Genomic DNA, 46,288 nt, shown 5'->3' on the forward strand with positions numbered 1-46,288 from the left:
AGTCATCAGTGCGCTGGTCTTGCCAACTACTTGATAGACAATCGTTAGCAGGCCGTTCTGACGGTCGAGGCCGGCAATTGACATCGGCACCCGCTCGCCGCGGTCGTTGACACGGATTATGACAAACTGGCCGGCTTTGGCCTTGGCCACCAGCCGCGGAACCTCGACACGCATCTTCCAGATGAGGTCGCTCAACGGCTGGTTGTCTACTACACGGGGCATGGAACCTCCAGCTTAACCCAAATCACCCGCCCAAAATAGCGGACAACTTTTGTCTGTCAAGGCATTCCCGCGGACTCAGTGGCGTAAAGAAGCCGGGCGCCTGTCAGGGCGCCCGGCCGATTTGTCAATCAGATCTCCGATCAGCAGTTAGAACCCAATGCTGACACTGAAGAACTGGTTGTCATCGAAAAACTCCGTCTCGTTCCAGGCGTACTCGAAAGTCATCCGGGTCTCGCCCATCTCGAGGGTCAATCCGCCGCCCAGCGTGGCACCGTGAATCCACTCATCCTGCTGCGAGTAGTTGTACCCGCCGCGAATGAAATACAGCCCCTTGTAGCCGTATTCGAAACCGCCCTGGATGACGTCATTCGAATAAGTGTTGGCCGCGAAATTCCCGGTCAGCGTGGCGAGGTTATCGCCGTTGTCGATGAAATCGTAGGCCATGCCGATATTGATGCTCGCCGGCAGGTCAAACGACGCGGCGTTGGCGCTTCCAGGACGACGCGGCTCCAGCGGGACCTCGAAACCGCGGCCCTGGAACTGCATCTCGGCGCCATAGTTCTTCATAGCCAGGCCCAGGCGCACGCCATGCCAGCCGGGATTGTAGAGAAATCCAACATCAAACGCCAGGCCGCTTGCCCGGACCTCGTGGATCTGTTCATTGATGAACATTGCTGTCGCCCCGAAGGAAACGTTAGCCGTGAGTATTCTGGCGTAAGTCAGGTTAATCACGGCCAGCGACGGGCTGAAGATGCGCCCGGTACCGTCCGGCGCTTCCTGGGTCGTTTCCTCGATATCGCCAATCGACATTATCTTGACTCCCGCACCGATAGTGCCGAAATCCTCAATATGGGTCGCGATACCGACGAAGTTTTGATCAATGTCGGCGATATACGGCAGGTACGAGAACATCGCTTCCGTACCTTCGAGCGTGGCCAGTCCGGCCGGATTCCAAAACATCGATTCGATGCCCGACGTATTGGCCACCACAGCACCGCCCATGGCGGTGCCGCGCGAGCCGTACGGAATCCGAAGCTCCTGTGCACCCGCGCTGCCGATTCGGTCGGCGTTCCCCGCGAAAGCCGTGCTTATGCACAAGGCGAGGAGAACCGCCATTGAAAGTACAATTCTGGGTTTCATGTTAGTCATCTCCTTGCCCTAAAAGATGGTCAATATTTCTTGTTCGTAGAAGACCGCCATCTTGCCGACCTTCTGGCCGAAACCGGGCGCCTCCACCACGTAAATGTAGATGCCGGAAGCAACCGGTATCCGGTTATCAGTTTGGAGATTCCAACTGGCAATTGGCGAATCGTCATCCTTTTCAATCCGACTGATGAAATCCCCAGCCAGGTTGAAGATGCTGATTGTACACTTGCGCGGAAGATGGTGGAACTTGATTTCGTAGTTCCCGACTGCCTGGTCGTACGGCCCGTACAGATAGAACGGGTTCGGAACGGCTTTGATTCTGGCCAGGGCGTCCTCGCTCGGTGTAACCGGTGTCGGTGAAGGCACGGTGAACGTGAACACGTCGGAGACTGAGTTGGGTTTCTCGGTGATTAGACGGAAGACCGTCCCTTGCTCAGGCAGGTCCTGGTTGAACGGTGGTGTTATCCCGCCGTTCCAGTTGACCAAAACCGTCCGATCCATCACCGGCAGTTCGTTCCCCGGCCAACTGAACGGATCGGATAGCATGGCCGCTTCAAAGGCGTTGTAACCTGCTTCACCCGGACTGTTGTCCTCAGGCAACCTCCAGTACACCCAATCTGTGTATGGGTCGTTATCGCCGCCCGAGACCGAATGTTCGCAGCCACCACCGCAATTACCGTCTGCGGCAGAGCCGTACTGGGACATGTCATAGATGTCATTTCCATCTCCCACGGCGGCCGGATCACCCAACACCCACGGAATCAGTCTCACGTCGTCAGACGGATCGTTCGGTGTAGACACACCGATCCGCCAGATTTCGAACGGCACCCAATAGGACCGACTATCATCAAAAGCTTCCCAGCCATAACTTCCGTTTACACCCGGGTTAGCATTTGAGCCGGTGAAGCGCATCTCCCAATCGTAGGCATCGAGACGGGCGAACCGGCCCGGGTCATCACGAAATGTGCGTGAAAGGAACGCGTCATAGGACCCTCTGTTGCCGCCCCCATTAGTTCCACCATTATCACCGGTGTGAAAGAACCATAGACCGTCACCAACCTGCTGGTTATCGGTGGGATAGCCATCAGGATCGAGAATAGTGGGAACAGGGAAGTCGCCGAACCACGCGGCCCCGGCCTCGGGAGGATCCAAGGGTCCGGCTCCGTTAGCAACAACCTGGAACGACGCGAAAACCGCGTCAGGTGGCGGACCGGAAACGCGTACCAGAAAACCGTCGGCAACGCGGTAGTCGTCATCGCCGGTTTGGTTGGTCTGTTCACTCAGAACAACTGTTCCCGCCGTAACATCATTTAGGTTCCAGTACATTGCAGAATCAATCGTAGTATCGTACACCGGTTCGCCGTAATACTCGGTAGTGTCCACACACAGGATAGCTACCCACAGGGTGTCACCTTGAAGTTCGAAAGCACAGGTGTCTGTGAGCGTGTCGTATGTCACGCTGTCAAGTTCCTGATGGACAGACACAGTCGTATCGGGCGGGAAGTAGTGGAACGTCACGCTGTAGTCGTGGCCATTCAGAATCGAGGGATCCAGAATCTCGACGGTGACTACTCCACCTGATGCACCGGTATGCTTAACCTCAACCGTACTGCCGACTTCACCCTGCCACGTCTCATCGGCCACTTCTTCCTGAGGAACCAGGATTATCGGGTCGCGATTGGACGAGGTCAGGGTTCTCGGGGTGGCGTCAGGTTTGAATGAGTAAGCTTCCACCTTAAAGAAGTACTCTGTAAGGTTGAAAAGCGGCAGTCCGGTCAGGTAGTCCTGATCAACGACGAAATACCGGCGTATGCCACTGTCAGTTCCGAACTTGACAGCTCTCACTTCCAGTGCGCCTGTTAGAGGATCAAGCACTTCGTCCTGAATCTGGGCATCGCCGTTTATGAGGTCAAAGTTGGCAATGCGCGTCCACGGACCGGATGCAGACTCTCCCTGGTAGACCGTATAGCCTTCGAACGGAAAGTCGCCCGGAGTGACCTCGGAAGCATCGGTCCAGGTGAGCGTCAACTGGCCATCGAGTTCCGCCACTTTGACGACCGGAGGTGCTGGCGGATCCAACAGATCGAAGTCCGCATCGTAGGCGCTCTGAGCGAACCTATCGTTGTACCTCATAACCGAAATCGAGGACTTCCGATCGCCACCTTTGCCTACAACAATAGCGCAGAGGATTTCGGTGCTGTCTCCGGGGCGGAAGACGACCGGCCCGGTCGTCTGCATGTGACGACGGTCATCGGGAGCGATATCCAGCCAGTCGAGGAGGGGGTTGGCTCGCACCGGGTCCCCCGACATCACAAATCGCGTCACCTCTCCGGTCACAGGATTTGTAAAAGGCGCGCCATTGTTCTTCGCGTCAAGACCCAGCATGTACTGGTAGGTCTCAACATAGTTGTCCGGATCGGTACCGTTGATGTACTTGTTGAATGAGAACAAACCGAGATTCACGTACCCGTACCACCACTCGCCCCACATCTTGGCGGAGTCGTCCGGGTTGCCGGTAAACTCCAACGGTCCCTGGAAAAAGTCGAGACCTATGGAAGGCGGAACTGATCCGTAATCTTGGTCACTATTATCAGCATTGTAGGTAAAGGCGAGGTCAAGGTCGACGTCGGTGCCTACAAGATCATCACCAGCGCCGCCCAAATCCGGGTCAGACCAGATCGAGAAGAAGCACTGCTCGAGAGTCTTGGTGCCCTTATTGTAAATCTGAAGTTGAACGAAGACCACGTCGCCCAGTGGATCTTCACGATCAAAACCAAAAACGGCCTGCTTGATCTCAAGCCCCAGAGGCGCGGTCTCGCCGTTGTCGTTGTTATGCTGGGCAGGATCAAAGTCATTGAATACCGACCAACAGACCTGATCACCGAAGAACTTAGGGAGCGTATCAATTGATCTAATGGTCACATCAGGCGGATTTACCGACGTATCAAAATAGTACGTCGTATCAACCATCCATGGCGCCCCCTGGTCAATCGGCCAGGCCAGGCTTGCAAGGTAGTCCGATCTGTAGTACGTACTCTCAGCTGTTACGATCTCAATCAGGCTGTCCTTATAAGCCTTGTACACCTTGAATTCCGGGCGATCAGTCTGGAACGTGCCACCAAGCGACGGCCCCGGCACGTATTCGGAGCTGTACTCGGAAACCACCACCAGCGTATCATTTGTCGCGGAATCGACAGCACCTACCCATAGACCACCCGCATAATAGGGCGATGTAGTGTTGCTGCCGTTGTCTATGGCTTCAACGGTGGTGAACGGCCAGTAGGTACCATAGTCATTGCCGAAAACACCTCCCAAATCACGCCCAAAGTTGCCGTGATTGGTGACGAACATTAGAATGTTGTTCGCATCGATGTACGTCGTGTTGTCGACAGTCAGGGCCGAGGGACGAGCCGACTTTCCTGTCGGCGGAGCGGCCATTATGGGCAGCCCGATCAACAGTACCATCAGGCCTGCCAGAAGTTTGAATTTCATATCAACTATCCTCACTTTCCCTTAGAACGACATCCGGACGCCAAGCATGATCATCCGTGGATTCAGCCAGTTGGTCGGGTTGTTCTGAAGCAAGTCATATCGATCCCGGAACGTCTCACCAGCAGTCTGGCCAGTATGTTCGTTCATGTTAGCATCGGAAGACCTGAGCTGACCTTCCTGGGTCTCCAGGTAACCGGTGGTATGCGGTTCGCCTGTCCCCTCGTATACGGCGATCACGTTCTCGTAATCCAACAGGTTCTTGATCCAGAGATAGGGAACCATTTGGTAGCCGCCAAACTTGAACGTGCGTTCCAGTTTCAAGTCAATGGAAAATGTCCAGGGCAGATGGGCCGAATTGATCGGTCCGGTCGGGTTCTGCTGAACGGACTTGATGGCCACCGCGTCGTACGGCAACATCGGCGTATACGGTAATCCGCTCGCCGCCTGGGCTATGACATTCAGCCCAGTGTTCTCCAATGGATACGTATCACCGAACCGCGGTCCCTGTCCCGACATTGTACGGACGTCGAAAATCCCGATTATGCTGTGTCGCTGATCATAATCAAGTGGGTTGGTCCGCATGGGGACGCCATCCGGGTTCTTCCACGCAATGTTGTACCGGGACTGGCTGTATGAACCGGTGCCGGACGCATAACTAAGCGAGTACTTCAGGTTCATGCTGATGTTGCGGGTGCGCCGCATCATAAGGCTGAAATCCATGCCTTTGATAGTGCCGTAGTCGACGTTGCCGTAGACATCGTAGACGTAGGGATCGGCGGGAGTCACGTGAAAGATCTGGGTAAGATCTTTCACGTCCTTGAAATAGGCCGTGAAATCAAAGGCTGTGTTTTCACCCAACTGGTGAGTCATGCCAACTTCGTACTGAGTGATCGTCTCCGGCTCCAGGTTGGGAGAGGGGTGCGGATAGTAAGAGCCCGCGCCGATGCGTTCTCCCGTGAAGTTCAGACCCGCGTACAGATTGGTCAGATCCGGCCTCTGGTAGAAGATACCGTAGTTCACGTGCATCTGGGTGCGGTCGCTGATCGGGAAGGAGATGCCCAAACGCGGCGACAGGCGCGTGAATTTCTTGGAGTCTTCCAAATCCGATGGGTCAAGCACACCCGCGGAATCCGGGTCGCTACCGGCAGGATTGAACGGAGAGTGAATGTCCCGGAAACGCTTGGCGTTGTAATCGAAAAAGTCAAACCTAAGTCCCGCCTGCACGATCAAACCGCGATATTCGAGACGATCTTGCAGGAATATGCCGAGGTTTATCGGGTGTTTTGTATTGTTGTAATCACCGGCAGGATCGGCCACGTTGCCCGTCGTGTCGAAGCCGTAGTGGTTCACGTTTCGATTGTCATAACCTCGTACGGAAGTGGGCACGAGATCCTGGAAGAACCGGAGTGTATGGTATTGGAAGTCGAATCCCGCTACCACGGTATTACCGGTACTGAACTGATGGGTCAGCATTCCTTTGGTGCCGATGTACGACGAGCGCCGATCTTCATACTGATCAAAGAACGAGGGCGTGTAAGCAACTACCACGTCTTCCGGTGAGCCGACCTCGACGGAGTCGTAAATGTCACTGGCGTAGGTTGGAATCCCCTCCTGGAACAACTGAAATGGGTCTTGCTCCGGATTGGCGAATTCCCGCTGATACCTTGTCATTATTGTAGTATCAATAGACACGATATTACTGTCGACATCAAACGTCGTGTCAATATTGGGGCGTTGCTGGAAGTAGAAATCGTCCTGAAGAACTCCGTCGCCATATTTCCGAGTAACCTGGAAATACGTCGCGCTCAGGTTGTAGAACGTCTTGCTGCTCAGCGTGTGGGTGATCTTGGCGTTCAAACCCAGGTTGCGATCATCGTACCAGGGTGAGTACTTCACCTGCTGCGGGAAGTCCGGGTTCATGTAGTTGTGGATATACCGCTGCCAGATGTCGATCGAGCCGTTGCCGCTGAGGGCCAGTTTGAAAGTCGGCGAGATGTCGAAATCCAGCTTGCCCTGGTAAGACCAACCTTTCAGGCTGTTCGACGGCTTCTGCCAGGGCTGGTCAAAGTACTTGTCCAGATGGAACCGGGTGAAGATGTCGCCGGTCTTGCTCGACGGCTGCCGGTCACCCAGGTAGCGACGCTCACCGGAGAGGAAGAAGTAAGCGTTCTCCATGCCGGGGATCGGCCCCGAAAAGTCGGCCGAGTACCAGTTCTGATCGAAGGCGTCGTAGCCGAGCTCGCCCGCGATGTTGTCGCTGACGGCCTCGACATTGCCGTGGTACTTGTCGGTTCCCGAGTTGGTCGTGACGTTCACGATACCGGAGGCCACGTGGCCGTACTCAGCCGAGAACGCCCCGGAGGTCACCGACACTTCTTTGATGGCGTTGTTGTTGATGTTGGCGGTGGACAGGCCGGTCAGCGGATCCTGCTGGGAGAAGCCGTCGACATAGTAGGCCACTTCCGAGGGCCGACCGCCGCGCAGGTTAATTTCCGGCGCGGTCGCCAAAGCTGGGCGAGCACCGCGCTGGCGGGTATCCACGTTGGAATTCATGCGCACGACGCTGTTCTGGATACCGACCACCTGCTCGAAACCTCGTGTAGGCAAGGCCAGCAGTTCTTCGCGGGTGACGATGTTGACCGAGGTGGTCTTGTCCTCGATCACCAGTTTTCTCTCCGCGACGACCTGAATGGTCTTACCGATGTCGGTAGCCTGGGAGCTCATGGTCTGCGACTGGTAGGTGGTCAGATCGACCGATACCGAGACGTTGGAGACTTCCACCGTGGCATACCCCACCGAGCTCATTTGCAGGGTGTAGGTACCGACCGGCACGTTGATAACCGTGTAGCGGCCGTCCACATCCGTGGATGCTCCCAGGTTGGTGCCCATGACCATGACCGTCACCCCAACAACGGGCTCACCGGTCTGGGCATCGGTGATGACGCCGCTGATGGCGCCCGTGGTGGCGCCCCACACAACCGTGGCCCCAACACAGAATAGCACCAACGCAGCCAGCAATGCTTTTGGTTTCATACCAATACTCCTTCTCGCAATGATGCTGGTATGTTTATTTGAATTGTTAGCGAATAGGCCAGAATGGCCGCGAGCGATATCAAAAGGCATGCGTCCTCTCCTTGACATCATTCAGGTGCAGTCCAAGCACCTCCGTCCTATGTAATACCACCTCTTATGACCGGTTTTAATGCCCCACTGTCAATAAAAAAAGAGGCGTAACACAAACATATATCGGATGTTAGCATGAATTCTACACACCCTATTTCTTCATACTATGCGTTCGCTGTAAATCCCTGTGCCCCCCTATGTATTACAAACAACTGTGTGACCCCGCTCTGTTCCATTTGGCCACTGTGCGACCCTCGGGGATATTCCCGGCGCGTTCGCCACACGCCCTCCGACGCAGGCAGTCTGCCCACCCCAAGTCGTCCCGCTAACTGATTGTGTGATATAGGATTCGACTCGCTATCGGTGGAGTGAGTAGTTGCCGTAACTGCCAGCAACGCCATCGATCGATGCGAATCGACCCTCGCGTATCTGCCTGATCAGTTCCGGCACGGAGTCGCGGACACGCCGCCCCGGCTCCACACCCAGAACAGTTCGGAGCTTCTCAAAAGACACGCGATAGTTCCGGGGATCCACTGTTCCGGATTGATACCGGACTTTTCCGGTCGGAAAATGTTCCAAAAGTAGGTCCACCAACATCTTTTTGGTGTAATTCTCGGGAGTGCTGCCAACATTGAATACCTGACCCCGCACCCTGTCGCTGTCGGCTGCCAGGACTTGCGTGATGATTTCTGCGATGTCAGTCACATGGCAGTACGGCCGCCAGGTGTCGGAATCGTAAACGAGCAGCTCTCGCCCCAGGGCCAACTCACGCGTGAACTCGTTGACCGTCAGGTCAAAACGCATCCGGGGAGAGATCCCGTAAGCGGTGGCCGCCCGAAGCACGGTCACGCTGAGATTAAACCTGTTCGCAGGACTGAGCAGATACCGTTCCACCTTGACTTTGGTCTCAGCATAGAGCGATTTGGGGTTCAGTTCACTTTCTTCGGTAGCAGCTTGGTCGTCGGTACGAAGTCCGTAGTTACTGCAGGTCGACATGAACACCAGCCGTTTGATCGAATACTCGCCCAGACTGTCAATGAACTCGAGCGTGCCTGTCTCATTGATCTGCCGCGCCAGATCCGGGTACTTTCGGCAAATCGGGTCTCCCACCAGCGCAGCCAGAAGGACAACGTCCGTGATCTCCTCCATCGCCCCTTGGGTGTCGCTACGGACACGGAGATCGCCTTTTATAAGCGAAAACATAGAATGTCCGGCCAGATGATCCAGAGCCGAGGAGTTATCGTAAAGGAGCGCGTCGAGCACGCGCACCCGCCAGCCCCGATCGAGCAGAACCCCGCAAAGAACCGAACCGATATACCCCGCCCCGCCTACCACCAGCACGTGCCTGTGTTCCTGCCCGATCATTTATCAATTGCTCCGTCTATCCGCAGCAAGTGGGCGATCCGGAGTCGCCGCAACAAGGCTCTGTTCCTGTGAGGGCGCTGTAGATAAATGCCGCCGCGCAGCCGACCCCGCTTCGCACCGTGATCGCCCCCGGTTCGCAGTTCTGGGCGCACGCCCCGCACTCCATACAGGCGTCGCGATCTACGATAATCGCTCGCTTTTCCTCTATAACGTACACCGCGTGCGGGCAAACCTCGACACACTTCCGGCAGCCGTTGCATTTTGAGCGGTCCAGCTCGAGCGAGACGACGTTACTTAGGTATCTCAGACCGACCATTATATCTCCCCCAGGGGGCCGTGCGGATGGCGGGCGATCACACAATCCTCCCCTCGATCCAGAACATCAATCCGACAGCGGCCGCCGCAATCTGAATTGGAACCGCAACGCGCATCTCTTTTCGCACGCCGGAAGGCGACGTATAGGTCGAGGCCCCGGTGAAGTTCATCGCAGTGAAACTGGCAACGGCCAGGGCCAGCATATAAGCGGCCGTGACATCGGCCCAGTCAAGTGTTGAACCGAGGGAAGAGAACAACGCCGCACTTACCGAGGCCAAAACGAGGACACCCGCCCAGGCGCCCTTTGCAGCGAACGCACGACCCGGCAACCACGGAAGGAGCGCCGGGGTGAGGATCGACCCGCTCGCCAGACCCATTATCAAGACTGCCGAGACCAACAGCCCAACCGATGCCGCCCGATCCAGCGAATACCCGCCGTCTCCGAAACCGGACACGATCGCCAGCACAGCCGCGATCGGTATCACCCACTTACCCCAACTGATTAGTTCGACCGGAACGAGCGCGAGACGGTCGCGAAGCCGGAACCGGACCAGCCGCATTTCCGGGGTCGCTTTCATGCCTGAATCCAAGTAAGCCGGAAGATCTCCGGCCCTTATTGGTCCGTAGTGAACCGTAAACCCGGTCAGCCGCTTAACCTCGTGGGCCTTCACCCCGGGGGCGCCAAGCTGCGGCAGGATCAGGCTTCGATGCGACACCACCTCGGCCAGACGGGCGGCCGCAACTCGGCTGACAATCTCCGCGGTTCCAAACGTCCCCTTGCCTGCCGCACACCAGACATTGATGCCTTTGGTATCGAGAACCATGATCCAGCCATCGCGGCCGCTCAGCGCACCGCGCAAACGATCAAAGCTCATTTTGAAGTTGGCCGAGACGAAAACCGGAGATTCACCTGTAGGATTTCCCACCGCATAAAGGCCGGGGGCGATAGCGTACCGCATTCGTCCGAGATTCCACCGTACCCGCCAATGCTCCAGCCGATCCCGCCAGGTTATTGATGTAGCGATCCGGGGGATATCGCCGACAGGGGTGGGGACTTTCCCTATGTAGTCTTCTGTGATGTCGAGATAATGACCTGTCGATGAAGGCACGTCGCCACAGCAGGCTTCAGCAGGCAACACGATCCGCGATGAACCCAGGTCGCTTTGGCTGGAGGCGCGGCGATTGTTCCTCGATAACTCCACAAGCACATTATAACGTACATCCACGCATACCGAAACTAAATGGACCACGTTCGGAATACCGTCGTTTTGTGCCTCGCCAAAATTCCATTGCGGGCGCGCGCCCTCGCTTGTTAATTCCTATCCACATGGCGAAACCATGCGGACAACCGGCCCCCGGCCCAATGAGCCGACTAACAGATTGCTGCGCAATATGAAAGAACTCCTGTCAGGCAACGAGGCAGTCGCGCGGGGAGCTTTTGAGGCCGGTGTCAGGCTGGCGTCGGGGTATCCCGGCACCCCATCGACTGAGATTCTCGAAACCCTCGCCGAGCGGTTCCCGTCAGTCTACTCTCAGTGGTCCCCCAACGAAAAAGTCGCGTTCGAGGTGGCGATCGGTGCATCGATCGGCGGGGCCCGCGCACTGTGCACTATGAAGCACGTGGGGTTGAATGTCGCCGCCGACCCGTATATGACGTTTTCATACACCGGCGTAGGCGGCGGATTTGTGGTAGTCTCCGCGGACGATCCGGAAATGCACTCCTCACAGAACGAGCAGGACAATCGCATCCTCGCCCGGTTCGCCAAGACCCCGTTTCTCGACCCGTCGGACAGCCAGGAAAGCAAGGACATGCTGCTCGCGGCGTTCGAAATCTCTGAGCAGTGCGACACGCCGGTTATGCTGCACATGACCACGCGAATCTCACATTCCAAGGGGATTGTCGAATTGGGAGAGCCGCTCAAGCCGCGTGAGCGGAAGTTCGTCAAAGATCCGGCGAAGTATGTGATGATCCCCGGCCATGCCCGAGGTAGGCATGCGGTGGTGGAGGAGCGACTGGAGAAACTGCGCGAATACGCGGAGAATTCGCCGCTCAACCGGATCGAAAACAACGGCTCGGATATCGGCATCATCACGGGCGGAATCGCCTATCAGTACGCGAAAGAAGTTGCGCCCGACTTTGACTATTTCAAAATCGGGTTCGGTAATCCGCTTCCGCTAACCCGTATCGCCGAGTTTGCGAAGAAGCACAAGCGAGTGATCGTGATCGAAGAGCTGGAGCCGTTCTATGAAGAGCAGATAAAGGCCGCCGGCATTTCGGTCGAGGGAAAGAAGTACTTCGGCGTGATCGGTGAGCTTTCCCCCGCTCGGGTGGCCCGAGGCCTCGCCGAGGCCGGCTTGATCGTATCGAGTCCAGACTCGCTCATGGACACCGAACCGCTCTTCCCCCGCCCGCCGGTGCTCTGCCCCGGCTGCCCGCATCGCGGCGCATTCATGGCGCTGAAGAAACTCAAGGTTGCGGTCACCGGAGACATCGGCTGCTATACCCTGGGTGTGCTCAAGCCGCTCGATGCGCTGGACACATGCATATGCATGGGAGCGTCGATCGGCAACGCCATCGGCATGGAGAAAGTTAACGGCGCCGAAAAAGGTGTCGTCGCAGTGATCGGTGATTCGACTTTTTTCCACTCAGGGATTACCGGCCTCGTGGACGCCGTATACAACAACAGCAACGTGACCGTGATGATTCTGGACAATCGCGCCACCGCCATGACCGGCGGACAGCAGCACCCGTCCACCGGCAAAACGCTCATGGGCGATGACGCCACGGTCATCGATTTCGAGGCTCTCTGCCGGGGCATCGGCATACGGAACTTCCGGCGGATCGATCCCTACGATTACGAGGCGTCGCTCGCCGCCATCAAAGAGGAGATCGCCACACCGGGGCCTTCAGTAATAGTCGCGGACCGTCCCTGTGTGCTCATGCCGCAGCGGATCATGGATGAGCCGTACGTGGTGGATCTCGATCTGTGCAATGGCTGCTCGGCCTGCTTCCGCATCTCCTGTCCGGCGATATCGGCCTCGAAAGTGACCAATGAACGCGGCAAGCCGAAAGCGGAGATTGATCCGACCATCTGCACCGGCTGCACCTTGTGCGCCCAGATCTGCAAGCCGGAGGCGATCGTCCTTAAGAGCCAGTTCGTGCAAGTGTAGGTGACGGCATGACCAACACCAGGTTCGACATACTGATAGTCGGTGTCGGCGGACAGGGGGTACTGCTGGCGTCGGAGATTATCTCGGAAGTTGCCATGGGCGCCGGACTCGACGTCAAGAAGTCCGAGGTGCACGGCATGTCGCAGCGCGGCGGAGTGGTGTCATCGCACGTGAAAATCGCCCCCACGGTTTATTCACCGGTGATTTTCAAAGGTCGCGCTGATGTACTGATATCGTTCGAGCAGGCCGAGGCGCTTCGGGCGGTCGATTGGCTCCACCCCGAAGGCGTGGCGATTGCCGCCCGCACCCGCCTGGTGCCAGCCATCGTGACATCGTCCAAGGAGTACCGCTATCCGGACGATGCCATCGCCGATCTGCAAAAGAAACCGGTGCGAGTCATCCCGGTAGACTCGGAGAGTATCGCGCGCGAGTTGGGGGATCCGCGCCTGGTGAACACCATCTTGCTGGGTGTGTTATCGAATAACTTGCCGTTCTCCGAGTTGCAGTGGAGCGAGGCGATACGGAATCGGGTTAAGGCCAAGTTCGTGGATATCAACCTGGCCGCCTTCGAACGCGGACGTCAAATCACACTGGAGACTGCCGGCCTGGCCGGATGACCATGTCAATGTATCTCCTAATCATAAACCCAGGGTCTACATCCACCAAGACGGCTCTGTTCGACGGGAACAACAAGATCAGGGAGGATGTCGTCCGGCACGACGCGAAAGAGCTGGCCCGTTTCGACAACGTGGCCGATCAGTTCGAGTACCGCATGCAGGGAATCGACAAGTGGATTGAGTCGCTCAATCTCAAGACCGGTGGAATCAAGGCGGTGGTTGGCCGGGGCGCGCCGCTTAGGCCGCTCGATGGCGGCTCTTACAAGATTACCGATCAGATGATTGACGATGTCCGCACGGCCCGGTATTCCAATCATGCCTCGAACCTCGGCCCGCTGATCGCCCACCACCTGGCCAAGCGCTTTGGCGTGCTGTCGCTCATATCGGATCCCATCACGGTAGACAATTTCCCGGAGATCGCCCGAGTCAGTGGCCTTCCGGAGATCAAGCGCAAGTGCCGGTCGCACGCTCTCAATATAAAAGAGGTTTCTCGCCGCGAGGCCGCCAAGCTGGGAAAGAAACTGGAGGATATCAGTTTCGTCACCGTACACATGGGGGGCGGTATATCCGTTGCGGCGCTTCAGAGGGGGTTGATTATCGACGTAAACGATGGACTCCTGGGCATGGGGCCGTTCTCGCCCGACCGGGCCGGCGCGCTGCCTATCGGGGCATTGGTGGAACTTTGCTTTTCGGGGAGGTACACGAAAAAAGAACTGATCGACAAGCTTTCGAAGAACTCCGGTCTGATGGCGTATCTCGGCGAGGCGGATCTGCGCAAGGTCGAGGATATGATTTCCGCCGGGAATGATGACGCGCGGTTGTACTTTGATGCGATGGCGTACCAGATCGCGAAAGAGATCGCTTCCGCAGCTACAGTGCTTAAGGGCGAGTTCGAGGCGATCATTCTGACCGGCGGGATGGCGCACTCGAAACGGCTTACGGATAAAATCTCGGCGCACTGCGGCTGGATGAAGCGCGTGATTGTCGCCCCGGGCGAGTTCGAGATGGAAGCTCTTGCCGCCGCCGGAGTCAGGTACTTGAGCGGCGAGGAGCAGTTGAAGGAGTATTAGGCAAAGAACATGTCGGGATCGTAAAAGTCCCGACCTACAGCTTGAGGACTTGCGTCACGTCTTGAGTCCGAGCCAGCCCCCGGTTTCAGGGGCTGGCTCAGACGGTGACCTGACGCCTACAACACCGGCTCGTGGTCGACGAGGACCCCGAAAAGGTCAGGGGCAGGCCTCACCACGCACAATTAGAAGCCCGTTCAACCCATGACACCCGCACCGGTTACTTCTTACGATCAATTGATCGATCGCGCCGTCGCCCTGGCTGCACACGGTCGCCGCAAGCGCGTAGCGGTTGCCGCCGCGCAGGACGCCGACGTAATTGGCGCGCTTGCCGAAGCTGAGGCCGACGGATTCATCGAAGCGACGCTATTCGGCGACGAACCAAAGATCCGTTCGCTGGCGGGCGAAAACCGCAGTGATCTAACGCACCTTACGGTCGTCCACGAGCCCGATATCATGCGGGCCACTCATGCTGCCGTGCGGTTGGCCGCTGAGAAGAAAGCCGACATCATAATGAAGGGCTTTCTACCCACCTCGGCCATTCTGAAGGTCGTACTCGACAAACAATTTGGTCTTCGCGGCGCCAATACTCTCTCCCATTGCGCGGTGCTCGATATCCCCGGGTATCACAAGCTGCTTAACTTCACCGACGGTGGCATGATTGTCAAACCGACTGTCGACCAGAAGATTCAGATTATCGACAACGCCGCGCTGGTCGGCCGGGCGCTTGGGCTTTCTCCGGTCAAGGTGGCGCTTTCGGTAGTGAATACCGAACAGCTTCTTAGCGACGCCGCACGCAGAGTGCCGAATATGCTCATCGACGGTCCCCTCAGTTTCGAGCTCGCCACCTCTTCGTCGGTGAAAACCAAGGCCGGTCGCGGCGGGTCGGTTGCCGGAGATACCGACGTCTATGTGGTCGATTCAATCGAAGAATGCAACGTGGTGGCGAAATCGCTGATCAACTTCGCCGACGCAGTGTTCGCCGGTGTAATTGTGGGAGCGAAGGTGCCGGTATCGTTGGTGTCAAGGACTGATACAGTCAAGAACAAACTGGCGTCGCTGGCGCTGGCTTGCCTGATCGCCGAGTATTACGCCGAGCCGGAAGGGAATCGAAGCTGAGCTATGGATACCCGAATCGACATCCCCGCGGTACACTCATTCGACGCTATCCGAGAACTCGCTGCGCAGAAGTGTGCGACAAAGAGACCGCGCGCAGCGATAGTCGCCCCTCATGAAGCCGACACACTGCCTGCACTCGCGCGGGCCGTACAACAGGGGCTCATAGACCCGACTGTCGTCGGCGATGAGAGGCTGTTCCTGCAAGCAGCCTCGAACTATTACCTCGACGCAACCCGTACGAAGATAATCGACATCAATCAACCCGACTTGGCGGTAAGAACTGCCGCCAGAATGGCCGCCGCCGGAGAGATCGACATCATAGTTCAGGGCCGGATCGATCCGGATCGAATGGTCGGTTTGCTGACCGGTGCCGACTGCGGCATCAGTCCTGCCGGCAGCGTTTTGTCGCATGTTGGCGTACTCATGCCGGTGCGGTATCCAAAACTGATGCTCGTGACCGATGGCCTGGTTCATGACAGCCCCGATCTGGCGAACAAGATCAGCTTGCTCGGAAACCTGGCAAGGGTCTCGAAAGCATTGGGAATCGCCGATCCGCGCACAGCAGTTGTGACCGCCGTGGAGGCTATTCATCCTCAGATGCCTGCGACTACTGATGCCGCAGTATTGGCTAAGATGTATGAGCGGGGTCAGATCAAGGGATTGCGGGTAGATGGCCCGCTGTCGTTCGACATTGCAGTCGATTTCTTTGCTGCCGAATCAAAGGGTATTAGGAACTCAATCGTTGCAGGGCAGGCGGACGCCATACTTGCGTCGACCAAGCATGTCGCCCAGGGAGTGTATCAGGCGATGGCGCTGTTCGGCAACTGTGAGACAGGTGGGGTTCTCGTGGGAGGCCTGGTGCCGGTGGCGATCAGTTTCGCCTGTGAGGCAGGCGACGCGCGATACAATTCAATCATGCTGGCCTGCCTGATGGCGTGAAGGCCGTGCCGTTCTTGTTATCGTCGTTACTTGTCAGAAACATACTGCGAAACAATGGGAGTGTCGGCTGGACGTAGGTCGGGTTCCGCGCGTTTTCCAATTGAGCGCGAAACCCGACAGCGTTAATCACGCAAAAGCGATTTCCATCCCGGCCCAATGACCGGGGCCCCTCATGACGATGTTGGGCAAGAGGCTTTCCATCCCGACACTGCGTGCGATCGAATAACCCCCCACCCGAAAGCGGATGGGCCACCGCCTTCACTCCGTCAGCTGACTGGACACCCACGCTGTCCCAGGTGATTTGAGTTACTGATCCACTCATGATCTGCCTCACCATATACAATCATGACAAGACCTCTCCGCTATTCTGATCCGTGCTTAACCAATACTCGCATTGTCATCTTTCGAGCTAAACTCGCGCAACATGGAGTTTTTTGTTGCCGTAACGGGCGATGATTGATATTATTGGTATGCGACGGTGGCCATTTGGACAGGGTAATCACCAGATCAAGATTGGCTCGACGGCGCATGCTTTGCGTTCGCCGCTGTTTTGACGCGCGGCATCCCCATCATCAGCACGAATTCCTCAACACTCATACAAGAGTGACTCCCGTGCCATGGAGTCACAAACCGCAATCGGTAAACCCCACAGAATAAGGAGGCAGTATGATGCGGTTGCGCTTACCATTGCTTGCAGTGCTCCTACTCCTGCTGGCAGTCGGGTGCAGCAAAGACTCACCGACCGTATCCGACAAGAGCGATCTCCATTCGCTCGCGCTGGTGCCGCGGCCTGAGTTTGTCGACACTCGTCCCGAGGCAGTGATCGAGGCTTATGTTCTGAAGCCGACCCAGGAAATGCTCAGGCTGGTCGCCGCGAAACCCCCTGCGCCCGACCCGGGTCCCACCTATGATCCGAACCCGAACCCGCCGCACAAGTACGCCTACATAGTCGGAATTTCCGATTACGAGGGCACGGCGAACGATCTGCAGTTCTGCGATGACGACGCTCATGACATGCGGGCGTATCTGCAGGGCGAGGGATTCACGATCAGAATCGATGTGGATCGCTCGGCTACCGCGCAGGCGATTGTCGATGGCCTAAACTGGTTGGCAGGACAGGCCGTGCCTGGGGACGAAATAGCGTTCTGCTACTCCGGGCATGGTAACAAGTACGGCGCCGATGGTTCCTCGATTATCAGCACCGACCTGTACTACATTCCCCACGCCTACGTGATGGGCATCATCAACTCGGCGAACTGCACCAAGGTACTGGTGACGCTGGATGCCTGTAAGATCGGGAATTTCCTATCTGACGGTAATGACGGCAGCTTTATCGCTACGGCTTCTAACAGCACGCTATCTTACGACGCCCCCGATCTGCAGAACGGAGCTTGGACCTACTATTTCCTCGAGGGAGCCGGCATTTACACTTATGCCGAGGATATCGCTCCCTATGCGGAAGACGGCATGAAAGCCTGGGCCGCGCTTTACAAACTGCGCGTCAGCCCGGCACATACCGACAAGTATTACGGCAAGATGGACATCTGATTCCCGCATCTCCAACAAAAGAAGACGCCTGCCACTTCTGACAGGCGTCTTTCTCTTGGGGTTTCAGGTTCAGGCAGCCCGCCAGCAAGGGCGGGCTGCCCGTTTGAGGTGTCTATCTATACGTCACAAGCAGTTCGGAAGTCCGAGCATCTGACCGGTAATGAACAGATAATCGATCAGTATGGTAATGTCACCGATCGTTACGTCATCACAGGTCGGGCTTGCACCACCGGACTGGTTGATATCCGCTTCAGGCAGACAGACGATGATCCCGTCGCAAGTTCCCGTAATGAACTTGGCATCGATCATTACGGTCACGTCGCCGATTGTCGGTTCGTCGTCACCGCTGTTGTTAGCATCGCCCACGCGCAGGACGCAGCAACTGCCGCCGGCACACTGGAAGGTCGAGCAATCCTGACCGGCGTACCAGGTACCGCCGTAGGCAGCCTTGCAATCCTCCTCAGTCGTATTGGCGCACTGCGGCGGCGTACCATAGCAGCACGCGCCGGTAGGCACCGGTGTCGGACACTGGAACGTGGCGCAGTTCTGGCCCGCGTACCAGGTACCGCCATACACGGAATGGCAGTCAAGCTGACTCGTGGTCGCACAACCCTGCGTGCCGTCAGCCGACAGGTAGCAGCAGGCCCCCAGCTCGTGCGGGACGGGACACTGGAAGGTCGCGCAATCCTGACCGGCATACCAGGTGCCGCCGTAAACGGCCTGGCATTCGGCCTGGGTGGTGTTCACGCAGGACGGAGCCGCCGGATCGCCGTAGCAACAGGCGCCCCTCGGCGGGTCGTCCGGACAGTTGAACGTGGCGCAATCCTGACCGGCGTACCAGGTGCCGCCATAGAGCTTGCGGCAGGCCGCCTTGGTGGTATTCACACAGGCCGGTCCGGCAGCATCGCGGTAGCAGCATGCCCCCAGTCTCGGACGCGGCGGACAATCGAAGGTCGCGCAGTTCTGTCCGGCATACCAGGTACCGTTGTACTGCAGTTTGCACAGATCCTCAGTGGTGTTGACACACGACGGACTGGCCGGATCGCCATAACAGCAGGCGCCGAGCGGCTGCGGATCCGGACAGGTGAACGTAGCACAGTTCTGTCCAAGATACCAGGTGCCGCCGTAGATCTTGACACACGCTTTGTGCGTCGTGTTGATGCAGTGCATCACACCGGCAGCGTCGGCGTAACAGCAGGCTCCCTGAGGCTGCTGCTGCGGACAGTTAAACGTGGCGCAGTTCTGGCCCGGATACCAGGTGCCGTTGTACGTCTGGATACAATCGGACTCAGTGGTGTTAACACAGGTCGGTCCAGCAGGTCCGATGTAGCAGCAGGCGCCGGTCGGTGACACCGGTTCACAGGCGTCATCAACCCCATTACCGTTGTTGTCACCCAGACACATGGAACCGTCACCCTGGTAGATTCCGGTTACACCGGTGGCGGTGTGCTCGCAGTCAAACTGCGTGACAATCGTGCACGAACCGTCCGGCCAGCAACAAGCGCCGAACTGAGGTTGACCTTCTCCTCCGATGATCCTGAAGGCGAGGTCGATCGACTCACCGACCCTCGGATGATTCGGTGGGTAGATCAGCTCCTGCCAATCGAGAGTTGAGGCTGAGAGGTCGATACCGATCGCCCAGGTAGCGTCATCGTTAAAGTGCGGGCTTCCTGAAGTCTTCCAGCCAAACAGCGTGCCCTGCTCATCGGGATAAGCCTGTACGTCGAGCCACAGCACTACGGGATTGGCCGGGGTGCCTTCCTGGAAGCAGAGGTCAGGCGGCAACTGGAAGATGTACTCCCAGCATACCTGATCTCCCTGCGGCCACGGAGTCCACTGGTACGGCGGCGTCATCCAGCCTTCTCTCAGGCCGGTCTTATGAGCCTTCACCGTGAACGGCAGGTTCTGCAAGAGACAGATCAGCTCGCCCGGACGGCTATAAGAACCCGGCTGCGCCGGAATATCGGCGTGAATGCTCAGGATGAACCTGACCCTCCGGGGGTCTCCGAACGGGAGCCGATCGAGATACCACGATCCAAACACATGGATTTCCCTGATCGGACCGGATACCGTACACAGGAAGTCGTCGGCGAGAACGTACGGCGGCGCGCCCGGGATATTAGTGGCGTTCACGTCGAATCCGGTGAACTCAACATCGGGCAACTGCTCCCACTTGTACGGTGGGTCGGGACGCTCACAAGCGTCGTCAACACCATTGCCGTCGAGATCACCCTGGCACGGCACACCGTCGCCCTGATAAACACCACCGCCGGTCAGGCACTTCGCTTGAGTCACGACCGTGCAGGTACCGTCAGACCAGCAACATGCGCCGCGTTTGGTCGGCTGTTCGCACGCGTCATCGAAGCCGTCACCGTCGCTGTCACCCAGACAGACAGAGCCATTGCCAAGATAGAGACCGCCCGCGGCCTGACACAGGGACTGGAGCGTCACCATACAAGTGCCATTCGGCAAGCAGCAGGCACCGCGAACAAGTGCCGATCCGCACGCGTCGTCGACACCGTCGCCATCGAGGTCGCCAAGGCAGACAGTGCCGTCGCCCAGATACAGGCCGCCCTGCTGCTCGCAATCGATGGCCGTTGTCACGAAGCAATTGCCGTTGGGACCGCAGCAGGCGCCGGTGACCGTAGAACCGCCAGTTATAACAAAGGAAAGGTCGAGCGATTGCGTAAAGTTAGGCGGTTCATAAAGGTCACGCCATGGGACTGGCGAACCTGGGGTGCCTTGCTGCAGACGTATCGTAGCGGTAGTGGAACCGGACATTCCGGCTAAGGGTCCGCCCGGAGCACCTACAAAGTCGATGCGATATTCGATGTCGAAGAAGCTATCTATGTTCCAGTTTCCGTCGGGCAACCGGGTTAGTGTCGTATGGCCGGGACTTGGCATACCAAATCCGCTTCCGGCAGTTATCCGCAGAAGATCGAAATCGGGGTCACCGGGCGGGAGAGTCAACTGGAGTTCAACCATCTCTGTCGGGAAACTCTGTGGAGATGTCCCGGGAGTACGTGGGCCGTTGTCACTGACCGCTGGTTGGGGGGTCTGTACGAAGACCTGCCTCACAAACCCAGCCAGGTCTCCCGTCCCCTGCATCCGCAGCTCCATCATGGCGGGCCACTGCGACCGTGTGCCACCAAGGGTACCACCGGGAGATTCTGACGCGCCTATCGCCCTGAGGGTAGGCTGGCATTCAATCGTCGAACCCGGCGGCAAGCCGTCTATGATCCTCATCACATCGGTGCTGCCGAAGTCACAATCGGCCGGGACCGTTGTAGTACCACCGCCGTTGTCCGGCCTCACGCAGGTTCCATCCGAAGTTGGTGGAATGAACACGGCATCGTCGTTGAAATGCCAGGTGGACGATTTCCAACCCCATTCATATAAGACGGGGTCAGGTTCCAACTCCGCTGATATGCACAACCAATAGATGGTTCCAGCTACCTGATCAAACCACTGGCTTGGCTCCAGGAGCAGATCGTATTGCCAGTATTCATCATGGTCATCAAATTCGAAAAACGGCGCTCTCGGGTTAAACCAACCTTCGAGGGTACCGGGTCGTATGGGAGTCATCACATACTTGCTCAGAATCTGTTCCCAGAGGAGGTTACCGGGGTGGCTGTACGGAGCATCCACACCGGCCGGGACATCGGAGTAGATCTTCACATGAAAAGCCCTTATCCGTCCGGCCTGACCAAACCTCCAAGAACCCCAGAAGTGAATATCCTTCACCGGTCCGGTTTCACCGCACATCCAGTCGTCGGCTAACACATCGGGGTAGGTGGCATATACATCCCAGCCCCGCTCATCAGGTAACTGCGGTGGATTCTCCATCTTGTGATCCTGTCCCGGCATCCACCCTGGGCAGCCCTGATAGACGCGAATCGTGCCGGTGGTCGAACCCGACATGCCGGAAAGCGGACCCCCGGGAGCACCCACGAAGTCTATGCGGTATTCGATGTCAAAGAAGCTGTCCACATTCCAGTCGTTGCCGGCGGCTTTCAGGATGGTCACATGTCCGGGGCTGCCCATGCCGAACGCAGTACCGGCCGTGACTCGCAACAGGTCAAAGTCCGGATCGCCTTGCGGAAGTTGGCCCTGTAGGCGCTGTAAATCGGTGTCGAAAGGCTGAATGGGGTCACCGGGCATTCGCGGGGCGCTGTGAACCTCGCCCACAGCCCACATCTGCACGTCACGCATATACCCGGCTAGCGATCCAGTGCCGGTCATCGGCATCCTAATAAGGCCATCAAACTGGGCAACCTCTCCCCCAAGCACTCCTCCCGGGTTGACCGAGGTCAGGCTGAGGGCAATGATTTCGATGGGGATTTCGATGGTCGTTCCTGGCGGTAGACCGTCGATGATCTTGGCGGTCTGGCCACAGCATGGTCGGTGCACACAGGATGTCGGGTAGTCGACCGTGCCGGTACCGTTGTCGGGCGCCGAGCATGGCGTGCAGTCATAGCCATTGGCCGGCGAGAAAACCAGGAGACACAGGAACGTGGTACATAATACCGCGTACGACATGGCGCGAGGCCATGACGGAAACCAAATACGCATACACTCCTCCTATAGGATTGGACTACCGGTCGAGACCAAATGCAGGCGGTCTCAACATCTCTTTCAGAGCTTACGTACGACGCGATTGATGCTTTCTGGTGCTTCTTATGCAGACTATACGGTATTGAAATGCGTTTGTAAAGGATAATTTAGGTCGATTTAGGCTATATTACAAGAAATATTTCAGACGGTCGCGCGGCCGCGCGTAGTGCGGCCCGGCGACGACGCTATAACTTATTGTTAATTCGGATCTTAAGTATGCGGAGGCCCCGCCGTTCCAACCCCCCTTGGCGGCGCACCGGCGGCAAGCTGTCGGGCGGGGTCGCTCGACTTCGCACACTGAAGGTCGGTGCCTGTCGTGCCTCCCGCTGCGCCAGGATTCAGGACGTGAGCATTAGACAGGTCGCCGTCGACCTTTCGGCCTGACTTGCAATAGAAGCGCCAGCACCAGAAGCGCTCCCAGCGAGATCAGAAGCCAGTACACGCCAATGATCGGGAGCAAAACAGTGGTAGTAAGAAGGGCGCCGAGAGCAGAACCGCACAGTTCGGCCGCATAGCCGAGACCACGGTTGGCCCGCGCGGGGGCGGCATAGTAGCTGCGAGTAGCAGCGATAAACAGAGACCCTGTGGCCAGGGCGACTACAAATAGAAACAGCAGGTGGTATATGAGTGCGAGGCGAAAGTCAACCCGGTGCCAGGTCAGCGCTAACGCGATGGTCGCCGCAAGGAGAGTAGCGACTGACAGCACACCAAGACCTTGTCCCACGGTTCGGGCGGCCAGCCACGTGCCCAGTGACAGACCAAGCATGAAGACGCCCACCAGCATGGCGAGATGGACGTACAGGGAACCCGCCGTCGACTGATACAAGTAAAATGAAACCAGTTCCAGCGACAGGGATACGAGACCGGCGGTGACATATAAGAAGAGGCCGACGCGGGTGCTGTCGCGACTCTTTGCCGCCCACCAGAGAAAAGTCAGCAGGCCAAGCGGGAGGGCCGTGAGCCAATAAGGATTTCCGAGTACGATACGCGCGAACGAGCGGTCGGCCTGGCTCGCCCTGGCGCGATACCAGGACTCTTTCGTCGCCAGACGCGGCTGGGCGATGCTGTTGGCCACCTGAGACATCGCTAGCACGTCCTCGATCCGCTCGGTTTTCATGATCCCGAGGCGGTCCCCGAGATAGGCCTCGTTGACATACCGTGTCTCGTACGGCAAATCCTCGATTCGCGCCAGGATCGTGTCAAACGGCAGGTCGAGATCGGCCCGGTCGGAGGCCAGCAGCAACGTTTCGGTCCCCGGCCAGGCGATTACTTGCGCGAACGAACCTCTGAGCGTGCTTGCGATCGTGGCGAGCAGGTCGGCGGTTCCAGCGCTGACATAGCGATCGGTATCGTAGCCGGTCGCAAGAACCAAAACGCCCTCGGGGTTGAGTGTTCGTCTGACCAAGTCGAAAAACCGACGGGTGACCACACGGCTATTACGGTAGGTATCGAGGCGACCGGCCTTGACAATGACTACATCGAACGCACCATTGGTCGATCCGGAGAGATACGCCACGGGATCTTGATTGATCCGGCTCACTTCGCGGACAACGGGCAAAAACGTGTCGATGCGCCCCGAAATCCCCACTCTCGGATCGACAGCGGTCGCTCGCAGCCCACCGAGCTTCGAAACCAGCGAGCCGAATCCGAATTCCGCGCGACCGATCAGCAGCGCTGATTGGGCAGTCGGGCTATACGATATCGGCGGGATTAGCAGGTTCTCCGATGTTTCAATGTCCCCAGACGTAGCCTCGACAGTATTATCTGTAATCAGTACAATGCTACTATCCCGGGAGAGCAGCACTTGATGACCGTATGGCGTATCGAACGACTGCTCGACCACATAGCCGGTGAACTTGGCGCGATCGCAAGCATGATCGATGGAACGTCCGGCTCCCGTGGCGATGATTAGTACCAGCACGACCGCCGCGGCGGACAGCGGCAACCAGCGGTGTCGTACCGCCCCTATCGCCGCCCCGGGCAGTATCACCATCCCAGTGGAGTAGCAAAGGCCGAGGTTGCCTAGCGATGCCCCTACCAAAACGGTAAGGAAGATCCCCGCGAGGAAAGCGCCGAGTCCCTCGAAGAGGTAGACCGTTCCGATGGCCGTGTCGGCACTTCTCCCCTTCCTCGCGACAACCGGAAAGAGCCACCCTGCCAGTACCCCGACAGGTGCGACAGCGACAATAGACAGAGGTATAGCGGTAGTCAGGGGGATCGCCTCACCAATCGTAGTGGTCACTAAAAGGGGAGAGAAACGAACGGCAACCAGAGCTACCGGAACCAGAAACACGCCGAGCACGAAGAGCGCACGGGGGCTGAGTTCATTGGCCCTTCTCCCCCCGAGCCAGGCTCCCAGCGCGACCCAAATCAGCCAGCCAAAGAGTGCGGTGCCGACTAATAGCTCCGCCCCGCCGAAGGCTGTGATCAGTTCCCGAAGCAGCAACACCTGGCTGGAGGTAGCCAGGAATCCGAGCAGAATACTGTCGCGGATCATGCGAACCGGCCCGGAATGTCGTGCCGGCACGAACTGCACTTGCCGCCGGCCAGTCCGACCACTCGTGTGCTGTAGCCGCGCCTCTCGATCACCATCGCGCCGCATCCGGGGCAGTAAGTGGATTCCGCCTTATGCGCGGGAAGATTACCCAGGTAGACGTACTCGAGCCCTTCGGCCCGGCAGATCTGATAGGCCCGTTCAAGGGTCTTCTGAGGAGTGATCGGCAGCTCGGTCAGCAGGTACTGCGGATGAAAGCGCGAGAAATGTACCGGCACATCGACACCCAGAAAAGTCTTTACCCATCGGGCGAGTTTGGTAAACTCATCATCCGTGTCATTAAGAGTAGGCACCACGAGATTGACTATTTCCAACCAGATCCCGGCCTCGCGCATCTGGATGAGCCGGTCGAGCACCGGTTTTAGCTCACCGCGGACAACGTCTCGATAGTATGACTCGCGGATCGCCTTGAGATCGACCTTGATGGCATCGAGTTGTGGAATCAATTCACGTAGCGGCTGCTCGTCAATGTAGCCGCCGGTAATCATCACCGACTTAATCCCGTGCTTATGGCCGAACTCGGCCATATCAAACATGTATTCGTAAAAGATGACCGGCTCAGAGTAGGTGTAGGCGATTGTCGGGACATTCCGTGCGCGGCAGGTTTCGACTGCGTCCTGTGCGGTGAATTCGTAGTTAGTAGTCTGTTCGGGCCGAGCCTGCGAGATCTCCCAATTCTGGCAGAACTTGCAGTCAACATTACAGCCTGCCGTAGCCAGCGAGAGCGCCGTGGTGCCCGGAAAGAAATGAAAAAACGGCTTCTTCTCTATCGGGTCTATATTCAGCGAGCAGGGCAGGTTGTAGACGAGCGTATAGTAAACATCGCCCCGGTTTTCGCGGGTGCCACAGAAGCCGCGCTCGAGATCGGTGACACGGCAATGCCTTGGACAGATGCCGCACTCGATCCCGCCGCCCTCGAGTTTTCTGTAATGGCGGGCTTCGACTGCCGACAGCTTATCGGCAACATCAAATGCCCAAGCGTTTTGAACCCCACCCAGCACCTGCGGCCAGAACGGCGACTGTACCACCCCCGTAGCTGCAGTCCCACAGCCGACACATTTCAGAAAATCCCGCCGGTTCATCCGAACAGCCTCCCGGCTTCGGCGTGGCCCAGATCATCGACCAGCAGCACTTTCAGGTCGATCTTCGCCAGATCGGCCTCGCCCAAGCCGATAGATTTGGCTGTCCGCAAATACCTGACTTCGCGCCCGGACTGCGCCAGCGTAGGACGGCCGTTTCTCTCCCGCAGGTGTTCGACTATCTCCAGTCCGACTCGGTCCGCGGCCACCGGGTCGCGCGAGATAATCAACGCGCCGAACTTAGCCACAAACCGATCCACATAACCGGGACCGCCGTCGTACTGCACGCGCATGGCGTCGATAATCGTCAGTCGGTTTTTTTGCCGAATCGGTGCCAGATTGTTGACATGAGCGCAATACGGGTCACAGCAGTCAGCATGGAACTTGTTCGGATTATGAATCGCCCCGTACATGTTCTTCATACCGGCCGATAGCCCGGCGATAGAGTGATCCTTGAGCACGGGCAGGTTTATGCTCGAGTCAATCATTTCCGTCATAATGCGGCTGACTAACGAGCTCACCTGACCGAAGGAGCTGAACTCGGACGCATACCCGACCCCGTTGGCATCGGTACCCAGACACCTCACCCCCCGGCCAGCGGCGTTAAGCGTGAAGCCGCCATCGGCCAGTTCCCGGCTGGTGCGCTCCCAGATGATCAGATCGTTGGCCTCGAATCCGTGGTCCATCAATATAACAGTCAGGGCATCGACAAGCGCCACCGGCGTGGAATTGAAGCGCCTGGCCAGGCAACTGGTCTTGAAACCCACCACCCCACCTTGCAGAATTGTGGACAGAATGGAACCAACGTTGGGAGCGCTGTTGAGGTTGGACAGCCCAGCCTCGAGGAGCCGCCGATAGGTCCGGGTATCGACTCCGCCGTCGATCGACCCTTCAGCCCGCTTGACAACCACCACTCTGCTCATACCGATATTATAATGTTTTGTTTTTGGACGCTACAGCGGATTTGGGATGGGAACCGCCTGAATCGTGATTTCAGGTCGAAAATTATCGTGGACAGATGGTGTCGGTCATATTTATTATGAGTTAGGAACCGGCGTACAAATCTACCTTCCCGCCCCGGTCCGCAGACACGATTGGCCTGCCACATGATTCTACTCCTGTTTCTCGGCGCAGCGTTACTGGTTGGAGCTGATGTCGCACTGGCTCAGCCTCAAGGCGGCCCAGACAACCTCCACGAGTCTGCCGTCAGTGCTCTGGCTTCGATGCCGCTGGCGTTTACTGAAAACGCGGGCCAGTGGGACAGCCAGGTTTTGTACAGGGCCAACGCCGGAGATATGGCGATCTGGATTACGTCAGATGGCGTCACCTATCAGTTGGCGCGACGTTCCGAGGAACTGGCGTCAGGTTACGATCCCGGTGCACCGGGCACGCCACCCGCGAGTGTAGAAACCAGATTGCTCAGGTCGGTTCTTGTCGGCGCTAATCCCCGGCCGGGTGTGTCCCGTGAGCGGCGCATGGCGTACACCTGCAATTACTTCCTGGGCAACGATCCAGGATTATGGCGCACCGACGTACCCAACTACGAGTCAGTAGTAGTGACAGACGTATACCCCGGAATCGACCTCGCTTTTTACGGAAACGGTCGCAGAATGGAGTATGATTTCCGCGTCTCGGCCCGAGCGGACCATGCGCGCATCCGGATCGAATATCAGGGAGCCGACAGTCTGGCGATTACGAGCGATGGCGCTCTGGAAATTACGAGCGGATGGGGAAAACTAAGAGAATTGGCGCCGGTGGTTTACCAGGAGGTCGGCGGCAAGCGCAAGGCGATATCAGGCCGCTATCAGTTTCACGACAAGCACTCGTTCGGGTTTCTCCTTGGCCCCGAGTACAACCCCGCGCTTCCTGTTGTCATAGATCCGGTGCTCGTGTACAGCACCTACTTGGGAGGAACTTCGAACGATGCCGGCAGAGGGATCGCGGTTGATTCCGCCGGCGCAGTCTATATAGCCGGGGAGACATTCTCCTCGAATTTTCCCACCATGAACCCGTTGCAACCGACCCGGCTCGGCTATCTCAGCGCATTTGTCACCAAGCTGTCGAGTTCCGGCAACTCGCTGGTTTACAGTACTTACCTCGGTGGTAGTGTGACCGATGCGGCCTCGGCAATTGCGGTCGCCGCCGACGGCTCAGCCATTGTGGCCGGGTTTGCGTCCTCCAGCGATTTCCCCACCCACAATCCGCTCCAGGGACAGTACGGCGGCGGGGTGGCCGACGCGTTCATCGCCAAGCTATCCAGCCAGGGCAATAGTCTGTTGTACAGTACATATCTCGGCGGCAGCGACTGGGACCAGGCCACCGCTATCGCGGTGGGCAGTACCGGCGCGGCGTACGTGACTGGGTACACCCTGTCAGACGATTTCCCCACGCTTGATCCGTTCCAGGAGTCAAATCAGGGCGATTATGATGCCTTTGTCGCCAAGCTAACAGTGGGCGGCGCCCGTCTGCATTTCAGCACTTACCTCGGCGGAATCTCTACCGATGCCGGAAACGCCATCGCGGTCGACCTCGCCGGATCCGCCTATGTGACCGGGCGAACCCTGTCACCTTGGTTCCCCATCAGTAATGAATTCCAGGGTTCGCTGCAGGGATACTATCAAGATGCCTTTGTGTCCAAGTTTGCCCCCCTCGGCGACAGCCTTATCTTCAGCACTTACCTGGGCGGCGAGAACGATGACTACGGTTCGGCAATCGCTATCGATAAGCTCGGGGCAACATACGTGGTCGGAAGAACCAGGTCGACAGCCTTTCCAACCCGCGATGCTCTTCAGGACAATAACGCAGGTGGTTACGACGCATTCGTCACGCGCCTGGCGTACGGAGGCGACAGCCTGATTTTCAGTACCTACCTGGGCGGCTCCGGCGACGATTATGGGTTGGCAGTCTGTGTCGACGCCCTCGGGGCGGTCTTTGCTGCCGGACGGACTGCGTCCTCGGACTTCACAACACTGGATGCCTACCAGAACAACTTTCGGGGAGGCGCCTCGGACGCCTTCGTTGCCCGACTATCCGGTCTCAATGGTAGCTCGATTTATAGTAGCTACCTCGGCGGATCCGGTGTAGATGTATGCTACAGCGCAGCCACCAACCGCGCCGGAACGGTCTTCTTATCGGGGTTCACCGAGTCCAATGACTTTCCCACGCTCACCCCGTACCAGGGCGTTCTCAATTCGCTGGGGGCGGATGTGTTCGCGGTCAAGTTCTATGATAGTCTGTCTGAAGACCAGGACGACGACGGCATACCCGACGTGCTTGATAACTGCCCGGCGCACTCCAATCCCGGGCAGGAAGATGTCAATTTGAATGGCGTTGGGGACGCGTGCGAGGACTGCTGCACCGGACGAGTGGGCGACGCCAACGGCAGCGGTGAGGACGAGCCGACCATCGGAGACGTGAGCGTGATGATCGACGCCAAGTTCATAGCCGGGAGCTGCGCGGGCATTTTGGCTTGTTTGAGCGAAGCCGATATCAACCAATCCGGGGGAGTCTCGCCGAGTTGCGAAGATGTAACTATCGGGGATATCTCCGTGTTGATCGACTATCTGTTCATCAGCGGTCCCAATTCGGCCATCCTGCCAGACTGTTTCTGACTTCACGTTTTGTCCTCATCGAGGTTCGCGCCATGGTTTGGTAGTGACGTGGCAAACTCCAAGACAGCGTCTGTGGTCGCAACAAAAGAGTCAATTCGGTCTTGCCTTTATGGTTGCGCGGCGGTAGTTTGAGTGGCCAATAGAACCGCATCAAGTGAGAAACCATGGGTCGTCGTGATTCGAAAGGACGGTTAGTTCTATGAGAACTCTGTTCGCAGCCATGATGCTATGCCTGGGCGCCGGCGCTGCCGGTCTCACCCAGGACCAACCACAAACCATGCCCGCGACCGCGCCGTCGCTAAGCGCCGAGGCCGAGGTCTGCACGGCAGTTGTTGACCGCATGCCGTCGGGCGGCGGCACTATTTTCGGCGCCGATGTGGGCACGTTGTGCTGCTGGAGCCGGATTACCGGCGCGGTCGGCGAGACCACGATCGTACACATCTGGTCGTACAACGGCAAAGAGATGGCCGTGGTGGAACTTCCAGTAAGGAGCAGTTCCTGGCGGACACACAGCCGCAAGAATATACTGCCCGAGTGGACCGGTAACTGGGAGGTAAAGGTGGTGGACGCCGACGGTAACACTCTCAAATCGGTCGCGTTCACTGTTGGTACGGCCACCACCCAGTAGCCTGGCGGTGGTCATGGCGGGAGGGACGTACAGCGGGTTGTCTGGAAGACGGCTTACTCAACGGGTTGACTAGCGCAGTGCATTATCTTCACCGCGCTGGGAACCTTGCGGCTCCCAACATAGTTCTTGAATGTGGACTGAGATCAGCAGCATCGTCCTGGGGCGATGAATCAATCATCGCATGCCCCCCTGGTCTCCTGTCAATACAAATGTGTGCCTGATTCTAATCCGCTTAGGATCGGTTCACGCATGGCGTTTCGGACAAGGTGAAACGAGGACAGAAAGCCGCTGTCCCCAGCGAACAGTCAGGAGATTTCCACATGACCAGGAGCACACGAATCGTAACGGCACTGGTGTTGCCGGCAGTCATGGCGATGCCACCCGCGACCCAGGCCACTATACGCAACATCAGCGTTGTCAACTTCGCCTTTACGCCCGAGAACACGGTGGCAAACGTGGGGGACACTATCCGGTGGACCTTCGTGGCCGGGATACATACGTCCACGTCCGATCAGGGCTCGCAAAAGATATGGGATTCCGGTAACAGGTCTTCCGGCACATTCGATATTGTGATAAATCCCTCTGACGGCCCGGGTCCCTTCCCCTACACCTGCACGGTACACTCGACACTCATGTTCGACACTATTCTGGTTTCGGCGACCAACGACGGCGACGGTGACGGCGTTGCCGATATATCCGACAACTGCCCGTTCGTGCCCAATCCGACCCAGGTAAACAACGATATGGACGGCTACGGAGCCGCCTGCGACTGCGATGACACCCGGGCAAATGTGTACCCCGGTGCGCCGGAGATTTTCGGCGACGGCATCGACCAGGACTGCAATGGTACCGACGCCGTCATTTGTTTTGTAGACGCCGACATGGACGGATTTGGTTCACCGACTATGATTATAGCCACCGACGGCAGTTGCGATCTGGCCGAATTGGAGTCGTCGGTCTCGACCGATTGTAACGACAACAATCCGACAGTCTTCCCCGGCGCGACCGAGGTCCCAGATGACGGTATCGATCAGGACTGCAATGGTACCGACGCCGTTACTTGCTTTGTCGATGCCGATTCCGACGGATTCGGCGCGGCGGGCATGACGGTGATTTCACCTGATGGCGTCTGCGACGCCGGCAGCAACGAGTCGGATTTTGATACCGATTGTGATGACTCTAACCCGACCATATACCCGGGTGCGCCGGAGATCCCCAACGACGGTATCGATCAAGACTGCGACGGATCCGATCAGACGGGCACCTGCTGCCGGGTCAGGGTGGGCGACGCCAACAACAGCGGCGAGGACGAACCGTCTATCGGCGATGTGACGGTCATGATCGATGCCAAGTTCATCACAGGGACCTGCGATGGGGTTATTAGCTGCCTGCTCGAGGCGGATATCAACCAGTCCGGCGGTCTGACTGCAACCTGCGATGATATCACGATTGGCGATATCACCGTCCTGATTGACTATCTGTTCATCACCGGGTCGTCGCTTGGTTTGCCCGACTGCCTGTAGTCCGGTGTTCGGGCAGTTGAGAGTTCTGCAGCAAAGACCTGCTTCTTCCAGTTTAAGGCAGGCCGCATTCTGGCGAGGCCTGTCTTTGCTTGTGCCGAGTTCGGGCCAATGGCCGGCGATGCGCGGCGAACATTATGTTCTCTCCAGTGGTTCTCTAGACTAGAGTGTTCCGCCGGAGAGGTGCCATGCCAAAACTAACAGCTATCGCCACTGCCGTGCCGGCGTACCGGGTGTCTCAGGATCAGGCCCGTACCTTTGCCGCACGCCTGTTTGGCGAACACCTTTCCGATATCGATCGCCTTATGCCCTTGTTTGACAACGCGGGAATCCAGTCACGCTATTTCTCGGTGCCGGTGGAGTGGTTCGCCACCGACCATTCGCTGGACGAAAAGAATCAACTTTATATCGAGTCGGCCACCCGCCTGGGGGCTGAGGCCGCCCAGCAAGTTCTGAATCGAACCGGCACCGACTCTGCTCAAATCGATTACATCATCTACGTAAACACCACTGGTCTGGCGACACCGTCGATCGATGCGCGTCTAATCAATGTCCTCGGCTTACGCCGAGATATACGCCGCACCCCTATCTGGGGACTCGGCTGCGCCGGCGGCGCGGCGGGCCTCGCCCACGCGTATCACTACCTGCTGGGACACCCGGACCACCGGGTTCTGCTGGTGGCGGTCGAACTATGCGGTCTGACATTTATCCGGGACGACTATTCCAAGAGCAACCTGGTAGCATGCGCCTTATTCGGCGAAGGAGCGGCCGCAACTCTCGTTTGTGGCGATGAGCTTCACTCTGAGGGACTCACTATACTGGACACTAAAAGTAGCTTTTACCCCGATTCCTTGAGCGTCATGGGCTGGAACATCGTGGCTCGCGGTATGCAGGTCGTGTTTGACCGTCGCATTCCCGATATCGTCGCTCAGCACGCCGCGGCCGAACTGGATTCTTTCCTCGCCAAACACAATCTGGATCGCGCGAGCATCAACTACTTCTTGTACCACCCCGGAGGCGTGAAAGTGGTTCAGGCGTACGAATCAGCTTACGGCGTCAACGGCGACCTCTTTGCCCTCTCGCGCGCGATCCTTCGCGACTACGGCAACATGTCATCGGTGTCGGTGCTCTTTGTCATCAGCCGCTTTTTGCAGGAGAATACGCCGCAGCGGTCGGGTTACGGTCTTGTCTCCGCCCTCGGGCCGGGCTTCTGCTCCGAGTCGCTTCTGGTGCAATGCTAATGGCAGCTTCGGGTCAATAGACATTTGTCCGTGCGCGGCCCGCCGACGGCGGGTCCTCGTCTGCCGGTGTATCGAAGAAGGACTTGGATGGGACAGCCTCGGGAGGCCTGCCGCCCACGATTAGGAGTTATTCATTGGGAAGGCACTAGTTCCGGTCAGTAGACAGTTTGTTCTGCTGCACCTTGAGCGCAGCAAGAAAGGGTCGCCATCAATGGCGACCCTTTCCGGGATACACACAGTTCCATGTGGTAACGAGTTCAGAAATCGAACCGGAAGCCACTTCGAATCAGAAAGAGGCTGCCCGATTCAACCCCGTACACATAGCCGGCATCGTCGGCCAAATCCACGTATTCGCCATCAAGAGAGAAAGTGACGCCGCTGCCCATCAAATACTCAAAGCCAAGAATCGTCTGCAGAAGCGAGTAATCTAGATTCGAGTATTCATGCAGATTGCCAAAAGTGAAGTCCTGGTGGGTTAGATTACCTTCAATCTGTTCCGTCACATCCGGCATTACGACAGGATCTGACTCGGCCGATGCCTGGCTGAAAGTGACACTTCCATTCACCCCGAGCCGAGAGGTCGCTTTGCCGGAAACGCTCAGATACAAGCTGGCAACCTTGTTTTCGAAATCAACCATGGCATAAGTCGAGCCAAAGTGCTTGGGCAAACTCACACTATTTGAGCCGACACTCACGGTGTCGGTAAAGAGATGGCCTGCTCAACCGTCGAACAACGCGACCGCTACCGGCCCACGTGAATTGTCAAGCGAGTAGCTCAGACCTCCTGTGAATGACCAGCGGGTCTCGGGGAGATAGCTCAATGCGACATTACCGGACAAGCTCTGGCGTCTCACATCGAGTGAATCCAGGTCACCGTTCTTGTCATAGACCCCCTTCAAAACGAAATTGAGACTGGTTTTGCCTGAGGGGCGATAAGCCGCCGTAAGTTGCCCCTCGTGAGAGTCAGTAGGTTCTGTCGTGATCGCTTGATAACGCAACTGCTCACGCTCGAAATAGAAACGGAAAGCAAACCCTGGGAGGGTGCGCTGAAGGATCTCCCGTCCTCTGGCTTCAAAAACCCCTCGGCCAGATACAAACGGATCGGACGTCTTCTCCATCCGATAGCGGAATCCGGCACTGTACTTAAGCCCACGAGCATAATTCAGTTTCAACTGACCGTAGATCGTGCTGGAAACCAGATTGTCGCCAATATCAAAGTAGTCCTTCCGATCGATGCGATCCCAGCCTCCGAGCAGCGCCAGAGTCAGCCGAGGCGAGAGCCGTCGCTGCAGCTCGGCTGAGGCCTTGATCGTAGCCCGGTCCAGCGTGGAGTATCTGGTGTAGTCAAAGTTGGTAGTAGGTCCTGGTCGCCCATCGCGATAGAGAGGCATGTCGATGTAGGGGTCATCTGCGCTCACGTTTGCCACAGACGCTTTAACTGTAAGATGCGTGCGAGGTCCCAGTACCACTGCATAGTTGGCCGCGCCACTTACTGCCTTGCTCCGAAGTTCAGTTAGAGTATTCTCTACCTGCGAGTACGCAAGATTACCAGCGAATTGACCTTTACCTATCTCCCGCTTAACTCGAAGTTTATGAGTCACCTTCTGAGTTCGTGGTTTGACATTGGCGGCCAGGCTGGTGTCATCATAGTTCAAACGCGACGAGAATTCAGGACCCGATGACCCGTTGACGGGATGTTTGGCCTCATCAAAGAGCACTTGCGGGGGCATGGCCTCAGATTCGAACTTGCGATACCCGAACAGGTATCCCAGGTTGAACCGGTTTACCTCTCCCTGCACTCCCATCTCGATGGCGTGAGTCTTCTCCTTGATTGGAGCTTCCTGTGATGTCAGGTGGCAACTGAAGCAATGACTGGTCGTGATGCTCTGTTTCGATCCATCTTTAAGTACGGTTCGATGCGCGGCCATCAGCTTCATGTTGTGCTTCTCGGCCAGCTTCACACTAAGCCGCGAGAGAATCTCGCGCCGATGATAACTGTAGTCGGCATCAAGATCCGTAAGTTCGTGGGTCAGAATCTTGCCGCCGGGTGCGGTGGATAGCCACTCACGGGCTTCAACCTCGGTCAAACTATCCAGACCAGTCTGTCGACTCAGACTGCGATAGCCAAACCTCGCGCGAAAGCGGTCACCGACTGTGGTGGTCAGTTTACCCGCTATGTTTTCTTCGTCAAAGAAACGACCGTCGAAGGTCAGAATAGAGTTGGGTGAAAATGACTCATAGGCCAATCCGAGCTCGGGTCGAGCACTGTCGCCAGGTAGACGGTACTCTCCCACCTTCTTAGGATAGTCCGAGAAATCCGTATAGCGTCCACCCAACCAGATACTGTATCGGTCGATGGTCTGGGTCTCCTGTGCATTGACGGGGATCGACAACAGCAACGCCAGCCCGAGCATAAACCAGATTTGTTGTTTCATGACATCTTCTCCTCTATCTCGTCAATCCATTGCCGCCATCTGACGTCGCCTGCGACGGTAAGTCGCTACCATGGACCGACGCATGACATCGAGTACACTTCGTCAGCAATCCCGCTTTCCATGCGTCGGGAGTCGAGACGCCTGCGCGCTCCGGCGCCAAAGGAACACTGAAAGCACCATCGACCCCTTCTATCGTGGCGTGGAAGTGCATATCATGGCAGTTAAGACACAAAGTGGGCTCTGTTGCTCTGAGCAGGTTGTCCGCAACAGTCCCATGTGGCTTGTGACATATCATGCAGTCTTCAGTTACCGGGGCATGTTCATACACGAACGGCCCCTCAACATCGGCATGGCAACTCAGGCAAAGCTCCCGATTGCTGTCACCCTGAGTCAAAGCCACTGAGCCGCCGTGCGGATTGTGGCAATCCTGGCAAGTCAATCTGCCCTCAGCAATGGGGTGATGGGAAGGCATGCCGGCTGCCGCTCTTACATCAGTGTGGCAGGAGTAGCACATATCCGGTCCGGCGGTCACCTTGGAGTCGTATCCCCGACTATGGACTTGGTGGCATGAAGCACAATTCACTCCTGCAGAGTTGTGATGCGAGAAAGGCCACGAGTCGAATTGAGGGTCGTCGTGACACGACAAACAGAGCTCCTTGCCCCCGAATTGATCCATGCGTCCGGGATTGATTATCAGATTGGGATCTGACTGTTCGACGTGAGCAGCACCATCGGCATGACAGGCCTCGCACATTTTGTCGGCTAATGCCGGCCGATCGCTCAAATACTTGCCATGTGCGGTAGCTTTAAACTCCGCGGCCACTTTCTCGTGGCAAGTGGCGCAGGTCTCGTCAGGAATGCTACCGAGCACCGACAGCCAGCCAGTAGTGACCAAGCCGGAAACAAGCAGTCCCAACCTCGATAGCGAACGCACGAACCGGCGGAACTTACTGAAACATCTCATGTTACGGTCTCCTTCATACACCCAACCAGCGCTCTGGCAGCCCAACCTCGAGACTGAAGAGCCGGTCGGCATATTAGTTATTACTAACAAACATAGCCTTGAACCGCTTGTCAAGTTCAATTGTGAGTTCAGACGTGGGAGTCGGTTGATGTTTGGCGATAGCGCGACGTGAATTGCGGCCCCAAGTATTGCCCGGGTAAGCCGATAAGTGCTAACAGGTAAGTGAATTGGCCGACAGGCCAATGTAACAAATCCGCTGTAGAAAGTGACAGGAGAGTCTCAAATGAGTCAACGGATAATCAGCAGTTTCGGGCTGGAAAACCACGGCCTGACCAATCTCGGCAAGGTGCACTGGAATCACAACACCCCCATGCTCTACGAGGAGATAATCCGCAACGGCGAGGGTTTCCTCGCCCATCTTGGCCCGGTGGTGGTCCGGACCGGCGTACACACGGGGCGCGCCGCGAAAGACAAGTTTATCGTCGAAGAAGACAACAGCCGGGAACAAATATGGTGGGGCAAGGTCAATAAGCCGTTCGCCTCGGAGAAATTCGAACTGCTCTTCCGTCGCCTGCAGGCCTACCTTCAGGGAAGACAACTCTATGTGCAAGACTGTTTCGCCGGGTACGACCCGAAGTACCGCCTCCCTGTCCGAATCATCAACGAAACCGCCTGGCATAATCTGTTTGCGCGAACGATGTTTATCCGCGCCACTCCCGATGAGTTGTCCGCCCACGTGCCGGAGTTTACCGTGCTCCATGTACCGAATTTTCAGGCTATCCCCGAATTCGACGGCACCAATTCCGAAGCCTTCATCATACTGAACCTCAAGCGCAAATTGGTCCTTATCGGCGGCACTTCGTATGCGGGAGAAATCAAGAAGTCGATCTTCACCGTCCTGAACTATCTCTTGCCTCAGGAGAATGTCCTGTCGATGCACTGCAGCGCCAACATAGGTCGTGACGACGATGTCGCCCTGTTCTTCGGCCTCTCCGGAACCGGCAAAACCACGTTATCGGCAGATCCGAAACGCCGGCTGATCGGTGATGACGAGCACGGCTGGAGCGCCGACGGAATATTCAACTTCGAGGGGGGTTGCTACGCCAAAGTAGTACGGCTCTCGAAGGAATCCGAGCCGGAAATCTTCGCGACCACCAGGCGATTCGGGACCATTCTCGAAAATATTGGGATCGACAACGTCACCCGACGGGTCGACCTGGATGATATTTCATTGACCGAAAACACCCGCGCCGCCTATCCGATCAGCCATGTGCCTAATGCTCTGCGGGAGTCGATGGCCGGGCAACCCCGAAACATCATCATGTTGACTGCCGATGCATTCGGCGTGTTTCCGCCTATCGCCAGGCTCACTCCCGAGCAGGCAATGTATCATTTCATTTCCGGCTACACCGCCAAGGTGGCCGGCACCGAGGCGGGCGTGAAAGAACCGACCGCCACGTTCTCGGCCTGTTTCGGCGCCCCTTTTATGGTGCTGCACCCGTCGCGCTACGCCGAGCTGCTGGCGGAAAAGATTCGCAGACACAAGGTCAACTGCTGGCTTGTCAATACGGGCTGGACTGGCGGTCCGTGCGGGATCGGCAAGCGGATGGAAATCAAACATACCCGTACCCTCCTGAACGCGGCACTCGACGGCACCCTTGGCCGAGCCAGTTACGAGAGCGATCCGGTGTTCGGCTTGCAGATACCGACATCCTGCCCCGGCGTGCCGAAGAACCTTCTCAACCCGCGCGCCACCTGGGCCGACCAGAACGCTTACGATCGCAAAGCGCAGGAGGTGGCGCAGTTGTTTGTCGAAAACTTCCGCGAGTTTGAGAACGAAACGCCGCCCGACGTATGCGCTGTAGGACCCAGGGGCGAATTGGCGTTACCGTAGTAAACGTAGGATGAGAGCTATATGTTGGGTTCCGCGCATTATCCAATTGAGCGCGAAACCCAACATTGTCCTTTACGCGACAAGTGATAGCCACCCCACCCGCCGGCGGGATGGGCCGGCATGGTCTTCGACAATTCTCTTCTCCCCAGCTAAAGTCCGCACCAAAACAGACGAACTAAGCTATATGGGCGGCCCACGAGCGTTCGCAGGATACCGCAACACTTCTCCCCGCACTTGCCAGCGAGCCGTTGCAGGCCGCCTTGGCCGACTTGCACGGCAGTAGCGGATATTCACGCCAATCGTGAGCAGGGGTTAACCGACGTAGGTCGCATACGAATGCCGAAACTACAGCGACACACATCGGCGACCGACCTGGCCGATTTGGGTCAGTTGTTCGAGTCGATGTCATGCGGGGTGCTGGCCGTAAACACCGAATTCAGGCCCCTCTTCGCAAACCGTGCGCTGTGTCAAATGGTCCAAATGGATCGCTCCCGCCTCATGCAGCTCAGGTGCTATCAGGCCTGGCCGGGACCCCAGTGCCACAGCTCAGGCTGTCCGGTACATAGGGTGCCGGCATGCGACACGCACGTGGTCTGCGAAGTCGACAAACGTTGTGTGTTGGGCGGGCTAAAGGCATACTGGGTGACGGCCACTGCCCTGAGAGGACCCCACGACACCATACTGGGCGTAGTGAATGAAGTTACCGAGGTACCCGAGCTTCAACTGGCCGCATTGAATACCGTGATCCTGCGAACTCGTCTCGAGGCCGAACAGGGCGCGTTGACCAATATGGAAGCAGTGCTGCGCCAGTTGGCGAGCCAGGTTGACACCGGGCGACGAAGGGTCGAACAAAAGGTCGCCTCGCACCTCAACCGCGTGGTTTTCCCCCTCTTGCGACAAGCATCCGCCATGATAACAGGACCGAAGGGCGGTCAGCTTGCGGCAATCGAGGCCGGTCTTAAAGACACGATTCCCTGTGCCGTGGACGGTCTGGATTCTCGCTTGACGGCGCTCTCTCCACGCGAGCTCCAGATCTGCTCACTGGTTCGCCAGGGACTGCGGTCCAAGGAAATAGCCCAGGCCCTTGGGGTGGCCGAAGGAACGGTAGAACAGCAGAGAAAGAGGATTCGCCGCAAACTTGGTCTGAAAAACAGGCGCCACAACCTCGTCACCCACCTAAAGCTCAAAACCTGATCTTCCCGATTCGGCGCAAGATCCTGGGACAACAACCGCCCAAGCGCCTTCATTTCGGATATGGTCCGTATCCGTTTTCTGGCCAAGATTACTCCGTCAAGCGAAAGCCGCATCGAGACGAATCTTCGGGCATCGAACCAAACGGAAGAGAAACCACTTTGAAGGGGGTAATCAAAATGTTGAAGAATCTCAGAATTGGGTGGAAACTCGGCGTTGGCTTCGGTACGGTGCTGTTACTCCTTGCACTTCTGGCAGCGTACAGTTACTTCGGCTATTCCGAGATCCGTGGCAAGGTAAGCGTCGCCCAGGAAGCCGGCGAAAACCGGGCGTCTGCCATCGCGAAAGAAGTCGACCACTTGACCTGGATGGCCAAGCTGTCTTCGGTTTTTCTCGATGATTCCGTCACCGAGGTGGGAGTGCAAACCGACCCACTTAGATGCGGCCTGGGTCAGTGGCTGTATTCCGAGAAGACACAGAAGGCAGCTAAACAGGATGACGATCTGGGTCAGATCCTGCACCGAATAGAAGAACCGCATCGGCGACTCCATGAATCGGCGATCAGAATCAACGAGGCTCTCGATAGTCGCGCCGGCCGCGAGTCGGCGCTGTCAATATACGAGAGAGACACCAGGGCGGCTGTCACGGAGGTCCAGGCGATACTCGGCGAACTCATGAAGTACTACGCCGACCAATCTACTACGGCCGCCACAGCCACCGCCGAAGTACTTGATTCCCTTACAATCACAACCGTGATCCTGTCGCTCGCTGCGCTCCTGGTGGGCTTCTGGGCGGCCTTTGCAATCACGCGAATGATTACAAGGCCGGTCGGCGAAATCTCCGATCTAGCGAAGGCCCTTTCGGAAGGAGACATTAGACGACGCGTGGAGTTCCGCTCCCGTGACGAAATCGGCGCGCTCGCTGATTCATTCCGAAAATTGATCGACCATACGAAAGAACTCTCGGGCGCCGCTGAACGAATCGCCGCCAATGATTTGACCATTACTATCGAGCCTAAGTCCGATGCCGACGTGCTGGGCAACTCGTTCAAGACCATGACCCAGAATTTGATCGGCATGATCCGCCAGATGGGCGACGGCGCCACCCAACTGGTCTCCGCCGCCAACGAAGTAGCGTCGTCATCGGAGCAGATGTCCCGCGGCGCCAAGGACCAGACCGACCAGATGGCGCAGGTCTCGAGAGCGGTCGAAGAGATGACTGCGACCATTGTGCAGACCTCCAAGAACTCGAGCGAGGCCAGCGGCGGCGCGCGGCGCGCAGCGGATACCGCCACGTCGGGAGGGCAAATCGTCAGCGATACCATCCAGGGCATGCAGCGGATCGCGACCGTAGTGCGCGAGTCGGCTCAGTCTATCGGTAAGCTGGCCAAGTCGGCCGACCAGATCGGCGAGATTATCGGGGTGATCGATGACATCGCCGATCAGACCAATCTGCTGGCATTGAATGCCGCTATCGAAGCCGCCCGCGCCGGAGAACAGGGGCGTGGCTTTGCGGTCGTTGCCGACGAGGTGCGCAAGCTCGCTGAGCGCACCGGTAAGGCGACCGGTGAAATCACCAACATGATCAAGGGAATACAAACCGAGACCGAGGAAGCGGTTCACTCGATGGAGTCGGGCATTCAGGAGGTTGACAACGGGCGCGAGCTGGCCGACAAGGCCGGCACCAGCCTGAACGAGATTGTCACCATGTCGCAGCAGGTGCAAGACATGATTCAGCAGATTGCGACCGCGTCCGAGGAGCAGTCCACGGCGGCGGAGCAGATCTCGAAGAATGTCGAGAACGTGTCGTCAATAGCGCGCGAGTCGGCAACCGGTGCACAGCAGTCCGCCGCCGCTGCTGAGGAACTTAACCGTCAGGCCGAGGCGATGCGCCAGATGGTGGCGAAGTTCCGGATCAGCCAGGACGCGCGGGTATAGCGAAGTCAGGTGCGCCGGGGTCCTGCGCAGAAGCGCGGGTCCCGCACCTGCCGGCGGATGGGAAAACGTGCCCGGCAGATGTCCTCATCTGCCGACGAAGGGCAGCACGCGGGTCGAGCGCATCACTCCGCACGAGCTGTCGGGCAACCCTGCCCGAGAGGCGTTCATGCAAGGGTCATCTCCATCCCACCATAAACAGTGGGCCACCGAGGTCGTTTTTACGCGAGGGGTATCCATCCCACCCAAACGGTGGGGCACTGGGCGGACGCTAATCGGTCCCGACGGTGTCGTCGTCGCCGAAAACAATCGCCTGGAATTTCTGAATCAGCGCCTTCGGCGAGCGATAAGCGTCGCCCGGCAAACCGGCTTTCTCGCAGGTGTGCTGCAGGAATTCGTCGCGGGTCCAGCCGTACTCGGTCGCTACCTGCGGCAAAAGCAGGCCGCGCCGACCGGCCATCGAAATCATCAGACCGTCGCGGCCGACTCTGATTTCGTCAAGCGATTTCACCCGCTGCAGCGGCGTCAGCACGGATATCTCTATGTGCAGGTGGTCGAGTTCGTTCTCTGTCACCGGTGAAAATCGTGGGTCGCTCATAGCCGCCGAGACCGCGCAATCCGAAACTGTCTTCCACAGCGGCATGACCGCCTCAGTGAAGCCGATACATCCCCGCAACTGGCCATACTCGGTGAGCGTGACGAACGCGGCACCGTCGGATCTTAGCGTGTCGGAAACGTCGAATCGCGGCAACGGCCGCCCCGCCAGATGAGCTGCAATCGATTCACGGGCGATCTTCAAGAGCATAGCGCGATCAGCCCGAGTCGGATAGGCCACTTCCTCAACCGGCGCCGCCCGACCGGACTTAACGGCGTCCGTCACCTTGTAGATTGCCGCCGCGAGATAGCCGACCACACTGCTCTTATCGCCGGACACATCGCCGGAGTCGCCGTACTTCAAAACCTTCACGCGGTTGGCTCCCAGCGCGACCGAGGCCCGAATCACCGCCGCCACCGAGCCGCCTCCACAAGCCTCTACCCCGCCCGTGCCGAGAAGACGTTCCAAACGATCGGCATCGAGACTCCGCACGCACTCGATCCCCAGCGAGTCAAGCGGCCGGCCTTCTTTAGCCGAATGGTAGTGCTGCCAGTCTGAGGCCGCTATTATGACCGTGCGGCCATTGGCCCCCAGCGATGTGAGCACGTCGCCAAGCATCGCAACTGTTTCGTGATCCGGCTGCCCCATCAGCAGCGGCACGATTGTGAACGACGACAGCACCGTCTGGAGATACGGCAACTGAACTTCGAGGCAGTGCTCCTGCTGATGGGCGGCGACAATCGCGGCTATCCGGGGATCGTGGCCCATCGCCTGGCGGCAGAGACGGTCGTCACATTTCACCGTTCCAAGCGGCGTGCGCCACTGGACTCCCGGCCCGTAGACTGAAACGCCCCGGAACGGGTACCTGTGCGATGGCCCGCACAGGATGACACTCTGGGGTTGTACCTCCCCCAGCAGCTGGTAGGCGTGGGCGGCGATCGGGCCGGAATAGATCAGCCCGGCGTGAGGAACGATCAGCGCAATTAATTGGCCGTCGATTTTCTCCGGCTTGGGAACTGCGGCCAGGTGCTTGCGGACCAAATCGGCCAGTTCGGTCGAGTCGGACGGGTAGAAAGTCCCCGCCACGGCGGGCGGGCGCACCGCGGCCTCGGATGGCGCGGGGGCCATCGCGGCAGCCGCCGTCATAGCGACCGCCGTAAGATAGCAGTTGACGGAAGATGACAACCGGGCCCTACCACATCTCACAGCCGTCCCAATCTCAACGCCGTCGCGAGACTTCAAATGCCGAAGGGGGGATTTGAACCCCCACTCCCTTGCGGAAACTGCGCCCTGAACGCAGCGCGTCTACCAGTTCCACCACTTCGGCATGTCGCCGAGCCACGATCGCCCGGCTGGACATGAAATATACAAGCGACAATTCATCCGGCAAGTGAATTGTTGATGCTATGGCCGCTTGGCTCACCAAACAAGCGCACAAAACTCCAAAAAAATCGCTTGACAAACGCCGGGGGGGGGGGGCATTAATCCGGCAACGCGACCAAATAGTCTAAGTTTCAATTGACTGTCCGTTAGTAACAGGAGGCAGTGATGCGAACAATCAGGAGTATTATCATTTGGGGACTTTTGTGCCTTGGAGTGGCTGCCCTTCTCACATGCAGCGATGACGAGCGTGAATCCAAGCCAACAGGGCCGCAGCTTGGCCCCCGCACAAGTGCTGCGCAAGTTGTGAGCGCCCCCGCACAGGTGAGCTGGACGCAAGGCCAGCTTCAGGACATACGTTGGCCGGTCACGGCCGATTCAACGGGCAGGGTAGAAATCGCACTGTTCAAAAAGTCCGTGGGCCGCACCAGGATCGGTACGATTGTCGCATCAACGCCGAACGACGGCTCTTATCAGTGGAACGTGAATGACTTCGGCCGCGGTGCCGCTGATGACTACTACATCTCGGTGCACAACCTCACAACCGGCAAGTGGTATCAGAACGCGGCGTTTCCGATTGCTCTCGTTCCAGTCTGCAACATCGTGATAACTAGTCCTGCGGCCGGGGCAGTCTGGAACGAAGGACAAACCAGAACGATTTCATGGACCTGCGATGGCACCTGCGGAAACATCGAGATAGCCCTCTTCAAACGATCTCTGGGTGGCAAAAGAATACATACGTTTGCCGGATCCATTCCCTGTAGCAACGGGTCGCTTCAATGGCTTGTCGATGATTTTGGGTACTGCGGCAGCAATGACTACTTTATTGCGATAAAAGAACTGAGCAGTGGCAAGTGGTACCGAGGATCTGACTTTACAATTGTATCGTCATCGGTCTGTTCCATTACGGTGCGAAATCCAGGTTGGGGAGTCACGTGGGCGGAGGGTGGGACGCAAAACATTATCTGGGACCACTGTGGTAATTGCGGGCCATCAGTAGAAATTGCGCTTTTTAAGACTTCCAATGGCGGCAAGAGGGTTGGAACAATTTCCTCATCGACGGAGAACGACGGTATTCACGCATGGACCGTAGATGATTTCGGATACTGCACCGGTTCGGATTACTTCATTTCAATAAAAGATCTTAGCACAGGCAGATGGTACCGAGGTAGGTTTTTCACCATCACGGCTTCGCCGCTCTGTTCCATAACAATCAGAAACCCCGGATTCGGAGTTACATGGCGCGTACCTTGGTGTGACACGATAAAATGGAACTCTTGTGGTAATTGCGGACCCAACGTGGAAATAGCGCTTTTCAAGAGATCATCTGGCGGCAGGAGAGTGTGTACGCTTACGCCGTCAACCACCAATGACGGATCGTTCTATTGGTGTGGGGACACTTGTCCTCCTACCTCTGGATGCGACTATTTCATATCTATTAAGGATCTCAGCACAGGCAGGTGGTACCCGAGCAGGGATTTTTGTATTGAAGCCCCCACACACTCGGTAACCAAGCCAAACACCCCAAATGGCCCAAGCAGTGGGTGTCCAGGGCAGCCCCTGTGCTATAGTGCCGGAGGCTCAGTGTGTAGCCTCGGTCACAACGTCGAGTACCGTTTTAACTGGGGTGACGGCACCTACTCCCCGTGGTCTACCTCTACCACGGCCTGTCACTCGTGGAATACCCTCGATAACTACACTATACGTGCGGAGGCACGATGCCAAGTAGTTCCTTCGGTGCTGTCGCCGCCGTCCGATCCGAAATCAGTAAATATCACGGAGACCGTTACTATTTCAGTTCCGACTGGCCCTGCCACTGGGTCGGTAAACGACACTTTGTGCTATACTGCATCTGGCACTAGTAGCTGTGGCCATTCATTGGATTATCGATTTGACTGGGGCGACGGCAACATTGGCTCATGGGGCCCCGCCCGGCAGTGTCATCGGTGGCCACAACCAGGCACATACTCACTCAAAGCCCAGGCGCGGTGTGCCACGCACAACGTACTTTCCGGGTGGTCACCCGCTATGCAAGTTAGTATCTACATCTGCCAAGACGACCAGTATGAGGAGAACGACACTCGTGCGACGGCAACACCGTTGCCCGAGCAGACGTGGATTACGGCCAGGCAGGCTGACAACGACTTCTTCGTCATTGACGTGACGTCAGGTTACGAGCGGGTGTTGGTAGATTGTCGCTTCACTCATGCGCAGGGAGACATCGACATCGAGTTGCAGAATTCTTCCGGGACGGTGATCTGCTCTTCCGGCTCGACTGACGACAACGAGTATATAGATTGTTGTGTTCCGGGACCTGGCACTTATTACATAAGGGTCCATTACGACAATGAATGTAATGCCTACCAGTTGTGGTGGGACGATGTCAGTGGGTGTTGTGACGACCAGTATGAGGAGAACGACACTCGTGCGACGGCAACACCGTTGCCCGAGCAGACGTGGATTACGGCCAGGCAGGCTGACAACGACTTCTTCGTCATTGACGTGACGTCAGGTTACGAGCGGG

At 57.5% G+C, this 46,288-nt stretch carries 29 protein-coding genes, 1 tRNA gene and 1 pseudogene; 15 read left to right on the forward strand and 16 right to left on the reverse strand.

Annotated elements, in window-relative coordinates:
* The 7 genes from AB1772_02435 to hgcA form a co-directional block, all read right to left on the reverse strand.
* Positions 1 to 222: sulfide/dihydroorotate dehydrogenase-like FAD/NAD-binding protein (locus AB1772_02435; GenBank protein ID MEW5795196.1), on the reverse strand; the 222-nt coding region annotated here is incomplete at its 3' end.
* 147 nt (positions 223 to 369) lie between these two features.
* Positions 370 to 1,362 carry a PorV/PorQ family protein gene (locus tag AB1772_02440; GenBank protein ID MEW5795197.1) on the reverse strand — a complete coding sequence of 331 codons (993 nt, stop codon included), beginning with the start codon at positions 1,360 to 1,362 and terminating at the stop codon, positions 370 to 372.
* Positions 1,363 to 1,380: 18 nt separating this feature from the next.
* Positions 1,381 to 4,860 (reverse strand): hypothetical protein, encoded by a 3,480-nt coding sequence (locus AB1772_02445; GenBank protein ID MEW5795198.1) that lies wholly within the window; start codon positions 4,858 to 4,860, stop codon positions 1,381 to 1,383.
* A 21-nt stretch (positions 4,861 to 4,881) separates the two neighbouring features.
* Positions 4,882 to 7,893 (reverse strand): TonB-dependent receptor, encoded by a 3,012-nt coding sequence (locus tag AB1772_02450; GenBank protein ID MEW5795199.1) that lies wholly within the window; start codon positions 7,891 to 7,893, stop codon positions 4,882 to 4,884.
* A gap of 447 nt (positions 7,894 to 8,340) precedes the next feature.
* Complete coding sequence (locus tag AB1772_02455) at positions 8,341 to 9,348, reverse strand: NAD(P)-dependent oxidoreductase (GenBank protein ID MEW5795200.1); 1,008 nt, start codon at positions 9,346 to 9,348, stop codon at positions 8,341 to 8,343.
* Positions 9,349 to 9,364: 16 nt separating this feature from the next.
* A complete protein-coding gene (gene hgcB, locus AB1772_02460; GenBank protein ID MEW5795201.1) occupies positions 9,365 to 9,664 on the reverse strand; it encodes a mercury methylation ferredoxin HgcB in 300 nt (99 codons plus the stop codon).
* A gap of 37 nt (positions 9,665 to 9,701) precedes the next feature.
* The gene (gene hgcA, locus AB1772_02465) at positions 9,702 to 10,871 is read right to left on the reverse strand and encodes a mercury methylation corrinoid protein HgcA (protein ID MEW5795202.1); all 1,170 of its coding nucleotides are present in this window, start codon (positions 10,869 to 10,871) and stop codon (positions 9,702 to 9,704) included.
* A gap of 184 nt (positions 10,872 to 11,055) precedes the next feature.
* Here hgcA and iorA point away from each other — a divergent pair, with 184 nt between their 5' ends.
* The 6 genes from iorA to AB1772_02495 all read left to right on the forward strand — a co-directional run bounded on the left by iorA (position 11,056) and on the right by AB1772_02495 (position 18,124).
* A complete protein-coding gene (iorA, locus tag AB1772_02470) occupies positions 11,056 to 12,834 on the forward strand; it encodes an indolepyruvate ferredoxin oxidoreductase subunit alpha (GenBank protein MEW5795203.1) in 1,779 nt (592 codons plus the stop codon).
* 8 nt (positions 12,835 to 12,842) lie between these two features.
* Entirely contained in the window at positions 12,843 to 13,451 is a 609-nt protein-coding gene (locus AB1772_02475; GenBank protein ID MEW5795204.1) for an indolepyruvate oxidoreductase subunit beta, read from the forward strand.
* An 8-nt stretch (positions 13,452 to 13,459) separates the two neighbouring features.
* The gene (buk, locus tag AB1772_02480; protein MEW5795205.1) at positions 13,460 to 14,521 is read left to right on the forward strand and encodes a butyrate kinase; all 1,062 of its coding nucleotides are present in this window, start codon (positions 13,460 to 13,462) and stop codon (positions 14,519 to 14,521) included.
* 201 nt (positions 14,522 to 14,722) lie between these two features.
* Entirely contained in the window at positions 14,723 to 15,637 is a 915-nt protein-coding gene (locus AB1772_02485; GenBank protein MEW5795206.1) for a phosphate acyltransferase, read from the forward strand.
* Positions 15,638 to 15,640: 3 nt separating this feature from the next.
* Positions 15,641 to 16,576, forward strand: a complete 936-nt coding sequence (locus AB1772_02490) for a phosphate acyltransferase (protein MEW5795207.1) — start codon at positions 15,641 to 15,643, stop codon at positions 16,574 to 16,576.
* A gap of 666 nt (positions 16,577 to 17,242) precedes the next feature.
* Positions 17,243 to 18,124, forward strand: a complete 882-nt coding sequence (locus AB1772_02495) for a caspase family protein (GenBank protein MEW5795208.1) — start codon at positions 17,243 to 17,245, stop codon at positions 18,122 to 18,124.
* Positions 18,125 to 18,247: 123 nt separating this feature from the next.
* Here the strand turns inward: AB1772_02495 and AB1772_02500 are convergent, their stop codons facing one another.
* The 4 genes from AB1772_02500 to AB1772_02515 form a co-directional block, all read right to left on the reverse strand.
* On the reverse strand, positions 18,248 to 22,696 hold the full coding sequence (locus tag AB1772_02500) for a hypothetical protein (GenBank protein ID MEW5795209.1): 4,449 nt from the start codon (positions 22,694 to 22,696) through the stop codon (positions 18,248 to 18,250).
* A gap of 394 nt (positions 22,697 to 23,090) precedes the next feature.
* Positions 23,091 to 25,235 carry a hypothetical protein gene (locus tag AB1772_02505; GenBank protein MEW5795210.1) on the reverse strand — a complete coding sequence of 715 codons (2,145 nt, stop codon included), beginning with the start codon at positions 25,233 to 25,235 and terminating at the stop codon, positions 23,091 to 23,093.
* Positions 25,232 to 26,374 (reverse strand): AmmeMemoRadiSam system radical SAM enzyme, encoded by a 1,143-nt coding sequence (amrS, locus tag AB1772_02510; GenBank protein ID MEW5795211.1) that lies wholly within the window; start codon positions 26,372 to 26,374, stop codon positions 25,232 to 25,234. The genes AB1772_02505 and amrS overlap by 4 nt, the downstream gene beginning before the upstream one ends.
* Entirely contained in the window at positions 26,371 to 27,294 is a 924-nt protein-coding gene (locus tag AB1772_02515; GenBank protein MEW5795212.1) for a DUF362 domain-containing protein, read from the reverse strand. Before AB1772_02515 ends, amrS begins: the two co-directional genes overlap by 4 nt.
* A 183-nt stretch (positions 27,295 to 27,477) precedes the next feature.
* Here AB1772_02515 and AB1772_02520 point away from each other — a divergent pair, with 183 nt between their 5' ends.
* From AB1772_02520 to AB1772_02535, 4 genes are all read left to right on the forward strand, one after another.
* Positions 27,478 to 29,982: an SBBP repeat-containing protein gene (locus AB1772_02520; protein ID MEW5795213.1), complete on the forward strand. Its 2,505-nt coding sequence runs from the start codon at positions 27,478 to 27,480 to the stop codon at positions 29,980 to 29,982.
* Positions 29,983 to 30,181: 199 nt separating this feature from the next.
* Entirely contained in the window at positions 30,182 to 30,610 is a 429-nt protein-coding gene (locus tag AB1772_02525; protein MEW5795214.1) for a DUF2914 domain-containing protein, read from the forward strand.
* Positions 30,611 to 30,930: 320 nt separating this feature from the next.
* Positions 30,931 to 32,133 (forward strand): MopE-related protein, encoded by a 1,203-nt coding sequence (locus tag AB1772_02530; protein MEW5795215.1) that lies wholly within the window; start codon positions 30,931 to 30,933, stop codon positions 32,131 to 32,133.
* 185 nt (positions 32,134 to 32,318) lie between these two features.
* Positions 32,319 to 33,371, forward strand: a complete 1,053-nt coding sequence (locus tag AB1772_02535) for a 3-oxoacyl-[acyl-carrier-protein] synthase III C-terminal domain-containing protein (GenBank protein MEW5795216.1) — start codon at positions 32,319 to 32,321, stop codon at positions 33,369 to 33,371.
* 257 nt (positions 33,372 to 33,628) lie between these two features.
* Here the strand turns inward: AB1772_02535 and AB1772_02540 are convergent, their stop codons facing one another.
* From AB1772_02540 to AB1772_02550, 3 genes are read right to left on the reverse strand one after another with little or no spacing between them, the layout of a single operon-like run.
* Positions 33,629 to 34,039: a hypothetical protein gene (locus AB1772_02540; protein MEW5795217.1), complete on the reverse strand. Its 411-nt coding sequence runs from the start codon at positions 34,037 to 34,039 to the stop codon at positions 33,629 to 33,631.
* A 51-nt stretch (positions 34,040 to 34,090) separates the two neighbouring features.
* Entirely contained in the window at positions 34,091 to 35,806 is a 1,716-nt protein-coding gene (locus tag AB1772_02545; protein MEW5795218.1) for a GSU2204 family CXXCH-containing (seleno)protein, read from the reverse strand.
* A gap of 13 nt (positions 35,807 to 35,819) precedes the next feature.
* Positions 35,820 to 36,842 carry a GSU2203 family decaheme c-type cytochrome gene (locus tag AB1772_02550; GenBank protein MEW5795219.1) on the reverse strand — a complete coding sequence of 341 codons (1,023 nt, stop codon included), beginning with the start codon at positions 36,840 to 36,842 and terminating at the stop codon, positions 35,820 to 35,822.
* 211 nt (positions 36,843 to 37,053) lie between these two features.
* Here AB1772_02550 and AB1772_02555 point away from each other — a divergent pair, with 211 nt between their 5' ends.
* The 3 genes from AB1772_02555 to AB1772_02565 all read left to right on the forward strand — a co-directional run bounded on the left by AB1772_02555 (position 37,054) and on the right by AB1772_02565 (position 41,792).
* Entirely contained in the window at positions 37,054 to 38,664 is a 1,611-nt protein-coding gene (locus AB1772_02555) for a phosphoenolpyruvate carboxykinase (GenBank protein MEW5795220.1), read from the forward strand.
* A gap of 402 nt (positions 38,665 to 39,066) precedes the next feature.
* A complete protein-coding gene (locus tag AB1772_02560; GenBank protein MEW5795221.1) occupies positions 39,067 to 39,858 on the forward strand; it encodes a LuxR C-terminal-related transcriptional regulator in 792 nt (263 codons plus the stop codon).
* Between the two features lie 176 nt (positions 39,859 to 40,034).
* A complete protein-coding gene (locus AB1772_02565; GenBank protein MEW5795222.1) occupies positions 40,035 to 41,792 on the forward strand; it encodes a methyl-accepting chemotaxis protein in 1,758 nt (585 codons plus the stop codon).
* 268 nt (positions 41,793 to 42,060) lie between these two features.
* Here the strand turns inward: AB1772_02565 and amrB are convergent, their stop codons facing one another.
* Both amrB and AB1772_02575 read right to left on the reverse strand, forming a co-directional pair.
* Entirely contained in the window at positions 42,061 to 43,530 is a 1,470-nt protein-coding gene (gene amrB / locus AB1772_02570) for an AmmeMemoRadiSam system protein B (GenBank protein MEW5795223.1), read from the reverse strand.
* 97 nt (positions 43,531 to 43,627) lie between these two features.
* Positions 43,628 to 43,711 (reverse strand) — tRNA-Leu (locus AB1772_02575).
* Between the two features lie 221 nt (positions 43,712 to 43,932).
* Here AB1772_02575 and AB1772_02580 point away from each other — a divergent pair.
* Both AB1772_02580 and AB1772_02585 read left to right on the forward strand, forming a co-directional pair.
* Positions 43,933 to 44,304 (forward strand): annotated as a pseudogene (locus tag AB1772_02580) (Ser-Thr-rich GPI-anchored membrane family protein).
* 1,488 nt (positions 44,305 to 45,792) lie between these two features.
* On the forward strand, positions 45,793 to 46,288 hold a 496-nt coding region (locus AB1772_02585; protein ID MEW5795224.1), incomplete at its 3' end, for a PPC domain-containing protein.

The sequence above is a fragment of the Candidatus Zixiibacteriota bacterium genome, assembly GCA_040752815.1.
Lineage (GTDB): Bacteria > Zixibacteria > MSB-5A5 > GN15 > FEB-12 > JAGGTI01.

Excerpts from the sequence above, each read along its gene's own strand:
- AB1772_02440 (MEW5795197.1), bottom strand. The coding sequence starts at position 1,362 with ATGAAACCCAGAATTGTACTTTCAATGGCGGTTCTCCTCGCCTTGTGC.
- AB1772_02445 (MEW5795198.1), bottom strand. The coding sequence starts at position 4,860 with ATGAAATTCAAACTTCTGGCAGGCCTGATGGTACTGTTGATCGGGCTG.
- AB1772_02450 (MEW5795199.1), bottom strand. The coding sequence starts at position 7,893 with ATGAAACCAAAAGCATTGCTGGCTGCGTTGGTGCTATTCTGTGTTGGG.
- AB1772_02455 (MEW5795200.1), bottom strand. The coding sequence starts at position 9,348 with ATGATCGGGCAGGAACACAGGCACGTGCTGGTGGTAGGCGGGGCGGGG.
- hgcB (MEW5795201.1), bottom strand. The coding sequence starts at position 9,664 with ATGGTCGGTCTGAGATACCTAAGTAACGTCGTCTCGCTCGAGCTGGAC.
- iorA (MEW5795203.1), top strand. The coding sequence starts at position 11,056 with ATGAAAGAACTCCTGTCAGGCAACGAGGCAGTCGCGCGGGGAGCTTTT.
- AB1772_02475 (MEW5795204.1), top strand. The coding sequence starts at position 12,843 with ATGACCAACACCAGGTTCGACATACTGATAGTCGGTGTCGGCGGACAG.
- buk (MEW5795205.1), top strand. The coding sequence starts at position 13,460 with ATGTATCTCCTAATCATAAACCCAGGGTCTACATCCACCAAGACGGCT.
- AB1772_02485 (MEW5795206.1), top strand. The coding sequence starts at position 14,723 with ATGACACCCGCACCGGTTACTTCTTACGATCAATTGATCGATCGCGCC.
- AB1772_02490 (MEW5795207.1), top strand. The coding sequence starts at position 15,641 with ATGGATACCCGAATCGACATCCCCGCGGTACACTCATTCGACGCTATC.
- AB1772_02495 (MEW5795208.1), top strand. The coding sequence starts at position 17,243 with ATGATGCGGTTGCGCTTACCATTGCTTGCAGTGCTCCTACTCCTGCTG.
- AB1772_02500 (MEW5795209.1), bottom strand. The coding sequence starts at position 22,696 with ATGCGTATTTGGTTTCCGTCATGGCCTCGCGCCATGTCGTACGCGGTA.
- AB1772_02505 (MEW5795210.1), bottom strand. The coding sequence starts at position 25,235 with ATGATCCGCGACAGTATTCTGCTCGGATTCCTGGCTACCTCCAGCCAG.
- amrS (MEW5795211.1), bottom strand. The coding sequence starts at position 26,374 with ATGAACCGGCGGGATTTTCTGAAATGTGTCGGCTGTGGGACTGCAGCT.
- AB1772_02515 (MEW5795212.1), bottom strand. The coding sequence starts at position 27,294 with ATGAGCAGAGTGGTGGTTGTCAAGCGGGCTGAAGGGTCGATCGACGGC.
- AB1772_02520 (MEW5795213.1), top strand. The coding sequence starts at position 27,478 with ATGATTCTACTCCTGTTTCTCGGCGCAGCGTTACTGGTTGGAGCTGAT.
- AB1772_02525 (MEW5795214.1), top strand. The coding sequence starts at position 30,182 with ATGAGAACTCTGTTCGCAGCCATGATGCTATGCCTGGGCGCCGGCGCT.
- AB1772_02530 (MEW5795215.1), top strand. The coding sequence starts at position 30,931 with ATGACCAGGAGCACACGAATCGTAACGGCACTGGTGTTGCCGGCAGTC.
- AB1772_02535 (MEW5795216.1), top strand. The coding sequence starts at position 32,319 with ATGCCAAAACTAACAGCTATCGCCACTGCCGTGCCGGCGTACCGGGTG.
- AB1772_02545 (MEW5795218.1), bottom strand. The coding sequence starts at position 35,806 with ATGAAACAACAAATCTGGTTTATGCTCGGGCTGGCGTTGCTGTTGTCG.
- AB1772_02550 (MEW5795219.1), bottom strand. The coding sequence starts at position 36,842 with ATGCCGACCGGCTCTTCAGTCTCGAGGTTGGGCTGCCAGAGCGCTGGT.
- AB1772_02555 (MEW5795220.1), top strand. The coding sequence starts at position 37,054 with ATGAGTCAACGGATAATCAGCAGTTTCGGGCTGGAAAACCACGGCCTG.
- AB1772_02560 (MEW5795221.1), top strand. The coding sequence starts at position 39,067 with ATGTCATGCGGGGTGCTGGCCGTAAACACCGAATTCAGGCCCCTCTTC.
- AB1772_02565 (MEW5795222.1), top strand. The coding sequence starts at position 40,035 with ATGTTGAAGAATCTCAGAATTGGGTGGAAACTCGGCGTTGGCTTCGGT.
- amrB (MEW5795223.1), bottom strand. The coding sequence starts at position 43,530 with ATGACGGCGGCTGCCGCGATGGCCCCCGCGCCATCCGAGGCCGCGGTG.